Below are 48044 nucleotides of genomic sequence, written 5' to 3'. Positions count from 1 at the left end.
AAAAATAATAAAGATGCTGAATTTCAAGGAAGAAGTTTAAAGTTATTAGGTAGTCCAGAACCTGTTACCAAAGGATTAAAAAACCCAATGGCTCTAAAAACAATGCACAAAATGAAGCAGCTTATCAATTTCCTTTTGCAAGAAGGTAAAATAGATGAGGACACTCGAATTGTGATTGAGATAGCAAGAGAACTTAACGATGCTAATAGAAGAAAAGCTATTGAAAAATGGAATAACGAGCGAGAAAAGGAAAATCTAAAGTTCAGTGAAACTATTATTGAAATAAATAAAGAATGCAACACCACTTTTAATCCAAGTGATAAAATGCTTCTTCGTAAAATAAGATTATGGGAAGAACAAAATAAAACTTGTCTTTACACAGGTAAATTGATTAAACTTTGTGATGTTTTAGATGGAAATAAATACGATTTAGAGCATACTATTCCTGCAAGTATAAGTTTTGATAATGAGTTACGAAATTTGACTTTAACTGATACGGAATTTAATAGAAATATAAAAAAGAAACAATATCCGTCACAACTTTATAATCATGTAGATATTTTGAATAATATCCAGTTTATGAAAGAAAAGATAGAGCATTTGGAAGATTTATATAAAGAATGGAAAAATAAAGCTTCGTATGCATCTACTAAGGAAATAAAGGATAATTGTATTCAGCGTTATCATTTCATAAAAATGGATTTAGATTATTGGAGTTACAAATACAATACATTTATTTTGGAAGAATATAAGTCAGGCTGGAAAAATAGCCAGTTGCGAGATACTCAAATTATTACAAAATATGCTCTGCCATATTTAAAAACCTTATTTAAAAGAGTGTCAGTAGAAAAAGCAAGTGTTGTAAATGTTTTTAAAGAAGTATATAATGTAAAATTATTAAGTGATAAAAAAAATCGTTCAACTCATAGTCATCACGCTGGTGATGCAAGTATTTTGACATTAATACCATCAGCATTTGATCGCGAAAGAATTCTTAAACTTTATAACGAAGAAAAAGACAATCATACGGGTAAAATTTATCACGAACAACCTAAAGATTGGAAAGATTTCTCCCCAAGTTATATTAAAGAAATCGAGAATGTTATATTAATTAACAATATAGTTGAAAATAGAACTACTGTTCCAACTTATAAAGTGGTACGCAAAAAAGGAAAAATCGTTTGGGAAGATAAATCACTTGATAAAAAACGAATTGCTCAAGGAGATACTATAAGGGGACAATTACATGATGAATCTTTGTATGGAGCAATAAAATTACCATTAAGAAACGAAGAAAATAAAATTTTGTTTGATGATAATGGTAAAATGAAACTTACTGAAGAGCCAATTTTGGTTATTCGAAAAGATTTAGTTTATAAACAAAATGCAGATTCTCCAGGATTTAAAACGCTTGAAGAAGTTGAAAAGGTAATAGTCGATAAAGCTCTTTTTGAAATGATAAAAATGCAAGTGGAAGATGCTGTCGGATTTAAAGAAGCTTTAACAAAAGGTGTTTGGATGTTTGATAAGCAAGGAAACAAAGTAAATAAAATAAGAAGAATACGCTGTAAAGGTTCAATGAAATATAATACAGCATTGAAAGTGCATACGCATGCTTTTACTTCAAAATTCGATTATAAAAAAACAACATTAGCAAAAAGTGGAGAAAACGCACTTTGTTTATTTTATAAAAACGAAGATGGAAAAGCAATGGAGATATTAAGTATTTCTGATGTTGCTCAATTAAAATTTAAGAACGATCGTTCTTATTTTTTAGAACCAGAATACAATACAAAATCAATAGGAAAAGGAAAAAAATCAAAAGAAATACCGCTTTATGCTGTTTTACGTTCTGGGCAAAAAGTATTGTTTTATAAAGATAGTATTGAAGAACTAAAAGAATTAGATAATTCTGATTTAACAAAACGTTTATATAAAGTATATCAATTTGAAAGTGATGGTCGTATGAAGTTTAGAAATCATATGGCAGCAGGAATAGACACTGATTTAAAGAAAGAAAATAAGGAAGGGGCATCTTTTAACTTTGAGAATCCAAGTATCTTTTTAAGAATTAGACAAGGTGAATGGAATTTTGCAATTGACGGAGTTGATTTTGAAATGAAAATGGATGGCTCATTAAAATTTAAATAATATGCTAAAACGTACCATTTACATTGGCAATCCATCTTATTTGAAATTGAAAGACAATCAATTAAAAATAGAAGATGTGATAACCAAAGAAATCAAAGGCTCTGTACCTATTGAAGATTTGGGTTTTTTGGTATTGGATCATTATCAAATAACCATTAGTCATCAACTTATAGTGACATTACAACAAAATAATGTGGCAATTATTAGTTGCGACGATAGTCATATGCCTTTGGGATTGATGTTGCCAATGAATGGACATGTAGAGCATAGTGAACGATTGAAACATCAAATTAATGTTTCTGAACCATTGCGCAAACAGTTGTGGAAACAAACAATAGAAGCTAAAATTTATCAACAGAAAGCATTGTTGAGTAAGTTTGGTTTTGTAGAGGAGCCTATGCAGAATTATTTAACGAATGTAAAATCTGGAGATTCCACGAATATGGAAGGAATTGCTGCGCAATATTATTGGAAACAATTATTTGACAATTTTACGAGAGAACGAGATGGTGATGCTCCTAATAATTTTCTGAATTTTGGATATGCTATTCTTCGAAGTATGGTTGCAAGAGCTTTAGTGAGTTCTGGATTAAATCCTACCATTGGTATTTTTCATCGTAATAAATACAATCCGTATTGCTTGGCTGATGATATAATGGAACCATATCGACCTTATGTTGATGAATTGGTATTAGAATGGATGAATAAGCCTTTTCGACCGACTGAAATGAGTAAAGATGCTAAAGCACATTTATTACAAATAGCAACAAAAGATGTGAAAATAGATGGTTTGAAAAGACCTTTGTTGGTAGCGATAAGCTCTACAACAAGTTCTTTGTATAAGTGTATGACAGGGGAGCAGCGTGTGATTCGTTTTCCTGAAATGACATGAGTTTTAGTCGTTATAATGCTTATCGTATTATGTGGGTTTTAGTTTTGTTTGATTTGCCAACAGAAACAAAAAAGCAAAGAAGTCAAGCTACTCGCTTTAGAAAAGAGTTGATTGACGATGGATTTACTATGTTTCAGTTTTCGATTTATTTGAGACATTGTCCAAGTAGAGAAAATGCTGAGGTACATATAAAACGAACCAAATCTAAATTACCTGAATTTGGGAAAGTAGGAATTATTTGTATTACAGATAAACAATTTGGACAAATGGAAATATTTTTCTCCAAAAAAGAAACCGATTTACCAACAGGTCCACAACAATTAGAATTATTTTAGGAATAAAAAAAATCCGATAGAAAACTCAACTTCTATCGGATTTTACTTTTTTTCTCATTTCTAAATTTCTTCTCAAACCCTTTATAATAATGGTTTGTTAAATGAGGTTGTAAATACTTTGATAAATATACCAAGATTTGAAATCAATTCACAACTTATATTGCTGTTGACAACGACCCAAACGGGTTGTAAATACTTTGATAAATATACCAAGATTTGAAATCAATTCACAACCCACTCCGAAGAGCGGTTAGTTTAGTATATGTTGTAAATACTTTGATAAATATACCAAGATTTGAAATCAATTCACAACAACCAATATTCCAAACGGCTATTACACCGGGTTGTAAATACTTTGATAAATATACCAAGATTTGAAATCAATTCACAACATGTTGCAATTGTTAAAGTATCTGTTACAGGTTGTAAATACTTTGATAAATATACCAAGATTTGAAATCAATTCACAACCGTGTAGCTTTTGTGACAGCATCAAGCACAGTTGTAAATACTTTGATAAATATACCAAGATTTGAAATCAATTCACAACTTTAGACGCTCGAGAAAAAGCATTAGAGGAGTTGTAAATACTTTGATAAATATACCAAGATTTGAAATCAATTCACAACTATAGGATTTATGAAAATGGTAAACCAACAGTTGTAAATACTTTGATAAATATACCAAGATTTGAAATCAATTCACAACTACTTGGGTTCTATGGGAATTATTGGAATGGTTGTAAATACTTTGATAAATATACCAAGATTTGAAATCAATTCACAACTTTTGGACTTTAAAAAATTCAAAATTAAAAGTTGTAAATACTTTGATAAATATACCAAGATTTGAAATCAATTCACAACAATAACTAAACTCTACCAACGAATGAAGATGTTGTAAATACTTTGATAAATATACCAAGATTTGAAATCAATTCACAACCGTCCTATCAAAGAAGTAACATTTAATGTCGTTGTAAATACTTTGATAAATATACCAAGATTTGAAATCAATTCACAACTGTAGATGCCTGGCATAAGCGGTTTAATGCGTTGTAAATACTTTGATAAATATACCAAGATTTGAAATCAATTCACAACTAGCAGCCGAACGCGATGCTTTCGCCAGCGGTTGTAAATACTTTGATAAATATACCAAGATTTGAAATCAATTCACAACTATCAATTAAACAGATATATAGAAGAAAATGTTGTAAATACTTTGATAAATATACCAAGATTTGAAATCAATTCACAACTCAATTTGGAAATACCTACAAGGCTTCTGGGTTGTAAATACTTTGATAAATATACCAAGATTTGAAATCAATTCACAACTAATATTACGCCTTTTGTAACGAAAGTTTTGTTGTAAATACTTTGATAAATATACCAAGATTTGAAATCAATTCACAACTAATCAAAATTGAACCAATTGGAATAATCAGTTGTAAATACTTTGATAAATATACCAAGATTTGAAATCAATTCACAACTAATATTACGCCTTTTGTAACGAAAGTTTTGTTGTAAATACTTTGATAAATATACCAAGATTTGAAATCAATTCACAACGTTGTAGCTAATCCTAAACCAATTCTTTTTGTTGTAAATACTTTGATAAATATACCAAGATTTGAAATCAATTCACAACTCTTCTTTTTGTGCACCTGCATTATCTTTCGTTGTAAATACTTTGATAAATATACCAAGATTTGAAATCAATTCACAACGGAGTTTTAGTAGAAGATTTACTTTCATTTGTTGTAAATACTTTGATAAATATACCAAGATTTGAAATCAATTCACAACTTCAACATATGATACTTATCAAGTTGAAATGTTGTAAATACTTTGATAAATATACCAAGATTTGAAATCAATTCACAACAAGATGCTTGACGTACAATAACTCTTTTTTGTTGTAAATACTTTGATAAATATACCAAGATTTGAAATCAATTCACAACTACCAACAGTCATATCGCTATGAAGTCTTGGTTGTAAATACTTTGATAAATATACCAAGATTTGAAATCAATTCACAACTTTAGATTATTTATCTTGATAATGTTTTTAGTTGTAAATACTTTGATAAATATACCAAGATTTGAAATCAATTCACAACGCTATTATTGTTTTCATTTTTCAATTGTTTGTTGTAAATACTTTGATAAATATACCAAGATTTGAAATCAATTCACAACTCGTTCAAAGTTTTTATCAAATTCATCTGTGTTGTAAATACTTTGATAAATATACCAAGATTTGAAATCAATTCACAACGTTCGTCAATTGCATTCTCGTTGTAATTGGTTGTAAATACTTTGATAAATATACCAAGATTTGAAATCAATTCACAACTGCTGAGCTCTTCTTGGTCTACTAACTTTGGTTGTAAATACTTTGATAAATATACCAAGATTTGAAATCAATTCACAACATAGCTATAAATGGAGATACTGAAAAATCTGTTGTAAATACTTTGATAAATATACCAAGATTTGAAATCAATTCACAACCGCTACTTTATTAATCAATAACGAAGAAGTGTTGTAAATACTTTGATAAATATACCAAGATTTGAAATCAATTCACAACTTATGCTTTAATATTAAATTACTGTGAGAGGTTGTAAATACTTTGATAAATATACCAAGATTTGAAATCAATTCACAACTTTTGAAGTTTTGCTTTTTCTAAGACTTTTGTTGTAAATACTTTGATAAATATACCAAGATTTGAAATCAATTCACAACTTATCTTTCACAAACAAATGCTCGTGCTTTGTTGTAAATACTTTGATAAATATACCAAGATTTGAAATCAATTCACAACCCTTCTACAATTCTCCATTCTTTAAAATTCGTTGTAAATACTTTGATAAATATACCAAGATTTGAAATCAATTCACAACCCAATTTCAGAGCGTGATTGGTGTACTTCTGTTGTAACTACTTACGTAAAATTACTAAAAGTAAAAGGAACTCACAACCTGTTTGTTATCCTCGTAATGAACCCAGTCGTTGTAACTACTTACGTAAAATTACTAAAAAAGCTCTTATCCAAGAGCTTTTTTGTTAAAGAAATGTTTTGGGTAAAAGTACTTTTTACCGAGCTTAAAACAAGGAATCGTCTTGTTTCTCCTCATGCGATACAACGTTTTGTCACTAACGTTAAGCAGCCTCTGCACATCTGCACTGTCGTAGAATCCGTGATCTTTGTCCGTGGGTTGTATATTCGTAATTAATTCTACTAAAAGAAGTTTTAACTCGTTGCTATCCTTCTCTTTTTGTGTAAAAAAGTAAGTGTTCTGCATACGTTTTAATTTACTTAATTCCAGTAATATACAAGTTTTAATTAAATAAAACAAATGATAAGAGGAAGTAGGGATAGGGAGGGGGTGTTAATTTTTTTTATTGATTTTCTGTTTTAATTATTCGAATTTCTTTTTTTAATGTCACTTTTTTTCGTCAAAAAAACTAACGAAAAAAGACTTGGCTGTAAACCTCCCTACTAAAAATGTTCTCATTTCACTAAAGATTTTAAAAACCCTACGGGCTAAAACCTTTTTTACGTTGCATTCAATCATTTTCTTAACGTGTGAGTTTTAATGCCGGTTTCTTCATCCTTTTTTAATATTCAAATTCACTTTTAATAAGGCATTAAAATCCGTCATTTCTGAAGAGTCGAGATTGCTTTAAATAAGAATTTTAAAGGCGACATACGATTTGCAGACGAGTTTCAATCCATTGAAACAAGCGTAAAAAAGATTAGTGAGCGTATGCGAATCATTTAATCTTTTTAGTGAGTAAAATGAAGATTGAACGTCGAAAATCGCAGTCTTGACCTTTTTGGTTCGTTTTTGTGTCAAGACAAAAATGAACATATGTACCTAAGCTCTACTAGAGCTTCTCCTTTTAATTTCAAATGTTTTTTCATCAAGGTTTTCCGAAGGGTATATGTTTTCCTTTTCTTTAATGTCACTTTTTTTCGTCAAAAAAACTAACGAAAAAAGACTTGGCCGTAAACCTCTCTACTAAAAATGTTCTCATTCCACTAAAGATTTTAAAAACCCTACGGGCTAAAACCTTTTTTACGTTTCATTCAATCATTTTCTTAACGTGTGAGTTTTAATGCCGTTTTCTTAATTCTTTTTCAATATTCAAATTCATTTTAACAATGAATTTAAAAACCGTCCTTATTTAAGAATGTTTATTTATTGACCTTTAATATTTTACGTTGATTTATTGTTAATGAATAGGAATTTAAAATCCGACGATTTAGAATCGAAATGTAATTCAACTCTAAATTATTAGAATATAAAAGTTGGAGTGTTTGAGTGAAACGAGTTGCCAACTTTATGGAAATAATTTAGTTAGTTGAATCATTGAGAGTCTACTGTCGGCATCTTTTTTTGTTTCGTTTTTTGGATGAGCAAAAAATGAAAGTAAGAATTTAAAATGGTCACTGAGGTACTCTAAGTGCAGAATCTTTCCATTACTTCTTTTCTAAATCAAATTCATTTTAACAATGAATTTCAAAAACCGTCATTGCTGAAGAGTCGAGTGTCAATTCGACGTAGCGAGTGTTAAAATGATTTACTGTTTACATTTTATATGTGAATGATTTAAAGCATTTAGTGAGTAGTCGTTATTGACCGATTTGGAAGCACTATACCTAAGCTCCACTGGAGCTTCTCCTCTTAATCTCAAATGTTTTTGCGTCAAGGTAAAAATGAATATATGTACCTAAGCTCCACTGGAGCTTCTCCTTTTAATTTCAAATTCTTAATTTCAAATTTTTAATTTCAAATGTTTTTGTGTCAAGACTTCTCCGAAGGGCATATGAATTCATTTAAAAACAATAAGAACTCATGAATAAAAATGAATGTAAAATTCTTTCTATCACTTTTTTATTCATAGCTTATTTATTTTAATTATCGGTATTCATATGCCCTAGGGGGAAGCTCATCCAAAAAAACATTTCCATTGCAATCTTTTCTAATCAGAAAAGGATTTTCTCTACAATCCCTAACGCAAATACAAATCAATATTTACATTAAAGGAACAATTTTTATAAATTACTTTGTAAGTAAGCAATCATTTTCTCAGCAACTTTTTCCGAAGATGCAGGATTTTGACCTGTAAATAATAAACCGTCTTCTACAACATGCACTCCCCAGTCTTCAGTTTTAGAGTAATGACCTCCTAATTTTTCTAATTCAACCTGAACTAAGAATGGAACAACATCTGTTAATTGTACCGCATCTTCTTCAGAATTAGAAAAACCAGTTACATTTTTTCCTTTTACAAAAGGTTCTCCATTACTTAAAGTAACATTCTTGAAAACTCCTGGAGCATGACAAACAGCACCAACTGGCTTACCAGCATTATAGAAATCTAAAATCAATTGTTGAGAATGCACATCATTTGCTAAATCCCATAGTGGTCCATGACCTCCTGGATAGAAAATAGCATCGTAATCCTCAGCTTTTTCATTAGCTAATACATGTGTATTTGCAATTAAAGCTTGAACATTTTCGTCTTTATTGTAACGCTCTGTAGCTTCTGTTTGTGCAGCTTCTGTTTCGCTATTAGGATCTATAGGAGCTTGTCCTCCTTTAGGTGTAGCAATAGTAACTTCGTGTCCAGCATCTACAAATTTGTAGTAAGGAGCAGCAAATTCTTCTACCCAAAATCCTGTTTTATGTCCTGTATTTCCCAATTCATCATGAGAAGTAACAACAAATAATATTTTCATAATTTTAATTATTTAAATTCAACAATAAATTCTTCGTTTGGTAGTCTAACTTTTTTCATAGATCCAATCCAGTCTAATTCAGGATCGGCAACACCAACATACATTAAAGATACACTTTTAAGACCTAACTCGTCTAATTTTAAAACTTTATCTACAATAGCGTTATCAAAACCTTCTACAGGAGTAGTATCAACTTTTAACTCAGCAGCTTGTGCTAATGCAAGCCCTAATGCAATATAAGTTTGACGAGCAGTATGTGCAAAATTTTCCTCTGCTGATGTATTCAAGTAAATACCTTTTATTTTATCTGTATAACTTCCGAAACGACCTCTTGGCAATCCTCTTTCATCTGTAGTAAAATCATATACTTTATCAATTCTTTCTGCTGTATAGTTGTCCCAAGCAGCAAAAATAATTACATGTGAACAATCTCTCATACATTCAGGATTAAGAGCTCCTTTTACCAATTGATTTTTTAAATCTTGGTTCTCTACAACTAATACTTTAAAAGGTTGTAATCCAGATGAAGTAGGTGCTAGTCTAGCAGCTTCTACAATTTTATCAATTTTATCTTGACTAACTTTTTGCGATGGATTGTATGCTTTTACTGCATGTCTCCAATTTAAATCTTCTATTAATGACATTTTTTTAATTATTTCGTTAAAAACACAAACAACATAGCAATTAAAGCAGGAATACCTTGTAAAAAAAATATTTTTTTACCAGAGGTTATACCTCCAAAAATACCTGCAACAGTAATACATCCTAAAAAGAATAGACGAATATTACAACTCCATTCATGATTTTCTATAAGAAAAGACCAAATAAGTCCTGCAATCAAAAAACCGTTATATAATCCTTGATTAGCAGCTAGTCCTTTCGTAGGAGTAAACAAATCTTTTGGTAAAGATTTAAATGTTTTTTTACCTGCTGTTTCCCAAGCAAACATTTCCATCCAAAGAATGTAACAATGTTCAATTGCAACAACTACGGTTAAAGTACTTGCTATAATTTCCATATCTATTGTATTAACCTACAGAAACATTTAATTTAACTTCAATATTTCCACGAGTTGCATTAGAATAAGGACATACTTTATGTGCTGTTTCAATAAGCTTTTGAGCTTCTTCCATTGAAACACCTGGTATATTAGCATGTATCTCAGCTGCAAGACCATAACCTCCGCTTTCTAATTGTCCGATAGCTACTTTTGCTGTAACGCTCGTTTCTCCTGTTTTTATTTTTTGCTGTTTGATCACCAAATTCAAAGCGCTATCAAAACAGGCAGAATATCCTGCTGCAAATAGCATTTCAGGGTTTAAAAAGTCATCATTTGCACCTCCTAATGCTTTTGGAGTACGTACTTGCATATCTAAAACACCGTTTTCACTTTTTACTTGTCCACTTCTACCTCCCGTAGCTGTGGCTTGAGTTTCATATAATTTTTTCATTGTTGTTTGTTTAAAATTTTATTTGCTATTTTTTTTAATTGTTTAAGCTCATCTACAGATATCGCCATTGATTCTAACAATTTTTCAGGAATATCTTTAGCTTTCTCTTTCAAAGCACTTCCTTTTTTGGTCAAAGAAATTACTACAATGCGCTCATCTTCAACATTTCTACTTCTAACAACCATTTCTTTTTGCTCCATTCTTTTTAGTAAGGGTGTTAGTGTACCGCTGTCTAAGAAAAGTTTTTCACCTAATTGCCCTACTGTTTGCTGTTGTTCTTTCCATAAAACCATAAGCACTAAATACTGTGGATAGGTAATATCAAGTGGATCTAAATACAAACGGTACATGTTGATTATCTTTTTTGAAAGCGCATATATGGGAAAACAAAATTGATTATCTAGTTCTAGCGTATCTTTCATAGTTCATCAATATTAAATTACATAACAAAGTTACAAAATTATATTGTACAAAATATAATTTTGTAAAACATTAACAAATGTTTTATTAAAAATTACAATCTGTAAACATTAAGTAATACCTTTTATAATATTTAGAAATAGAATTTTATTAGTTTTTATTTTATTAAGGATAAATATTTTTCATATCCTTTAGCTTTCATTTCTTCTTTTGATATAAACTTTAATGATGCACTATTAATACAATATCTCAATCCTCCTTTATCTTTTGGGCCATCATCAAAAACATGACCTAAATGAGCATTACCAGTTTTACTTCTTACTTCAGTTCTTTTCATTCCAAAAGAATTATCATTTATTTCTTCAATAAGATTTTTACTGATTGGTTTTGAGAAACTTGGCCAGCCACAACCTGATTCAAATTTATCCGTTGACACAAAAAGAGGTTCACCAGTTGTTATGTCTACATAAATTCCTTCTCTAAATTCAGAATTATATTCATTTGAAAAAGGTTTTTCTGTTGCACCATTTTGTGTAACATCGTATTGCAAAGAAGTTAAATGTTTTTTAAGTTCACTTTGGCTTTCTTTGATATATTCTTTTTCTTGAATAGGATTTGCCTTACGAGCATCATCAAATAAACTTGGTGATATATGGCAATATCCTTTTGGATTTTTATTTAAATAATCTTGATGATAATTTTCTGCATCATAAAAATTATGTAAAGGCATATTTTCTACTACAATTTTTTGATTATAATTTTTTTCTAAATCTTTTAACTTCTGATCGATTAATTTAGAGTCAGTTGGGTTTGTATAATAAATTCCTGTTCTATATTGTGTCCCTAAGTCATTTCCTTGTTTGTCTAGACTCGTAGGATCTATTGTCTTAAAATACAAATCAATTAATAATCCTAGATCAACTATATCAGGATTATAAGTTACCTTGACAGTTTCAGCAAAACCAGTTTTACCTGTGATCACTTCTTTATAAGAAGGCTTTTCTATAGTTCCATTAGCATAACCTACAACTGTATTTGTAACCCCTCTGACCTGTTTAAAAAAATGTTCTGTTCCCCAAAAACATCCTCCTGCAAAATATATTTCATTTTCTGATGTGTTATTCATTTTCTGATGTTTATTCGATTTAACTAAATTATTTTTATGAGTTTTACAACTTATACTTGTTAGTATTATTCCTGTAATAATTAATGAGCTTATGATGAATAATTTTTTCATGATTTTTTATTTAAAGATTGAGCTAAAAGAGTGAAACCAAAGCCGAAGTAAGCTATATCTTTTAAAATGAAAAAATCTGTTACAGGAACTCCATCAACAAATTTCCAAATCCCGGGAGTTGTAAAAAGATAACTAAGAGTTGTTCCGAAAATAATAAGAATAGCTATTCCCGCATATTTTTTTAATGATTGATATTTTAAAGTTAAAACAACTAATAATGCTACAAGTAATTCAAGTACTCCAATTATATTAGATACAGTTTGATCACTAAATATTTTATAAATCCAAAACGATAATGGGTGATTTTCTACAAGAGACTTTATAGCTTGAGCCTCTGTTGGTGTAAACTTAAAAATGCCTATCCACACTAAAAGTAATACTGTTCCAAATAGAGGTAAGTAATATCCTATTTTGTAAAGATTTATAAAGGGTGAATTAATATTCAAATTATCTTTATGAGTATGAACTAAATTTTTTGTTTCCATTTTTTAATAATTTTTATTGTATATACGATCTTTTATAATAGTAGTCGTATAAATAATTAAAACCTGACAAAAAAAATCTATTTTTTTTTGTTAGATATTAATCTTTCTATAATTTTTACAAAAAAAAAAACCATTGTAAATGTATCATTTAAAATGGTTTGAGTTTTTTTATTGTTTTATGAATTTATCTTAAATTTCATTAAATATGTGATGTATTATAATTAAAATAAAAATTAACTTTAGACTATACTTTGGAAATTATTTAATAAATATTTTAGTCTTAAAAATAGCAGTTTAAAAAGAAAATATTATTTATACACTTTATTTTTTGATGATAAACATTCGTAATGTATTTACTCATGTTTACAATGAGTTTCTATTTTGGACTTTATTTTAGATTTTAGAGCATCTACATTAATTAATTTTTCTTTTGAATTTTGTTTATTCAAAAGATTATCTATTAGCTTTACTTTTTTGTAGTAAGAAGCGCACCATTTACAACTATAAATATGTAAATTCAATCTCAAATTTTGAATTAATGAGATTTTTTTTGCATTTTTTTTCTCTATTTCAAATGTTATTTCATTACAAGGCATAATAACCCAATGAATAATTTTATTCCACATAAGTTAATTTTTAATTAGATAAATTAGATTCAATGCACTCTCTTAATTGTAATCTAGCTCTTTGAAGAATCTTCCATAAATTAGTCGATGTAATTCCTATTTCCTGACAAACAAGTTCTGTTTTTTTTTGTTTTAAATAGTATAGTTTTATAGGAATTAACCATTTATTAGGTAATTTTTCTAAACAATTTTCTAAATAGTTTTCTCTAATATTATTTTCATTTTCTGTCCAATCATTTAATATATTTTTATCAATCCAATTACCATTTTCATCAAAAAAATAATCTAAAGTGATCTCATTTTTATTATTATATTTTTTTCTGTAAAAATCAGAAATTTTATTTTTCAAAATACTAATTAACCAAGTTTTTACAGAGCTATTCCATTGAAATTTTTCATAATTTTCAAAAGCTGAAATAAAAACATCTTGTACTAAATCTTCTGCATCTTCTTTGCTAGATATTAAATAGTTAGTTTTTTTTAATAGGTCCAATGTATAATCATCAATCCATTTTTGGATATTAATATTTTTATCTTTATTTATCATAGGTATATTTTTATAGAAAAGTAATATTTTATATCATAGAAAAAAAACTATAAAAAATGATTACTTTTTCTTATTGCAAAATTTCAAGTATTTTCTTCTAAAGTTGGAATAAATATAGAAAGTTCTAAAGCATTTAGTGAGTAGTAATTATTGACCGACTTGTATGCACGGACTTGATTTTTTTGGTTCGCTTTGGATCAAGCCAAAATGAATATATAATCTTTTCTAACCACAATAGAAGCATAGGTTTTTGCTACGTTCTACGCTTGACGTAATACGTTTTCAAATAACAGCGAATTTTAGCTAGAATAACGGTATTAACAACCATTCAGTATTTCAATAAAGAAACATAAATAATCTCAAAATTAATCTAGTTCAATAATGCACTACGGGTTATATGTAGTTTTTTAAAGATATTGAAAATAATTGTTGTAAAGCATTTTTTAGTAAGGTATTTTGTACAATCAAAAAATGTTTCTATCTTTGAGATAACCACAGAAAAGAAATGCAAACAATTAAAGAAAATATTAAACCTTTATTTGTTGGAATGAATAAGCAAACTTCTGCTTTACTTTCCAAAATTGTATTTGCTCAATATTCACACTAGAATATTGCAGATTATTTGTTGACGAATTTCGTCATCTATATCCCTTTTCATCAAAATAACAAACAAAATACGATATGCCACTTTATCATCATTTGGGAGAATTCCCACAAAAGCGACATACGGTATTCCGAAAACCAAATGGAGAATTATATGCAGAAGAATTAGTTTCTACGCATGGATTTTCGAGTACGTATTCCAATGTTTACCACTGTTATCCACCAACTTTGGTAAAAGCGATTAGCGAACCTTATTCGGTAGAGCCAAAAATTGCCCGCGCAAAACATTTAAAACATACCTCTTTAAAAGGTTTTAAAGTAAAACCTACCAAAGATTATTTAGAATCTCGTGTACCAGTTTTGGTTAACAATGATTTGCATATTTCATTGGCTGCGCCACAAGAATCGATGACTGATTATTTCTACAAAAATTCGATGGCGGATGAAGTAATTTTTATACACGAAGGTTCTGGAGTTTTAAAAACTGGTTATGGACAAATTGAATTTGAATATGGAGATTATTTAGTGATTCCACGTGGAATTATTTATCAACTTCATTTTAATGATTCTAATAACCGATTGTTTATTACAGAATCATTTAGCCCAGTTGAAACACCTCGTCGTTATCGCAATCATTTTGGACAGTTAATGGAACATTCGCCTTTTTGCGAGCGCGATATTAAACGTCCTCAAAATCTTGAAACAAATGATGAACACGGAGATTTCAAGATTATGATCAAAAAAGAAGGATTAATTTATCCTTACGTTTATGGAACTCATCCTTTCGATTTTGTAGGTTGGGATGGTTATCATTATCCATGGGCTTTTTCTATTCATAATTTCGAGCCAATTACAGGACGTATCCATCAACCGCCACCTGTTCATCAAACTTTCGAAGGTGCAGGTTTTGTGATTTGTAGTTTTGTTCCGCGTCTTTTCGATTATCATCCAAATGCGATTCCAGCACCTTATAACCATAGTAATGTCGATTCTGATGAGATATTATATTATGTGGATGGAGATTTTATGTCGAGAAAATCGGTGGAGAAAGGACAAATTACATTACATCCAGCAGGAATTCCGCATGGTCCACATCCTGGTACAGTTGAAAAATCAATTGGAGCGAAAGAAACACACGAATTAGCGGTGATGATTGATCCTTTCCGTCCATTGATGTTAACTGAACAAGCGTTAGAAATAGAAGATCCAGATTATTATAAATCTTGGCTTTATTAAAAGTTATGAGTTATGAGTTATGAGTTATGAGTTGCGCGATTTGTCATCGTGAACTTGTTTCAATATCTCATAAGTTAATTTGAAGAAAAGCTGGAATAAATTAAGCTTGGCGTAACTGTCATTCTGAGCTTGTCGAAGAATCTAAATAATTATAGTAAAACTTAATACATTTTACTTTTTACTGAATACAATAAAATAAAAAACACAATAAAAATGAGTACACAAACATTTGCTGAAAAAATAGCATTAGCACAAGACTTTCTTCCAATTAATGGAACCGATTATATCGAGTTTTATGTTGGTAATGCAAAACAATCTGCACATTATTACAAAACAGCTTTTGGATTTCAGGAAGTTGCGTATGCTGGCCCAGAAACTGGAGTGAGAGATAGAGCTTCTTATGTTTTACAACAAGGGAAGATTCGTTTGGTATTAACTTCTGGTTTAAAATCAGATTCTCCAATTTGTCAACATGCAATGAAACATGGTGATGGAGTTAAAATTTTAGCACTTTGGGTAGATGATGCGTACGATGCTTTTGAGCAAACAACGAAACGTGGAGGAAAACCTTATATGGAACCAACTACGATTACAGATGAGTTTGGTGAAGTAAAAATGTCTGGAATTTATACATACGGAGAAACGATTCATATGTTTATTGAGCGTAAAAATTATGAAGGTCCTTTTATGCCTGGTTATGTGAAATCTGAATCAACATATCAACCAACAGATTGCGGTTTATTGTATGTGGATCATTGCGTTGGTAATGTAGGCTGGAATCGCATGAACGAGGCGGTAGCTTGGTATCAAGATGTAATGGGATTTGTAAATATTTTATCGTTTGATGATAAGCAAATCAATACAGAATATTCAGCATTAATGTCGAAAGTGATGAGTAACGGAAATGGTTATTCAAAATTCCCTATTAATGAGCCTGCAGAAGGTCAAAAGAAATCTCAAGTTGAAGAATATTTAGATTTTTACGAAGGAGAAGGTGTGCAACATATTGCAGTTGCAACTAAGGATATTGTAAAAACTGTGACAGAACTTAAATCTCGTGGAGTTGAGTTTTTATCAGCGCCACCAGAGGCTTATTACGATATGATTCCAGAGCGCGTTGGTGAAATTGATGAGGATATTAAGAAGTTACAAGATCTAGGAATTTTGGTTGATTGTGATGAAGAAGGTTATTTGTTACAAATTTTTACGAAACCAGTCGAAGATCGTCCAACATTATTCTACGAAATTATCGAGCGTCATGGAGCGCAATCGTTTGGAGCAGGTAATTTCAAAGCATTGTTCGAAGCATTAGAAAGAGAACAAGAACGTCGAGGAAATTTATAAATAGATATTTTTTTAAAGCCATTGGATTATTTCTAATGGCTTTTTTCTTAATCAAATATTAAGTTTTGTGTAAGGAGGTTTCAAATACATTTGTTCAATAAAATGAATGTGAAAATGAACCAAATTAAAACAAAAACGATAGTTATGAATTGTGTATTACTTTCAATATTTTCGATAAAAGGAAATGCACAAGATACAATTCAGCAAACTAAAACCGATTCTATTCAACTTGATTCTATTCCAAAGCAAACATTTAATCCAGAAGATAAAGTTTATCATTTCAACGACAAAAAGTTGATTATTCCTGCGACTTTAATTACATACGGAAGTTTGAGTTTGGCAATTCCAGCATTGGATAATTTAAATAAATCTACTCAAAACGAAATTTTAGAAGATAAAACAAAAGGAAATAAATTTGATAATTATACACAATATTTACCTGCAGTAGCGGTTTTTGGATTGAATTTGGCTGGCGTTCAAGGGAAACATAATTTACGAGATCGTACAATAATTTTTGCAACTTCTCAAATCATCAATACAGGTTTGGTGATGGGGCTAAAACACACTGTACAAGAAGAAAGACCCGATGGTACAAACAATCTTTCTTTTCCTTCTGGACATACGGCGAATGCGTTTTCTACGGCTCAATTTATGTTTCGAGAATATCAAGATTCTAATTTTTGGTTGAGTTTGGCTGGATATCCTTTGGCAGCTTTTACAGGTGTTTATCGTGTTATCAACAATCGCCATTGGGTTGGAGATGTTGTTGCTGGAGCGGGAATAGGAATTTTATCGACGGAATTGGCGTATTGGTTATTTCCTACGATTAACAATTGGTTTTCTGCAAAGAATAAAGAGTCAAAAATAGCAACAATGGTTTTTCCTGTGTATCAAAATAATCAAGCAGGAGTTGGTTTGGTGATGAGGTTTTAATAGAATTGAGTTTTGGATAATGTAATAGCTACACTAAAAAAGCAAAATTTCAATGAATATTTCAACTAACATTCATTAGTTTTATAAAAAATCATTATCTTCAACGCTCAAAACTGCAAATAAATAAAATGAAGAATATAGAACTAACGATTCCAAAATTGGGAGAAAGTGTTGAGTCTGTACAATTAGTTCGTTTTACAAAAAACGTTGGCGATTTCATTCAAGAGGATGAGGTAATTGCCGAAGTTTCGACGGATAAAGTAGATTCTGATGTGCCTTCTACAACTGCTGGAAAGATTATTGAGTTTAGATTTAATGAAGGAGATGAAATAAAAATTGGAGAAGTTTTCGCTTTAATTGAGCCTTCAGAAACTCAACAACAATCAGCTCAAAAAACTGAAAATGTTGAAGAAAAAAAGATTGAAACTGTTACAACTTCGCAAGTTATAAATTCAATCGATACAAATCAATTTTTATCACCTTTGGTAAAAAGTATTATCCAAAAAGAAAATCTTCAATCAACAGATATTTCACAAATAAAAGGTTCTGGTCGTGATGGAAGAATTTCGAAAAATGATGTATTAAATTATATTCAAAATAAACCATTTACAACTAATAATTCAAGTAATACTTTAAATAAAAATAATATAGTTTCAAGTTCTTCTTATGGAGCGAAAGATGAAATTATTGAGATGGATAAAATGCGTCAATTGATTTCAAAACACATGAAAAAGAGTAAACAAACTTCGCCTCATGTGACGGCTTATGTAGAACCTGATGTTACGAATTTTGTGAAATGGCGCGAAGAAAATAAAGCTGCTTTTGAAGCTAAATACAAACAAAAATTGACATTTACGCCGTTAATTGTAGATTGTGTTGTTCGTGCAATTAAAGATTTTCCAATGATTAATGTATCAGTTGATGAAACTGAGACTAAAATAATCAAACACAATGAGATAAATATTGGAATTGCAACTGCTTTACCAAGTAATAATTTGATTGTTCCTGTCATTCATCAAGCCAATGAATTAAATTTAGAAGGTTTAGTAAAAGGTGTAAATTCAATTGTAGATAAAGCAAGAAATAATAAACTTTCGCCAGATGATGTTCGTGGAGGAACGTTTACAATAAGTAATGTGGGAACTTTTGGTAATTTGATGGGAACGCCAATTATCAATCAACCTGAAGTGGCAATTTTAGCGACTGGCGTGATCAAGAAAAAACCTGCGGTTTTGGAAACTGAGTTCGGAGATATTATTGTGGCGAGGCAATTTATGTATTTGTCACTTTCGTTTGATCATCGTGTGATAGACGGATCTTTGGGAGGCGTTTTCTTGAAACGAATTTCAGATTACATGGAGAATTGGGATGTTAACACGCAAATTTAATCAGAATGGAAACCACATTATCAACAACAACATTACTTAAACAAGCATACGAATTATTGGTTACTGCAAAATCTTTAACCGAATTATACGAAGAAAATAAAGCTGTAACAAGCAAATATGTACATGCAACAGCGCGTGGACATGAAGCAATTCAAATTGCAACAGGATTACAATTATTACCGCAAGATTATTTAAGTGCATATTACCGAGACGATGCAATGTTACTATCAATCGGAATTACTCCTTACGAATTGATGTTGCAATTATTGGCAAAACGCGACGATATTTTTTCTGGAGGAAGAACCTATTATTCTCATCCAAGTTTGCGCCGTGATAATATGCCGAAAATTCCGCATCAAAGTAGTGCAACAGGAATGCAAGCGATTCCAACAACGGGAATTGCGATGGGAATGCAGTACAAAGAATTAGAAGGTCTTTGCAATGAAGAAGTAAAACCAATTGCAGTTTGTTCGTTAGGAGATGCGTCTTGTACGGAAGGCGAGGTGGCAGAAGCTTTCCAAATGGCAGCGTTGAAACAATTACCAATTTTATATTTGGTTCAAGATAATGAATGGGATATTTCGGCTTCGGCAGATGAAATTCGTGCACAAGATATCGCTCATTATGCAAAAGGTTTCAATGGTTTGGAAGTTTTTGTGGTTGATGGAACGGATTTTTTAGCTTCTTATGAAACGATTCAACGTGCAATTGAAATTATTCGTACAGAACGTCGTCCGATTTTGGTTCATGCAAAAGTTCCTTTATTGAATCATCATACATCTGGCGTTCGCAAAGAATGGTACAGAGATGATTTAGAGGAAGCACAATCTCGTGATCCTTACGAAAAATTAAAGGATACATTATTAAATGAAGGTTTCGATGAAATTGATTTAATCGAAATTGAGAATAAGATAAAAGAACAAGTTCAGGCAGAATATCAAGAAGCATTAAAAGCAGAAGATCCACGTTCTGAAGATTTATATACGCATGTTTTTGCATCAACACCGATTAACGAAGAAAAAGGAAATCGTTCTCCAGAAGGAAAAGATAAAACAGTAATGGTAGATTCTGCATTATTTGCGATTCGTGAATTGATGGCAGAACATCCAGAAGCTATATTATATGGACAAGATGTAGGGTTGCGTTTGGGTGGAGTTTTTCGTGAAGCGGCAACTTTAGCAAAACAATATGGTAAAAATCGTGTATTTAATACACCAATTCAAGAAGCATTTATAATCGGATCTACAGTTGGAATGTCTGCAGTTGGCTTAAAACCAATTGTTGAGGTTCAATTTGCAGATTATATTTGGCCAGGATTGAATCAATTGTTTACAGAAGTAGCGCGTTCTAATTATTTATCAAACGGTAAATGGCCAGTTTCGATGATTTTACGTGTACCAATTGGTGCGTACGGAAGCGGAGGTCCTTATCATTCAAGTTCGGTTGAAAGTGTTTTGACGAATATCAAAGGAATTAAAATTGCGTATCCATCTACTGGAGCGGATTTGAAAGGCTTGATGAAAGCAGCATATTACGATCCAAATCCTGTGGTGATGTTAGAGCATAAAGGGTTGTATTGGAGTAAGATAAAAGGAACAGAAGATGCGGCGACGGTTGAGCCAGACGAAGATTATGTATTGCCTTTTGGTAAAGCACGTGAAGTTTTAACAGCTGAATCTTCTCAAAATCATAATTCTGTTTCAATTATTACATACGGAATGGGAGTGTATTGGGCGAAACAAGCGGCAAAAGATTTTCCTAATCAAGTCGAAATTATTGATTTAAGAACTTTAGTTCCGTTAGACGAGGAGTCAATCTTTAATAGTGTAAAAAAACACAATCGTTGTATTGTTTTGACAGAAGAAGCGAAGCAAAACTCTTTTGCACAGAGCATTGCAGGTTTAATTAATGAAGAGTGTTTTGAGTATCTAGATGCACCAATTCGTGTGTTAGGAGCGCAAGATATGCCAGCAATTCCATTAAATTCGACTTTAGAAACAGAAATGTTACCGAATGCTGAAAAATTAAAAACATTGATTAATAATGTTTTATCCTATTAAAAAGGCAATAATTAATAATAATTGTATTTTTTACACTAAAAAAACTAACAAACGTTAGTTTTTTTATTTTTTTTGATTAAATTTGTTATTATCAAAAATCAAAATCTGCAAAAATTATGATATTTAATCCCGAGATAGAACAAATGCCAATTGAAAAATTGCGCGTTCTTCAAAACGAAAGACTTCAAAACATGTTGAACAAAGTGTACAACAATGTACCTTTTTATAAAGAAGCATTTGATGCGGCTGGAATAAAACCAGAAGACATCAAAGGTGTTGAAGATCTACACAAATTACCTTTCACCAAAAAAACACATTTAAGAGAGAACTATCCGTTCGGATTATTTGCAGAACCAAAGAGCAACGTAATCCGTTTACATTGTTCAAGCGGCACAACAGGAAAACCAACTGTTGTAGGTTATACCAAAAATGACATCGAATTATTTTCAGAAGTAGTAGCACGTTCTTTAGCGGCTTCTGGATGCGAACCAGGAATGACATTACAAAATGCTTATGGTTATGGTTTGTTTACAGGAGGTTTGGGATTACATTATGGAGCAGAAAAGTTAGGAATGACAGTTGTTCCTATTTCTGGTGCAAATACTGAAAAACAAATTATGTTGTTGAAAGATTTTCAGGCTGATGCGATTTGTGCAACACCATCGTATGCATTAACAGTAGCTGAGGAAATCAAGAAAAGAGGCGAATCATTAGAAAGCTTAAATCTTAAGTTTGCTATTTTAGGATCAGAACCATGGTCAGAAGCATTACGCCAAGAAGTAGAAGGAAGTTTAAACATCAAAGCTTCTAATATCTATGGATTGAGCGAAATTATCGGACCTGGTGTATCTAATGAAGATTATGAAGAGCAAGGAACAGGATCTTACATTTGGGAAGACCACTTCTTTCCAGAGATTGTAGACGAGAAAACAGGTGAGCCTGTGCCTTATGGACAACCTGGAGTTTTAGTGATTACAACGTTAACAAAAGAAGCTTTACCATTGGTGCGTTATTGGACGGGAGATATCACAACCCTTACGTACGAATATTCTAAGAAAAGAACGCATATCAAAATGGGACCAATTATTGGTCGTGCAGATGATATGATGATTATTAGAGGTGTAAATTTCTTTCACACACAAATCGCTGATTTTATTCCAGAATTTCCAGAATTATCGCCAAATTATCAAGTAGTTTTAACAAAACCTAAAAATATGGATGCTGTAGAAGTTGGATTTGAAATTAATCCTGACTATTTTGCAAGCCAAGGTTTCACTTGTGATAATTTGAACGACGAATCTAATCATGCATGTTGCAAATTAATCTCTAATATTCACAAAAAAATTAGAGACAATATTGGATTAGGAATGAATGTTAAATTGTATCAAGTTGATGAACTTCCGAAAAGTGAAGGAGGAAAATTAAACCGAATCATCGATAACAGACATTTATAAATATATGCCTAAACAAAGTAAAAAAGAACTGATTATTCAAGAAGCTGCCTTAATCTTTAAACAAAAAGGTTATTCGGCAACATCAATGCGCGAACTGGCTGAAAAGGTTGGAATGGAAGCCGCAAGTTTATACAATCACATTCGTTCGAAAGACGAAATTTTAGAAGAGATTTGTTTTAAAGTTGCTAATCAATATGTTTCTCACATTAGCTCGATCGAAGATACAAACGAATCAAATGTTCAGAAATTGAGAGATTTAATTCAATTGCATGTCAGAATGATTATTGATGAGCCAAACGAAGTTTCTGTTGCAAATAATGATTGGAAAAATCTTTCGGATACGAAAAAGGATTTGTATAAAACAATTCGAAAAGGATACGAAAAAAGAATCGCTAATCTTATCAAAGCAGGAATTGCAGCAGGTGAATTTAAAGACTTGAATGTTTCGGTTGCTTTATTTACTTTATTATCATCATTACGTTGGATAGAATTGTGGTACAAACCTGGACGAGATATCTCACCAGAGCAATTAGAAAATGACTTAATGACACTATTAATTAACGGATTTCAAAAATAATATGGCTATAAATTTTCACCAATTACGCGTTAAAAATGTAAAAAAGGAAACACCAGATTGTGTATCCGTTACATTTGAAGTGCCAGAAGAATTAAACCAAGAATTCAAATTCAAACATGGTCAATATTTAACGTTTAAGAATTTTCACAATAACGAAGAAATTAGACGTTCTTACTCAATTTGTTCAAGTCCTTTGGATAATGAATTAAGAGTTGCTGTAAAGAAAATTGAGGATGGAATTTTCTCGACATTTGTTAACGATACAATCAAAGTTGGCGATGTTCTTGATGTAATGACTCCACAAGGAAATTTCTTTACAGAAGTACACGAAGACAACAAAAAATTATATGTAGGAATTGTGGCGGGATCTGGAATTACACCAGTACTTTCTATCATCAAAACAGTTCTACAAACAGAACCTAACAGTCAATTTGTACTGTTATATGGAAACAGAAACAAAGGTTCGATTATTTTTAAAGAAGAAATCGAAGCATTAAAAAATAGATACATGGAACGCATTAGCGTTTACAATATCTTGAGTCGTGAAACGGCTGATGCTGAGATTTTGAGTGGTCGTATTGATAAAGCAAAAATTGAATATTTCTTGCAAAATATCATCGATCCAAAAGAAGTAAGCGAAGTTTTCCTTTGTGGTCCAGAAGAAATGATTTTAAGCGGTCGTGACGCTTTTGTAGAAGCAGGAGTTGATGCAAAACATTTGCATTTCGAATTATTCTATAGTGCATCTGCAGAAGCGAAAAAGGTAGAGCGTCAAAAAGCTGTAAAACAATCAGATGATACAATGAGTAAAGTAACCATCAAATTAGATGCAACAGCTTTACAGATTGATTTGGGTTACAATGGCGATACAATCTTAGATGCGGCTTTACAAAACGGAGCTGATTTACCTTATGCTTGTAAAGGTGGTGTTTGCGCAACTTGTAAGTGTAAAGTAGAGAAGGGTGAGGTAGAAATGGACATCAACTACTCACTTGAGCCAGATGAATTAGAAAGAGGATTTGTATTAGCGTGTCAAGCGCACCCTCGTTCTGCAGAAGTCGTGGTAGATTTTGATGCCAAATAATCAACTTTAAAAACGTTTAGAAATGAGTGCAAAAGAAATTGATTTTCAAGAAATCTTCGATAATAAGATTGAAAATGAAGTTCGTATCGAACCAAAAGACTGGATGCCAGATGCATACCGTAAAACATTAATCAGACAAATCTCTCAACATGCTCACTCAGAAATTGTTGGAATGTTACCAGAAGCAAACTGGATTACAAGAGCGCCTTCGTTAAATAGAAAGAAAATTTTGTTAGCGAAAGTTCAAGACGAAGCTGGTCACGGATTATATTTATACTGTGCTGCTGAAACGTTAGGTGTTTCTCGTATTCAAACATTAAATGACTTACATTCAGGTAAAGCAAAATATTCATCAATCTTCAATTATCCAACCCTTACTTGGGCAGATATCGGAATGATTGGTTGGTTGGTAGATGGAGCTGCGATTCTGAATCAAGTTCCATTATGTAGAACTTCTTACGGACCTTATGCTCGTGCAATGGTGCGTGTTTGTAAAGAAGAATCTTTCCACCAAAGACAAGGTTATGAAGCATTAGTGGTATTATCAAAAGGAACACCAGAACAAAAAGCGATGTTGCAAGATGCAATGAATCGTTGGTGGTGGCCTACATTAATGATGTTTGGACCAAAAGACGAAGAATCATCAAACTCAGAATTATCAATGAAATGGAGAATCAAACGTTTCTCGAATGACGAATTACGTCAACGTTTCGTAGATATTTCTATTCCTCAAGCCGAATATTTAGGATTAACTATTCCAGATCCAGATCTAAAATTCAACGAAGAAACAGGGCACTACGAATTCGGAGAAATTGATTGGGAAGAATTCTGGAATGTTGTGAAAGGAAACGGTAAATGTAACAAACAACGTTTGGATGCTCGCCGTAATGCTCACAACGAAGGAGCTTGGGTTCGTGATGCAGCAACAGCTTACCACGAAAAAAGAAAACAAAGAGAATTAGAAAAAGAACAACGCAAAAACGCATAAAAAGATGGAAAATAGAGATTGGCCTTTATGGGAAGTATTCATTAGAAGTAAACAAGGGTTAGACCACAAACACGTTGGGAGCTTACATGCTGCTGATGCTACAATGGCACTAGAAAATGCACGTGATGTATATACACGTCGTTTAGAAGGTGTAAGTATTTGGGTGGTAGAATCTGCTAATATCCATGCTTCTAATCCTGATGAAGCAGAACAATTTTTTGATCCTGCAGAAGACAAAGTTTACCGTCATCCAACTTTTTATGATGTACCAGAAGAAATTAAAAACATGTAATTTATGACAAGTACAGTTTATCAAAACAATCAAAATTACATCGATTTTATCTTGCATTTAGCGGATACAAATCTAATTTTGGCGCAACGTTTATGCGAATGGTGTGGTCATGGTCCAATTTTAGAACAAGACATTGCAATGTCTAATATGGCGTTGGATTTATTAGGTCAAACTTCTAATTATTATAACTATGCGGCTGAAATGATCGGGAATGGAGCAACAGAAGATACGTTGGCAATGTTACGCGAAGAGCGTGAATACAAAAACTTATTGTTAGTTGAATTACCAAACGGACATTTCGGTGATACAGTTGCACGTCAGTTCTTTTATGATTCTTACCACGCGTTATTGTTAGAACAATTCTTGAAAGTAAAAGATCTTAAATTACAAGCTATCGCTGAAAAATCATTGAAAGAGGTAAAATATCACTTAAAATGGTCATCAGAATGGATGATTCGTTTAGGGGATGGAACACAAGAATCTCACGATAAAATTCAGGAAGCTGTAAATAATATTTTACCTTATGTAAAAGAAGCGTTTTTATTAGCGCCTTACCAAAAAGCTTTAGTTGAAGAAGGATTAATTTCAAGTCCAGAAGAATTCCAAGCGACTTGGTTAACAAATGTAAAAGCAATTTTAGACGAAGCGACAATCAAAGCTGATGTAGAAAATGCTTTTGTACAAAAAGGAGGTAAAGAAGGTGTTCATACAGAGCATTTAGGATTTATCTTAACAGATTTACAATATTTACAAAGAACTTATCCAGATTCGCAATGGTAACCGAAAAAGAAATTTGGCAATACATGGAGGAAGTCGCTGATCCAGAAATTCCTGTGATTAGTGTAATTGATCTTGGTGTTGTGCGTAAAATTGAATTAATTGACCAAGAAAGTGTCAACGTTACAATTACGCCTACGTATTCGGGATGTCCTGCTATGAGTGCAATTTCAATTTCTGTTCGTTTAAAATTAATCGAAAAAGGATTCAAAAATATCAATGTCATTAATCAGTTGAGCCCTTCGTGGTCAACTGATTGGATGACAGAAGAAGGAAAGCAAAAAATGAAGGCTTATGGAATTGCGCCTCCAACTAAAAATCCTTCGAGCGATGAGCTCTTTTCAGACGAACAAAATATCGAATGTCCACAATGTGGCTCTACAGATACCAGACTTATCAGTCAATTTGGTTCTACGGCCTGCAAAGCTATGTATCAATGCAATAGTTGCCACGAACCATTTGATTATTTCAAATGTCATCACTAAAAAATTATGGAAAATTCAACATCAATCCTATACACACAAGAGGGAGGAATTGCTACGATTACGTTGAATCGTCCTTCTGTTTTTAACAGTTTTAATCAGGAAATGATTAAATCTCTTCAACATCACTTGGATGTTGCAGCTCAAGATGTTTCTGTTCGTGCAGTGGTTTTAACTGGAACGGGAAAAGCATTCTGCGCTGGTCAAGATTTAGGAGAAGTTTTAGAAGAAAAAGAAATCGACTTCAATAAAATCGTTCAAGAAAATTACAATCCATTGGTTCTTAAAATTAGAAATATGGACAAACCAGTTGTTGCTGCTGTAAACGGTGTTGCTGCCGGTGCGGGAGCAAATTTAGCTTTGGCTTGTGACATTGTTGTTGCGAAAGAATCGACAAATTTCATTCAAGCTTTTTCTAAAATTGGTTTAATCCCAGATTGTGGAGGAACTTATTTCTTACCTCGTTTAATTGGACTTCAAAAAGCAACTGCTTTAATGATGCTTGCAGATAAAGTTTCGGCGGCTCAAGCAAAAGAAATCGGAATGATTTATGAGTTTTTCGCTGACGATATTTTCGATGCTGAAGTTGCAAAGATTGCTGATAAATTAGCCAATCTTCCAACAAAAGGTTTGGCTTATACAAAGAAATTATTGAATCAAACATTTAATAATTCAATCGAAGAACAATTAATTCAAGAAGGATTATTTCAAGCTAAATCAGGGAATACATCAGATTATCAAGAAGGTGTAGACGCATTTATCGAGAAAAGAAATCCTGTTTTTAAAGGCGAGTAAGAAATGAAAAAAATAGGAATTATTGGTGGAGGAGCAATGGGGTCTGGAATTGCACAAGTTTTTGCTCAATCTGGTCATCCAGTTGTTTTATATGACACAAATAAAGAAGCTTTAGATCGTTCAAAACAAAACTTAGCGAAGACATTCGAGAAGTTAGTGGCGAAAGAAAAATATACTGCTGAAAAAGCACAAGAAATTCAAAACAATATCGAATATGCAGATAGCTTAACCGCTTTTGCATCGATTGATTTAATGATTGAAGCAATTATTGAAAATTTAGATATTAAAAAATCAGTTTTCAAACAAGTGGAAGAACTCGTTTCTGACGAATGTATTTTAGCTTCAAACACTTCTTCATTATCAATCGCATCAATTGCATCTGCGTGTTCAAAACCAGAACGTGTTATTGGAATTCACTTTTTTAATCCTGCGCCTTTAATGGCTTTGGTAGAGATTATTCCAGCCGTACAAACGCGAGAAGGTTTAGCAGAAGAAGTAAAAGCCTTGATTCAATCTGTTGGTAAATTACCTGTAATTACGAAAGATACGCCAGGATTTATTGTAAATCGTGTAGCTCGTCCATTTTATAGCGAATCAATTCGTTTATTAGAAGAAGGTGTCGCGGATGCAGAAACAATCGATTTTGCGATGACTTCTGTTGGAGGTTTTCGTATGGGACCTTTCGAATTAATGGATTTTATTGGTCATGATGTGAATTATCGTGTAACTGAATCTGTTTTTGAATCTTTCTTTTATGATCCTCGTTTCAAACCATCTTTCTCTCAAAAACGTTTATTCGAAGCTGGATATTACGGACGTAAATCTGGTCGCGGATTCTACAATTACGCAGAAGGAGTGGAGAAAAAAGCACCATCTCAAGATCAAGCATTATTAGAAAAAATCTACAAACGCGTTTTAGTAATGTTAATCAACGAAGCAGCTGATGCTTTATTCTTAAACATTGCAAACCGTGAAGATTTAGATACAGCGATGACAAAAGGTGTAAATTATCCAAAAGGATTATTGAAATGGGCAGATGAATATGGTCTTGAAAATGTACAAAACGATCTAGATGAATTGTATAATTATTATCATGAAGATCGTTACCGTTTAAGTCCAATTATTAGAAATTTCGTCAAAGAAAACAAAACATTCTACTAAAAAATATCAAAACATGGAACCACAAAAGTTATTAAATGCAATGCTTGATCACGATAAATTTAGTGAATGGTTAGGTTTAGAAGTGATCGAAGTAAGAGAAGGATATGCAAAATTACAAGCAGCAATTCGTCCAGAAATGATGAATGGAGTAGGTTCTGTTCACGGAGGCGTTACGTTTGCGATGGCAGATTCTGCATTTGCTTTTTCGTGCAATATGTACAATAATATCTCAGTTGCTTTGGATGTTCATATTTCATTTACGAAAGCTGGACGAAATGGAGATGTTTTTACAATCGAATCGCAAGAGATTTCTTCGACAAAAAGAACAGGTATTTACGATATCAAAGTTACAAATCAAAATAATGAGTTAATTGCTTTATTTAAAGGAACTTGTTTTAGAACAGGTAAACCTTTAATTCAAGAAGATTAACGCTTTACGGTTTACGCTTAACGTGTTTCGTTTGGCTTTAACCGTTAACCATAAAACGTATAAAAATGAACCAAACATATATTATAGATGGAGTTAGAACTCCAATTGGTAAATTAAAAGGTGGATTATCTGCTGTTCGTCCAGATGATATGGGTGCAATGGTAATCGCCGAATTATTAAAAAGAAATCCGTCAATTGATCCAGCTGCATTTTACGATGTTATTTTAGGAAATGCAAACCAAGCAGGAGAGGATAACCGTAATATAGCTCGTATGTCGGCTTTATTATCTGGATTACCTTATACAGTTCCGGGAGAAACGGTAAATCGTTTATGTGCGTCTGGATTATCAGCAGCAATTGCGGCATCAAGAGCGATTCAAGTTGGTGATGCGCAATTAATGATTTCTGGTGGAGCAGAATCGATGACACGTGCACCTTTAGTTATTTCTAAATCAGCTTCTCCATTTGGTGGTGATGCGCAAATTTATGATTCAACTTTTGGTTGGCGTTTTATCAACCCTAAAATGAAAGAAATGTGGGGTGTTGATGGAATGGGAAATACAGCAGAAAACTTGGCGGAACGTGATAATATTTCACGCGAAGATCAAGATTTATTTGCGGTTTGGTCTCAACAAAAAACGGCTGCTGCGCAAACAAATGGTCGTTTAGCGAAAGAGATTGTTCCTGTAATTATTCCACAACGTAAAGGAGATGCAATCATTTTTGATACAGATGAATTCCCAAAGAATAATACAACAATGGAGATTTTATCGAAGTTACGTCCAGCTTTCAAAGCAGATGGTACAGTAACTGCGGGTAATGCTTCTGGTTTGAATGATGGTGCAGCGGCGAATATTTTAGCTTCTGAACAAGCGATTAAAGATTTTGGTTTAACACCAATGGCTCGTATTGTTTCTTCTGGTGTTGCAGGTGTTGAGCCTCGTATCATGGGAATTGGACCAGTTAATGCAACAAAAATTGCTTTAGAAAAAGCTGGTTTAACAATGAGTGATATTGAAGTCATCGAATTAAACGAAGCTTTCGCAGCGCAATCTTTAGCATGTACACGTGCATTAGGTTTAGCTGATAATGATGTTCGTATTAATCCAAATGGTGGAGCAATTGCTTTAGGACATCCACTTGGAATGTCTGGAGCGCGTATCTTAAATTCTGCGGCTTACGAATTACAAGCAACAGGAAAACGTTATGCATTGGTTACAATGTGTATCGGTTTAGGACAAGGTTACGCTGTAATTATTGAAAGAGCATAAAATAGTTATTCGAAATTCGAAGTTAGTTTTTCGAGTAATACTAATTTCGAATTTCGTTAAACGAAAAACTATATTAGAAAAATGATTTACGAATTCAAAGGATATAAACCCGTTGTTCATCCAACAGCATTTATTCATCCACAAGCGGTAGTGACAGGAAATGTGATTATAGGGAAAGATGTTTACATCGGTCCGGGTTGTGCATTGCGTGGTGATTGGGGACAAATTATTATCGAAGATAATTGTAATGTACAAGAAAATTGTACAATTCATATGTTTCCAGGAACTACTGTTCGATTAAAAGAAAAAGCACATATTGGTCACGGAGCAATTATTCATGGAGCAACAATTGGTCGCAATTGTATGGTTGGGATGAATGCAGTTGTTATGGATAATGTAATTGTAGAAGATGAATGTATCGTAGGAGCTTTAGCTTTTGTTAAAGCAGATACTCATATTCCGACAAGAAGTGTAGTTGTTGGAAATCCTGCCAAAATCGTAAAACAAGTTTCAGATCAAATGATCGAATGGAAAGATCAAGGAACTCAACAATATATGCAATTACCAGGTGATTGTCATGATAGTTTAAAACCTTGTGAACCATTAACAGAAGTTCCAGATTATTATTACGAGTCAATGGCTTCGAATTATAAAACGTGGAATGAAAGTAAGTAAAATGTAAAAAGTATTATGTAAAATGTCATACTGAACTTGTTTCAGTATCACACTTAAATTTAATGAGATTCTGAGATGAACTCAGAATGACAAAAACTTATAACTTAATACTTACGACTTATAACTAAAAAAATACACAAACAACATAAAAATGGCTAAACAATTAGAAAATTATGCTTTAGGACAATGGACAAAAGGTTCGTCTGAAGGGCAAATGTTATATAACGCCATCAATGGCGAAGAAATAGGAACTGCATCATCAGCTGGATTAGATTTCAGTGCGATGATGGATTATGCACGTACAGTTGGTGGACCAGTTTTACGTAAAATGACGTTCCAAGAAAGAGGTTTAATGTTGAAAAAATTAGCCTTATACTTAATGGATCGTAAAGAAGAATTTTACACGGTTTCTTGGGCAACAGGTGCGACTCGTGCAGATTCTTGGGTTGATATTGAAGGAGGAATTGGAAACTTATTTGCCAATGCATCTTTACGACGTCAATTCGGAGATCAACCATTTTATGTTGAAGGAGAAACGCATAAAATCTCTAAAAACGGAACATTCTTAGGTACACATATTTTAACACCAAAACGAGGTGTTGCAATTCATATTAATGCATTCAATTTCCCAGTTTGGGGAATGTTAGAAAAAGTTGCGGTTAATTTATTGGCTGGAGTTCCAGCTATTGTAAAACCTGCGACAATTACTTCTTTCTTAACGGAAACTGTTGTTCGTGCAATCATTGAATCTGGAATTTTACCTGACGGTGCTTTACAATTAATCACAGGTTCTGCAAACGGAATTTTAGATAGTGTAGAGTCAGAAGATGTTATAACTTTTACAGGTTCTGCTTGGACAGGACAAATGTTAAAAGCTCACCCAAGAATTACTTCAGAAGGTGTTCCATTCAACTTAGAAGCAGATTCTTTAAACGCTTGTGTTTTAGGAGAAGATGTACAAGTTGGATCAGCAGAATTTGATATTTTCATTAAAGAGGTTACGCGTGAAATGACAACAAAAGCAGGGCAAAAGTGTACTGCGGTTCGTCGTGCGTTAGTTCCAGCTCATTTGGTTGAGGATGTACAAATTGCTTTAGGACAACGTTTGGCAACGACTACAATTGGAGACCCAAATGTGGAAGGTGTTCGTATGGGAGCTTTGGCGGGAGCAGCGCAAGTAAAAGAAGTTCGTGAGAAAGTAGAAGAATTAGCTAAATCGCAAGAAATTATTTTTGGAAACTTAGATAATTTCGAAGTGAAAGGTGCTGATAAAAACAAAGGTTCTTTCATTTCTCCAATTTTATTTTTAAACAACGATCCATTCAATAAAACGGACGTTCACAACATCGAAGCTTTTGGACCAGTTTCTACAATTATTCCTTACCACGGAACTGCTGAAGCAATTGAGTTAGTTCGTATGGGGAAAGGATCATTAGTTTGTTCGATTGTTACTGCTGATAATGATATCGCAACAGAATTTGTATTAAACGCAGGTTCATTACACGGGCGTATTGTTATTTTAGATGCTGAATGTATCAAAGAATCAACAGGTCACGGATCACCACTTCCATTATTAGTTCACGGAGGTCCAGGTCGTGCAGGTGGAGGAGAAGAAATGGGAGGGAAGCGTGGTGTATTACACTATATGCAACGTACAGCAATCCAAGGTTCTCCAAATAAATTGACGGCAGTTACGCAACAATACCAATACGGAGCAGATTATATCGAAGAAGATAAACATCCATTCGCGAAATATTTTGAAGAAGTAAAAGTTGGTGATACATTAATCACAGCGAAACATACGATTCAACAATCAGATATTAATGCATTTGCAGCTTTATCTGGCGATAATTTCTATGCTCACGTTGATGCAACTTCTTTGGAAGGAACTATTTTTGAACGTAATGTTGCACACGGATACTATTTATTATCTAAAGCAGCTGGTTTATTCGTTTTAGCGAAAAAAGGTCCAGTTTTATTAAACTATGGTTTAGATGAATGTCGTTTTGTGAAGCCTGTATATCCAGGTTCTACAATTGGAGTGCGTTTTACGTGTAAAGAAAAAATCGATCAAGAGAAAAAAGATGAAAACGATGTGGCAAAAGGAATTGTTCGTTGGTTGGTTGATATTTACGACGAAACGGGAGAAACAGTTGGTATTGCAACAATTTTAACAATGGTTAAAAAATTAAATCAAGATTAATATAATGTGAGAATGTGGTAATTTGTTAATGAGAAGATGATTTAGAATCATTTTCAAATTGAAAAATTACGTGAAATATTTGTCATGCTGAGCATGTCGAAGCATCTCAAATTATTAATTGTTTTGATTCAAACAATTAAACATATAATGAATAATTTATTAGTTAAATTTGCTCATTACCACATTAAAAAAAATTATCAAATTAGATATGGAAGCATACGTAAAATCAGATATACAAAATGGAATTGGTACAATTGAATTCTTTCACCCGCAAAGTAATTCAATGCCAGGTTCTCAATTAAGAAATTTAGCAACAGAAATTGAAAAATTAGGAAACGATGACGAAGTAAAAGTTATTGTTTTAAAAAGTGCTGGAGATAGAACATTCTGTGCTGGTGCATCTTTTGACGAATTAATTTCAATCAAAGATCGTGAAACTGGTCTAGAATTTTTCTCAGGATTTGCACATGTTATCAACGCAATTCGCAAAGCACCAAAATTTGTTTTAGCACGTATTCAAGGTAAAGCAGTCGGAGGTGGAGTTGGAATTGCTTCGGCAGCAGATTATACTTTTGCAACAGAATTTGCGTCTGTAAAGTTATCAGAATTAGCAGTTGGTATCGGACCGTTTGTAGTTGGACCTGCTGTAGAACGTAAAGTTGGAAATTCTGCTTTTACACAAATGGCGATTAATGCAACTGAATTTCAGTCGGCTGAATGGGCGAAAGAAAAAGGTTTGTATGCAGAAGTTTATGCAAATGCAGTTGAAATGGATGAAGGCATCGATATTTTAGCTAAAAAATTAGCTAATTCAAATCCAGAAGCAATGAAACATTTGAAACGTGTTTCTTGGGAAGGAACAGAAAATTGGGATGAGTTATTAATCGAGCGTGCAAAAATTTCGGGTGAATTAGTTTTATCAGAATTTACGATTAACGCGATTAACAAATTCAAAGCAAAATAAGAATACAATATAGTTTATAAAAAAATCCACTTCAAAATGAAGTGGATTTTTTTTATAATTTAAAATACTCGTCTTTATAATATTTACTTTTCTTTACATATAAAATATCTTTTTCTGGATTGAGAATTAGATTGAAACGTTTAATCAAATCGCCACCCATAATATTTTTGTGTTGAATTTTTATTGTACTATCAAAAAATGACATTGGTACATTTTTGAATGTTTGATTTGCCAATTCGAAATTAGGTAAAATTGATTTTTTGGAAAGTATTACATTACCAGCAGCATCATTTAGTTTTGATTCTCCAATAATTTCAAATTTTTCTAATAATTTATATTCTTTTACAAAATCATCTGAAATCATCAATGCACCAGAAAAACCTGTGTGAATCATAAATTCTGTTTCAATCGGTTTTTTGTCAATAAATGGAAAAGCTTTTATATACAGTGTTTCTTGAGAATATCTCGAATTTAATTTTGTATACTTTTTTAGTTTGGTAGGAGCTTTATCATAGACATATAACTTGTTTTCATCAAAATTGATTTCGAAATATTTTCCTTCAAAAAATTTCAAACCAATTTTTCCATCACTCTCATGTCCAGATTGTTTGTCAATAAAAATTGGAATTTTGCTGAACTCTTCATTACCAAATTTAATTACATTGCTTTGACTCATTTTCATATCCGAATATCCCGCCCAAGATGTCACATTGTTTAATGTATCAGAAATCGAAATAGATTTCATTTTTTTGTAAGAATCATCGATAATCGTAATATAATCAGAGCCTGTATGTAGCATCAGTTGTACCGTATCTTTTTGATTGATGATAACTGGCACTAAAATATTATTGTATTTTGTTAATCGAAATGGAATCTCTTTTACGATATTCTGCCCGAAAATTACAATTGAAATAATAGTAAAAAGTAACGAAAATATTATCTTTTTCATTTAGTTGTATAATTTCATTAAAAGTAAACTAATTTGTAGAAATGATTAATATGCTATAATTAAAAATATTCCTTTTAAATTTGTGGTATGGGAGTAGCTGAATTATTACTAAAACGCAAACAAGAATTGATTGAAAAGAATAAAACTGAAGGTTTAGCTTTTCGAGAAGAATATAAATTGAAAGAAGGTGTAACCGAAACTGAAAGTGGATTATTGTACGAAATAATCACATTGGGCGAAGGAGTGAAGCCAACTTTATCCGATACCGTTTTGTGTCATTATCATGGAACAAATATCAAAGGTGAAGTTTTTGATAGCTCGGTTCAACGTAAGAAGCCAGCCGCTTTTCCTTTGGAAAATGTAATAAAAGGTTGGGCGGAAGGAGTACAATTAATGCCAGTTGGAAGTAAATTTAGATTTGTTGTAAAACCAGAAATTGGTTATAAAGATCGCGAAATTTCAAAAGAATTAGGACCATATTCTACCATGATTTTTGAAGTAGAATTGATGGGAATTTTATAAAATATTAAAAAGCAAAAACCTCCAAATTTTGGAGGTTTTTTTATGCTTAATTTTTTGCGTTATTGCGACGTTTTTTCTTTAAACGATTCGTTTGAACTAATTGTTTATGTTTTGGATCTTTTAATTTATCCACTAAAACTTGTAAATGATTTTCTTCTTTTTTTGCCTTTTTAGCCATTTTTTAGGTTTTTAATTTGATTCAAATTAATCATTATTCTTCAAGTAGTCAAACTTATTTATTTAATTATAAAATATTTAACGTTTATTTTTTAGGTTTGTCACTCATATAAAAAATGATTTTTCCACCATTCACAATATCAAAATGATTTAAATTGAACGAAGAGTAAGACTTTCCATTAAGTTCTATTTTTTGGATGTAAACATTCTTCTTCGATTGATTTTTCACTTCAATTTCAAATTGTTTTCCATTCTCTAAATTCAATTTAGCATGATCTACCAAAGGACTCCCAATTGTGTAATCTGTCGATCCTTGCTGAACAGGATAAAAACCTAAAGCACTAAAAATATACCACGCACTCATTTGTCCAGTATCATCATTTCCGCCCAAACCATCAGGTGTAGGTTTATATTGCATTTCCAAAATCATTCTGATTTTTTCTTGTGTTTTCCACGCTTGTCCCGCCCAATTATACAAATACGCAACATGGTGTGCCGGCTCATTTCCATGAACATAACCACCAATTATTCCTTCACGCGTAATGTCTTCTGTCTCCGCAAAATATTCGTCAGGCAAATGCATCGTAAATAATTTGTCCAATTTTGCTCCAAACTTCTTTTTTCCACCCATTGCTTCAATTAATCCATTTGGATTTTGAGGAACAAAAAAGCTAAAATTCCACGAATTTCCTTCAATAAAACCTTGTCCATGTGTATTCAATGGATCAAATTCTTTCTTGAAACTTCCATCCGCTAATCGAGGACGCATAAATCCAATCGAAACATCATAATTATTTTTCCAATTCTCAGAACGCTTCATAAATGTTTCATATACATCCATTCGATTCAATTTTTTTGCAGCTTGCGCAATCGACCAATCATCGAAAGCATATTCTAACGTATTCGAAATTGATGTACCATTTTTCTCAGCTGGAATATAACCTTTGTCGATATAATCGCCAATTCCTTCATAATCACGTTTATTTGCCGTAACAATACACGCGTCCAAAGCAGCATTTGCATCTTCGTTATAAACACCTTTTACAATCGCATCTGCAACAACTGTAACAGAATGATAGCCGCTCATACACCAGTTTTCGTTGGCATAATGCGACCAAATTGGCAACATTTTTATTGGATTTTGCTCATAATGTTTCATCATCGATTTTACCATGTCATTGTTGCGTTTTGGTTGAATGATATTGAACAACGGATGCAGTGCACGATAGGTATCCCAAAGTGAAAAAGTGGTGTAATTTGTAAAATCTTTGGCTTGATGAATTTCTTGATCCAAACCTTTGTACTGCCCATTCACATCCATATAAGTTGTCGGATTGATGAAGGTATGATACATCGCTGTATAGAAATTTATTTTATCATTTTCTGAAGCTTTAATCTGAATTCGATTCAATTCCTTGTTCCAATTTTCTTTTGCTTCGTTACGCACTTGTTCAAAATTCCAATGTGGAATTTCTGTTGTCAGATTTTCTAACGCATTGGTTTGACTGACTGGAGAAATCGCAAATTTGATTTTTACTTTTTCATCTTTTTCTGTATCAAAATCGAAATACATTTTGATCTTTTTTCCTTCGATTAATGGAAAATTCTGAGTTTCGTTCCATTTACGCCAAAAACCTTTGTAATCAACTTGTCCGTCTTCATTTTTCTGTCCATAATTTTTAAATGGTTTTGAAAAAGTCATCGCAAAATAAACCGTTCTATTTCTTGCCCAACCTCGTGTTTGTCTATAACCCGTAATCAATGTGTCATTCACCACGCGAACATACGTCCATGTATTTTTGTCATCATAATTATAAATTCCAGCATTCAAATCCAAAATAATATGCGAATCAATCGATTTTGGAAATGTATATTGATGAAAACCAACTCGAGTAGAAGCGGTCATTTCTGCCCAAATATTATAATCATCCAATTTGACTTTGTAATATCCAGTTTCGGCAGTTTCGTTTTGATGCGAAAATCGAGAACGATAACCGCTATCAGGATTTTGAGCAGTTCCGGGATTTAATTTTAATTTTCCAACGGTTGGCATAATTAAGAAATCACCCAAATCAGAATGTCCTGTTCCATTAAAATGTGTATGACTAAATCCTGTTATTGTTTTATCTTCAAAACGATAACCCGCACAATAATTATAAACTTTTGGATTGTATTTGTGATTGATAGCATAAGGAATAGAATCTGTTTCTGGGCTTAATTGAACAGCGCCAAAGGGAACAGTTGCACCAGGGAAAGTATGTCCCATTTTTTCTGTTCCAATCATGGGATTGACATATTTTACTAAATTCTGTTGCTGCGCAAAAGCAAGAGAATTGAGTGAAAGTAGAGCGATTACTAATTTTGTTTGCATCGATTTTTAAGTATTAATTTGAATAAAGTTAAACAAATCGAGCATAAAAAAAGGAAAGCTTTTTAACTTTCCTTTCGAATCTTTATTTTTTATAAAATCATTTCGGGAATTTCTCCTTCAATAATTAATTTTCCTTCAGTTGCATTTTTGATGTCTTCCACAGAAATTCCTGGTGCTCGCTCTAATAATTTGAAACCACCTTCTGGTAAAACTTCTAAAACAGCTAATTCAGTAACAATTTTTTTGACACATTTTATTCCTGTTAAAGGAAGTGTACATTCTTTTAGAAGTTTAGATTCTCCTGCTTTGTTCACATGTTGCATGGCTACAATAATATTATCAGCCGAAGCTACTAAATCCATTGCACCGCCCATTCCTTTTACCATTTTTCCAGGAATTTTCCAGTTGGCAATGTCTCCATTCTCCGAAACTTCCATTGCGCCAAGAATTGTTAAATTGATTTTTCGTGCGCGAATCATTCCGAAACTCATCGTCGAATCAAAGAAAGCTGAACCTGGTAAAGTTGTAATCGTTTGTTTACCCGCATTGATAAAATCAGGATCTTCTTCACCATCGATAGGGAAAGGTCCCATTCCTAATAATCCATTTTCTGATTGTAAAACAACATTTACATTTTCGGGAATATAATTAGCAACCAACGTTGGAATTCCGATACCTAAATTCACATAAAATCCGTCTTGTACTTCTTTTGCAATACGTTTTGCAATACCATTTTTATCTAACATTTTCTTTTATGATTTAGGTTGAACAGTTCTATTTTCGATACGTTTCTCGTATTTCGCACCTTGAATAATTCGATTGACATAAACGCCAGGCGTATGAATTTGATTTGGATCTAATTCTCCAATTTCTACCAATTCTTCCACTTCGGCAATCGTAATTTTTCCACACATAGCAGCTGGATGATTGAAATTTGCTGTTGCACCACGGAAAACTAAATTCCCCGCTGTATCACCTTTCCACGCTTTTACAATTGCAAAATCAGGCTCGAAAGCATATTCTAACAAATATTCTTTTTCGATTCCGTGAAAGGTAAATTTTCTGATTTCTTTTCCTTCAGCGACTTCAGTTCCAACTCCAGCAGGCGTAAAAATTGCAGGCATTCCATAACCAGCAGCCATTAAGCGAGTAGCTAAAGTTCCTTGCGGAATCAATTCAACCTCTAATTCACCTGAAAGCATTTGACGTTCAAATTCTGCATTTTCTCCAACATAAGAAGAAATCATTTTTTTGATTTGTCGTCCTTGTAATAATAATCCCAAACCAAAATCATCTACACCAGCATTATTACTGATACACGTAAGATTATTGATTTTTTTGTCCACTAAACCTTGAATAAGATTTTCAGGAATTCCAGAAAGTCCAAAGCCTCCAACAGCCAGCGTCATTCCGCTTTCTACACCTTGCAGTGCTTCTTCGATGCTGTTTACTTTTTTGTTTATCATTTTTGTTGTGTTTGATCGTATAAATTCTATTGCTAAAGATAAATAAAATCGAATCATAATTCAATTAACCTACAAAAATCTTGGGTTAACCTCTAAAATTTAGTCGAATTAAGATGATAAATTATATTTGTTTCAAGATAATATGAAGTATGATAAAGTTGTGTAAAGCTGAGAATCGAAATTTATTTGAGAATAAATATATCAGAATTAATGCGTTAAATGATGATAATTCTATTTCTGATTTTGCTTTTATTGATGATGTTGCTGTGAATGGTCAAGGTACTTATCAAAAAGTAATCAAGGAAAGTGGTTATTTGATTTTGTTGCCTTTGATGAATAATATTCGTTTGAACATGAATGGTTTTAATTGGAAAATTGAAGTCAATCAATCGTTTATTTATTATTTAGACAAAGGAACCATTATCGATGTCGAAGGTGAATACAGCAACGATTATTCGTATTTCTATTCGTTATTTTTGGTAAAAGAAAAACAGCAAATTGCTAAAATGATTGTTCCAATTGATTTTGAACGAGAGAATAGATTAGAGAAAATTATTCGCCATGATTTGTTTAATGTTTTTTTAGGAAAATTTGATTTGAGAAGAGAATCAGAAATACCAATGAAAAAAGTTGAAAGAAATTGGTTAATTATTTCGTTAACAGGAATTTTTGAGATTCATAATCGTTTAATCGAATCCAGAGATTTATTGGAAATTAAGTCAGATGAACACGTAGAATTTGAATCGTTGAGCGAAAATTCTTTGTTAATGGTGATTGATTACTAATACTAAAAATACATTACAAAATGGAAAGAAAAGATTTTATAAAAAATAGTTTGGGTTTATTGGGCGCAAGTTTAATTGTTCCAAAAGTGTTGATGAGTTGCAAAGACTCTAATGTTGTAAATGATTGTGAACTATGGGCCTCTGAAACAGAAGGTCCATTTCCTACAAAAAAGCCAGAAGATTTTTTATCTAAAAATATAAAAGGTGATCGAACAGGAGTAGAGGTGACAATCAAAATTAATGTAACCAATGTTGATGAAAGTTGTCAACCCTTAATAGGCGCGATTGTTGATATTTGGCATTGTGATAAAGATGGAAATTATTCACAATATGGCGGAATGCGTATGCAACCAATCGATTATAAATCGTATAAATTTTTGAGAGGTAGACAAGTAACTGATGAAAATGGAAATGTTGAATTCAATTCTATTTTCCCAGGTTGGTACGAAAGTCGTGCAACGCATATCCATGTGCACATTTACAATGCAAATGGCGTTTCGATAAAAGTAACGCAAATTGCTTTTCCAGAAGGTGAAAATTCTGTTGTAGAAATTGTAAATTCAGCCAAAAAATATGGTTATACAAAAGGTTTGACAGGTTATACGTACAATGCGAATGACAATGTCTTTTCGGATGATACAGACGGAAATCAATTGGCAAAAGTGAGCGGAAGTTTAGAAAAAGGATATACAATTGAAGCAAATATTGTAATTTCTACAGAAAATATAGAGGAAGCAAAAGAGCCAATGGGCGGAGGGCTAGGAATGCCACCACCTTTTGATAGAAAACCAAAAGATGAAAACAATTAAAAAAGTTCAGTTTGCTTATCGTTTAGTGATTGATGCTTCGACAACGTCAATTTGGGAGAAATATGTTTTTGATGCGACGTACAAAGAGTATTATTTGCAAGAACAACTTTTTCAGCAAGAAACGTATAAGGTAGAAACTTTTCGAGAATTGTTGCGTCAAAATAAAAAAGCAACGCAATTGCATTATTTGGTGGGAATGGCGGCGATCCCATATATCGAACAATTGGAAGGAAATTTGTATCAAATCACAGATAATTTGAACAAAATCTACCTTAATTTTGTAGATTTCGAGTTGGATGTTATAAATTCTTCTAATCAAAATCATGCAAATCACAAGGTTGCGCTTACATTTTACACCAAACAATATTTCTATTTTGGAGAAGTGAACAATCATTATTTAATTTCTTCGGATGAAGAATTAAACGTAAATATTAAAACGTTGATGATTCCAAATAGACAGCATTTTTCTATTGTTTCAATTGAATTAGAAGATGAATAAAGTAAAAATTACAAAGAGAGAAATCGTTATTTTCAGCATAGTTTCAATCATTTTTATGTTGATTCCGTTTATAGCTGCGCCAAATTTTTCGAGTGATCAATCCATTTTCAAAACAGGTTTTTTCAAGCGAATGCTTTTTGAAAATATCTTATTGTTAGTGTTCTTTTTGGTGAATTATTTCGTGTTAATTCCAAAATTATATTTTCAGAAACGTTATTTTTTCTACATCGTTATTCTCATCATTTTCTTTTTTGTGGTGTATAAAGTTCCAGAATTTGCGTTTCATTTTAACAAAGTTCCACCAAAAATTCCGCCTTTTAATCGTTTTGAGTCTCGAAAACCGCCTCGTAATTTTATGATGTGGAGCCCGAAAATTATTATGTTTTCGATGATGGCGATTGTTTCGCTTTTTATTCGACAAAATAAACGTTTTCAGGAAATGAAAAATGAAAAACAATTGTCTGAAATTGCTTATTTAAGAGCACAAATCAATCCACATTTTTTGTTCAATACGTTGAATAATATTTATGCTTTAACGCTTCAAAAGTCAGATTCTGCTTCGGATGCGGTGATGAAATTATCCAAAATGATGCGATTTGTAGTTTCAGATTCTTCCAAAGATTTTGTGCCTTTGCAACAAGATTTAGATTATATAAAGAATTATATTGAGTTGCAAAAATTGAGATTAACGAACAAAGAATCTGTTATTTTTGAGGTCGAAGGAAATTCTGCAGATTTAAGAATTTCGCCATTAATTTTAATTAATTTTATCGAAAATGCATTTAAATATGGTGTGATTGATGAAGCTTCGGAACCTGTCATTATTTCGATAAAAGTTGAGCAACAAACACTATTTTTGAACGTAGAAAATACCATTTCGAAAGAGGTAACTCCTGAAACTGAAAAAAGTGAAATTGGTTTGAAGAATACGAAAAAGAGGTTAGATTATTTTTATACAAATCATTATAAATTAACTATTAATAATGATTTATCTAAATTTATTGTTGAACTAAAAATTTTCTTGAATGATTAAAGTAATTGCGATAGATGACGAGCCTTTAGCATTAATGGTAATCGAAAATTATTGTTCGAGAAATGAACATGTCGAGTTAGTGAAAACATTCTCAAATTTGAAAGATGCACAGAAATATATCAATCAATTTCCAATCGATTTGATGTTTTTGGATATTCAGATTTCGCGTACGAATGGAATGGAATTTTACAAAAATTTAGAAAAGAAAATTCCTGTTATTTTTACTACGGCTTTTGCAGAATATGCGGTTGATGGTTTTAATGTTGCGGCGATAGATTATTTGTTGAAACCGATAGATTACGATAGATTTGAAGAAGCAGTGAATAAAGCAGTGTTGATTTTGGTGGATAAAAAACTGAATGAAGACAAAGATTTTTTGACGATTAGAGCCGATTATAAATTGAATAAAATTGCCTACGATGAAATTGATTTTATTGAAGGTTTGGACGATTATGTAAAAATTCATCTCGCAAACGGAAAACGAATTACTGCTCGAATATCGATGAAATCTATCTTAGAAAAACTGCCCGATCAACTTTTTGTCCGAGTTCATCGATCTTATATCGTTTCGATAAAAAAAGTGAAATCAATTCAAAATAAAGTCTTATATTTGAAAGACGAAGAAATTCCGATTGGTGAAACGTATAAAAATGTCATTCTAGAATTTTTCAAAATTTAAGAGGTTAAGAAAATGGAAAAAAAAGTGATTAGTCGATTTATCGTAAACATTTTTTTTTCCAATTTTTTTTTAATTCTACTTTCTATCGTGCTCAATATAGAGACGAATATCAAAATTGGTTTACCGTTTAATTCAATTGCGTATTACGCTTTTATTAGCACCATTACCGTATTGTTTTATTTGTATGCCTACAGAATTCCAAAATCTTTAAAATCATCAAGTAATCCAAGAACTCAGTTTTACATTACTCATCGTAAATCTGTTTGTATTTATACCGCTATTTTAGCCGTAATCGCTTTAGTTTCTGGAATTATTTTAGCACTAAATTGTTTACCGAATTACGAAATATTAACTTGGAAATGGTTGGCTGTCTTATTTTTTACAGCAATTTTATCCTTTGGATACTATGATTTTAAATTCGGAATTTCGTTACGTAGAACAATGTTGTTAAAACCGTTTTTAATTAGCTGGACTTGGGCAATTACAACCGTTTTTTTACCAGTTTTATTTTTGATGTTGAAGAATGAAACACATTATGTCATAGATGCAAAATTCTATTTTCTATTTTCTCAAACCTTTATGTATTGCGTTGTGAATGCGATTCTGTTTGATTTGAAAGATTATGAAGATGACAGTAACCGAAACTTAAAAACCTTTGTTGTAAAATATGGTTATCATTTTACATTAAACCGGATTATTTTGCCCTTAATATTTCTAGGATTTTTGAGCTTTGTTATTTTTGGAATATGGTATGGATTGCCGTTTCATCGCATTTTGTTCATGTTAATTCCAATTGTTTGTTTAGCTATTTTTGCATTTAAACTCAATCGTCCAAAAGCAATTTTATATTATTTAATTGCGATAGATGGAATGATTTTGTTGAAAGCAATTTGTGGAATTTTAAGCGTAATTTTATTCGAATAATGAATTACAATTTTATTGCGCCATATTATCATTCGTTGAGCCAGTTGATTTTTTTGAATCGTCAACATCAAGCTCATTTTGTGATTTTAAAACATTTGAAAGAGAATGATAAAATCTTGTGGGTTGGAGGAGGAGCGGGAAAATTTATCGCTGAAATAGAAAAGTTAAATCTAAAATTGGATATAGATTATGTTGATTTTTCTTCGAAAATGATTGATTTAGCGAAAAAAGAAAAAACGTCGAACTTAAATATAAATTTTATTGTTGCGGATATTTTTGATTTCGAAACGGATAAAAAATATGATGTTGTGATGACTACTTTTTTGTTTGATCATTTTAATCAATCCAAAGCAGAAGAATTATTTAGTCAATTAAATTCGTATTTGAAAGTAGGAGGTTTGTGGTTTTATGTTGATTTTGTACAAAATCAGAAAGGTTGGCAAAAAAGTGTAACGAATGTGATGTTGAGCTTTTTTAGAATTGTTATTGGTTTGGATATTTCTCAATTACCACAAATGAAGCAAAGTTTTATGTCGTATTTTAAAATCGTCGAACAAAAACTCTTTTTCAAGAAATATATAGAGAGTATTGTTTATCAGAAGAAATAAAAAAAGCGATTCAATTTATTGAATCGCTTTCATTTTACATATAATCGGTGTCTAATTTACCTTTTTTGAATTGAATGATATTCAGTTTATTCATTGCCCAAATGCATGGATACATCGGATCAAATTCCCATTTCTTAACTGCGAAATTAGGACGTCCACCAAATTTATGGTGATTATTATGTAAACATTCTCCCCACATTAACCAGTCAATCGGCATTAAGTTTGTCGAAGTATCTCCAACATCATAATTACGGTAACCTAATTTGTGTGAAAACCAGTTGATGATTACACCATGTAGTGGACTCATTAAAACTTGCATTGGAATGAATACAAAATACGTCCAAAGTGGAGCATCAACAGCAACATAAATTAATATGTAAATGATTACCCAAGCTAAACGTACAGCATTATTTCCTGCAAATCTATCCCAAGAACGCCAAGAAGGAACGCCTTTTTTGAATTTTTCTAAAACTTGTGTTTTATCGTGGTCAATTTCGTTGTAAACAATACGCGTTCTCCACATCATCGCAAAGAAATTTGGATCATATTGTGGCGAATGTGGATCTTTTTCTGTGTCTGCATACGCATGGTGATGTCTGTGCATAACCCCGTATGTGTAGGGACTTAGATAAGATGAACCTTGAAAAATCCACGCTAAAACGTGAAAGATTTTTTCCCAAGCTCTTGACATCGTAAACATTGCATGTGATGCATATCGGTGATGAAAAAAAGTTTGGAAAAATAAAGAAGCATACCAATGTATAACAAAGATAATGATTACTGCTGTCATTACTAATTTTAAATTTTTACAAATATAATCCTTAGGATTGTGAATTCCACTAATTAAAATCATAGAACTCATAAAATTATTGATTATTTATAATGAAAAAATTTAATTTTTAATAGACTTTAATCAAATAAATTATCCATTTGTTAGTAAGGTTTTTACGTGTAAATGTTTAATACTAAATGCATTGATTAAATAAATGTTAAAGTTACACACCTAAATAAGCAATTATTTCTCTTGCAATTGCTGCACCAGCTCTATTTGCACCCATTGAATGGGCAAGCCTTCTCTCACACGTTTATCTACAATTGCTACGGCTTCTTGTCCTAATTCTTCGGTGAATTTGTTATTTCTAAAATCGAATGATCTTCTTTTTACCTATGTTGTATAGGTAGCTTTTGAGATTTCGTCTAATAATTGAACGGCTTCTAATCACAACGATATCAACTTTGTAAAATAGTTCTGAATGATTCATTTTATAAAGCTAATTAAAAATATTTGTAAAGTCATGTGAAGAAATCGTTTTATTTGGTTTTCTTCTGAATGCGATATGTAAATTGTGAAACTTTACATCCCCAAAGTTTTAGAGTTTGAATTGCTTGTAAATGATTATCTTTTTCTTTTACAATTAATTGATCGGTAAATGAAGATATAAATTGAGCCCAATAATTGTGTTTAGCATCATTCAATAAAAAGTAGAAACCAGCATCTCCAAATTGTTTTCCGCTCGAATCTAAAATCAATTCATTCTCATGACTGACTCTAGGACTCATAATAACTGTTGCATTGCCTTTTGGTAAAGGAAAAACAGCTTTGATACAGGTTTTGGCAGAAGGAAGTTAATGTCTCAAACCATTTATTTTATTTGTTTTCAAAGGGAAAAGCATTAATTTAAAGGCTTGAAAATAGCTAAGCTTTGCGATATGATAAGAGAAAATATTCATCTATGCAAAATACTATTTTAAAAATGAAAAGATGAAGTTGTCATTAAATATTTTGAAAGGAATTTCAAGAAAATTAAATATCAATATATAATGTTCTCTTTACTTAGTTGAGGTAGTTTTTATATTTAATCACTGTTTATAAAAAGATGAAATAATTAGAAACTTTTAATTTGATTGACAATAATTTGTACTGAGCTAAAGTACAAATAGAAACTTGTTCAAGTCATGATCCTACTTACTATATCATAGGAACTAATCTGTTATTTCCAATTTAAAGTTAATAAAGAGAGGTTCTGTAAATAGAAGTTTATGTTATCTCTATTTTAATTTGTCTAAAATTCTATTTAATCTAAAAAAATAATTCAGGATAATTATATTTTTATTCAATATTAATTATATAAAAAATAAGCATATAATTAGTATTTTAATAAACTAAAGCTATTTATTTTTTGTAACATTAAATAAAATGCATTATTTTTTATTTTAGGTTATTGTATTTTTTATTTTCTATAACTTTGTAAATATTGGTTAATAAAAAATTTATGAAAAAAATTTTACTTGCTATAGCATTTGCTGCACCTTCAGTATTTGTTTTAGCTCAAGTAGGGATTGGTACTAATGATCCTAAAGCGACATTAGATGTTACAGCAGTTAATTCAACAGGAACTTTAGAAACTGTAGAAGGTGTTTTAATTCCAAGAGTTGATAGAGAGAGAGCACAATCGATGCTTAATGTAGATAAGTCTACAATGGTTTTTATTAATAATATTAGTACAGGGTCTCAAACAGGCACAGCTATTAATATAAATGCAGAAGGTTTTTATTATTTTGATGGATTGGTATGGGTAAAACTATCATCAGGAAA

Annotated in this window: 47 protein-coding genes, 1 pseudogene and 1 CRISPR repeat array; of the genes and pseudogenes, 31 read left to right on the top strand and 17 right to left on the bottom strand. The window is 31.8% G+C overall.

All coding sequences use genetic code 11. The features are described 5' to 3' along the window. The 3 genes from cas9 to cas2 all read left to right on the top strand — a co-directional run. Positions 1–2151 (top strand): type II CRISPR RNA-guided endonuclease Cas9 (gene cas9 / locus N5D46_RS10990; RefSeq protein WP_280049967.1); only part of this gene is annotated, 2151 nt, incomplete at its 5' end. Between the two features lies 1 nt (position 2152). Then, complete coding sequence (gene cas1, locus N5D46_RS10985; RefSeq protein WP_180906565.1) at positions 2153–3043, top strand: type II CRISPR-associated endonuclease Cas1; 891 nt, start codon at positions 2153–2155, stop codon at positions 3041–3043. Continuing rightward, a complete protein-coding gene (cas2, locus tag N5D46_RS10980) occupies positions 3040–3378 on the top strand; it encodes a CRISPR-associated endonuclease Cas2 (RefSeq protein WP_019976220.1) in 339 nt (112 codons plus the stop codon). Before cas1 ends, cas2 begins: the two co-directional genes overlap by 4 nt. A 106-nt stretch (positions 3379–3484) precedes the next feature. Then, a CRISPR array of direct repeats spans positions 3485–4244; the repeat unit is 49 nt; unit sequence GTTGTAAATACTTTGATAAATATACCAAGATTTGAAATCAATTCACAAC. Between the two features lie 2197 nt (positions 4245–6441). Here cas2 and N5D46_RS10975 read toward each other — a convergent pair. The 10 genes from N5D46_RS10975 to N5D46_RS10930 all read right to left on the bottom strand — a co-directional run bounded on the left by N5D46_RS10975 (position 6442) and on the right by N5D46_RS10930 (position 13909). Then, positions 6442–6699, bottom strand: coding sequence for a helix-turn-helix domain-containing protein (locus N5D46_RS10975; protein ID WP_260543027.1), 258 nt, complete (start codon positions 6697–6699; stop codon positions 6442–6444). 1757 nt (positions 6700–8456) lie between these two features. Continuing rightward, on the bottom strand, positions 8457–9143 hold the full coding sequence (locus N5D46_RS10970; protein ID WP_038330677.1) for a type 1 glutamine amidotransferase domain-containing protein: 687 nt from the start codon (positions 9141–9143) through the stop codon (positions 8457–8459). Positions 9144–9151: 8 nt separating this feature from the next. Next, positions 9152–9787 (bottom strand): nitroreductase family protein, encoded by a 636-nt coding sequence (locus N5D46_RS10965; protein WP_280049965.1) that lies wholly within the window; start codon positions 9785–9787, stop codon positions 9152–9154. 8 nt (positions 9788–9795) lie between these two features. Further along, entirely contained in the window at positions 9796–10161 is a 366-nt protein-coding gene (locus tag N5D46_RS10960; RefSeq protein WP_280049964.1) for a DUF1304 domain-containing protein, read from the bottom strand. 10 nt (positions 10162–10171) lie between these two features. Next, on the bottom strand, positions 10172–10594 hold the full coding sequence (locus tag N5D46_RS10955; RefSeq protein WP_180906578.1) for an organic hydroperoxide resistance protein: 423 nt from the start codon (positions 10592–10594) through the stop codon (positions 10172–10174). After that, on the bottom strand, positions 10591–11016 hold the full coding sequence (locus N5D46_RS10950) for a MarR family transcriptional regulator (RefSeq protein ID WP_280049963.1): 426 nt from the start codon (positions 11014–11016) through the stop codon (positions 10591–10593). Before N5D46_RS10950 ends, N5D46_RS10955 begins: the two co-directional genes overlap by 4 nt. 155 nt (positions 11017–11171) lie before the next feature. Continuing rightward, positions 11172–12251: a peptide-methionine (R)-S-oxide reductase MsrB gene (msrB, locus tag N5D46_RS10945; RefSeq protein ID WP_115000181.1), complete on the bottom strand. Its 1080-nt coding sequence runs from the start codon at positions 12249–12251 to the stop codon at positions 11172–11174. Next, complete coding sequence (locus N5D46_RS10940) at positions 12248–12736, bottom strand: DUF417 family protein (RefSeq protein ID WP_280049962.1); 489 nt, start codon at positions 12734–12736, stop codon at positions 12248–12250. The genes msrB and N5D46_RS10940 overlap by 4 nt, the downstream gene beginning before the upstream one ends. Before the next feature lie 353 nt (positions 12737–13089). Beyond that, positions 13090–13362, bottom strand: a complete 273-nt coding sequence (locus N5D46_RS10935) for a hypothetical protein (RefSeq protein ID WP_115000184.1) — start codon at positions 13360–13362, stop codon at positions 13090–13092. Between the two features lie 10 nt (positions 13363–13372). Continuing rightward, entirely contained in the window at positions 13373–13909 is a 537-nt protein-coding gene (locus tag N5D46_RS10930; protein ID WP_038337322.1) for a sigma-70 family RNA polymerase sigma factor, read from the bottom strand. A 681-nt stretch (positions 13910–14590) separates the two neighbouring features. On the opposite strand from N5D46_RS10930, the gene N5D46_RS10925 reads away from it, so the two are divergent. The 19 genes from N5D46_RS10925 to N5D46_RS10835 all read left to right on the top strand — a co-directional run bounded on the left by N5D46_RS10925 (position 14591) and on the right by N5D46_RS10835 (position 34626). Further along, a complete protein-coding gene (locus tag N5D46_RS10925; RefSeq protein ID WP_038337326.1) occupies positions 14591–15748 on the top strand; it encodes a homogentisate 1,2-dioxygenase in 1158 nt (385 codons plus the stop codon). A gap of 213 nt (positions 15749–15961) precedes the next feature. Next, a complete protein-coding gene (hppD, locus tag N5D46_RS10920; protein WP_125350265.1) occupies positions 15962–17092 on the top strand; it encodes a 4-hydroxyphenylpyruvate dioxygenase in 1131 nt (376 codons plus the stop codon). A 144-nt stretch (positions 17093–17236) separates the two neighbouring features. Continuing rightward, the gene (locus tag N5D46_RS10915) at positions 17237–18025 is read left to right on the top strand and encodes a phosphatase PAP2 family protein (protein ID WP_280049960.1); all 789 of its coding nucleotides are present in this window, start codon (positions 17237–17239) and stop codon (positions 18023–18025) included. A gap of 128 nt (positions 18026–18153) precedes the next feature. Continuing rightward, the gene (locus tag N5D46_RS10910; protein ID WP_125350266.1) at positions 18154–19413 is read left to right on the top strand and encodes a dihydrolipoamide acetyltransferase family protein; all 1260 of its coding nucleotides are present in this window, start codon (positions 18154–18156) and stop codon (positions 19411–19413) included. Positions 19414–19418: 5 nt separating this feature from the next. Further along, complete coding sequence (locus N5D46_RS10905) at positions 19419–21473, top strand: alpha-ketoacid dehydrogenase subunit alpha/beta (RefSeq protein ID WP_280049959.1); 2055 nt, start codon at positions 19419–19421, stop codon at positions 21471–21473. Between the two features lie 116 nt (positions 21474–21589). Next, a complete protein-coding gene (locus N5D46_RS10900; RefSeq protein WP_280049958.1) occupies positions 21590–22927 on the top strand; it encodes a phenylacetate--CoA ligase in 1338 nt (445 codons plus the stop codon). Between the two features lie 4 nt (positions 22928–22931). Further along, positions 22932–23504 (top strand): TetR/AcrR family transcriptional regulator, encoded by a 573-nt coding sequence (locus N5D46_RS10895; RefSeq protein WP_038335706.1) that lies wholly within the window; start codon positions 22932–22934, stop codon positions 23502–23504. A 1-nt stretch (position 23505) separates the two neighbouring features. Next, positions 23506–24588 (top strand): 1,2-phenylacetyl-CoA epoxidase subunit PaaE, encoded by a 1083-nt coding sequence (gene paaE, locus N5D46_RS10890; protein WP_038335707.1) that lies wholly within the window; start codon positions 23506–23508, stop codon positions 24586–24588. 22 nt (positions 24589–24610) lie between these two features. Then, a complete protein-coding gene (gene paaA / locus N5D46_RS10885) occupies positions 24611–25576 on the top strand; it encodes a 1,2-phenylacetyl-CoA epoxidase subunit PaaA (protein ID WP_038335708.1) in 966 nt (321 codons plus the stop codon). A gap of 4 nt (positions 25577–25580) precedes the next feature. Continuing rightward, positions 25581–25868 (top strand): 1,2-phenylacetyl-CoA epoxidase subunit PaaB, encoded by a 288-nt coding sequence (gene paaB, locus N5D46_RS10880; protein ID WP_038335709.1) that lies wholly within the window; start codon positions 25581–25583, stop codon positions 25866–25868. Between the two features lie 3 nt (positions 25869–25871). Continuing rightward, entirely contained in the window at positions 25872–26648 is a 777-nt protein-coding gene (gene paaC / locus N5D46_RS10875) for a 1,2-phenylacetyl-CoA epoxidase subunit PaaC (RefSeq protein WP_280049957.1), read from the top strand. Then, complete coding sequence (gene paaD / locus N5D46_RS10870) at positions 26642–27130, top strand: 1,2-phenylacetyl-CoA epoxidase subunit PaaD (protein WP_038335711.1); 489 nt, start codon at positions 26642–26644, stop codon at positions 27128–27130. The genes paaC and paaD overlap by 7 nt, the downstream gene beginning before the upstream one ends. A gap of 6 nt (positions 27131–27136) precedes the next feature. Beyond that, positions 27137–27922, top strand: a complete 786-nt coding sequence (locus N5D46_RS10865) for an enoyl-CoA hydratase-related protein (protein ID WP_038335712.1) — start codon at positions 27137–27139, stop codon at positions 27920–27922. A gap of 3 nt (positions 27923–27925) precedes the next feature. Continuing rightward, the gene (locus N5D46_RS10860; protein WP_280049956.1) at positions 27926–29083 is read left to right on the top strand and encodes a 3-hydroxyacyl-CoA dehydrogenase NAD-binding domain-containing protein; all 1158 of its coding nucleotides are present in this window, start codon (positions 27926–27928) and stop codon (positions 29081–29083) included. Between the two features lie 13 nt (positions 29084–29096). Then, entirely contained in the window at positions 29097–29513 is a 417-nt protein-coding gene (gene paaI / locus N5D46_RS10855) for a hydroxyphenylacetyl-CoA thioesterase PaaI (protein WP_280049955.1), read from the top strand. A 65-nt stretch (positions 29514–29578) separates the two neighbouring features. Then, on the top strand, positions 29579–30784 hold the full coding sequence (gene pcaF / locus N5D46_RS10850) for a 3-oxoadipyl-CoA thiolase (protein WP_280049954.1): 1206 nt from the start codon (positions 29579–29581) through the stop codon (positions 30782–30784). Between the two features lie 81 nt (positions 30785–30865). Further along, positions 30866–31459 carry a transferase hexapeptide repeat family protein gene (locus tag N5D46_RS10845; RefSeq protein ID WP_280049953.1) on the top strand — a complete coding sequence of 198 codons (594 nt, stop codon included), beginning with the start codon at positions 30866–30868 and terminating at the stop codon, positions 31457–31459. 151 nt (positions 31460–31610) lie between these two features. Then, the gene (gene paaZ / locus N5D46_RS10840) at positions 31611–33662 is read left to right on the top strand and encodes a phenylacetic acid degradation bifunctional protein PaaZ (protein ID WP_280049952.1); all 2052 of its coding nucleotides are present in this window, start codon (positions 31611–31613) and stop codon (positions 33660–33662) included. A gap of 208 nt (positions 33663–33870) precedes the next feature. Continuing rightward, entirely contained in the window at positions 33871–34626 is a 756-nt protein-coding gene (locus N5D46_RS10835; protein ID WP_280037666.1) for an enoyl-CoA hydratase/isomerase family protein, read from the top strand. 52 nt (positions 34627–34678) lie between these two features. Here N5D46_RS10835 and N5D46_RS10830 read toward each other — a convergent pair whose 3' ends face one another. After that, on the bottom strand, positions 34679–35575 hold the full coding sequence (locus tag N5D46_RS10830) for a hypothetical protein (protein ID WP_280049951.1): 897 nt from the start codon (positions 35573–35575) through the stop codon (positions 34679–34681). Between the two features lie 87 nt (positions 35576–35662). Here N5D46_RS10830 and N5D46_RS10825 point away from each other — a divergent pair, with 87 nt between their 5' ends. After that, positions 35663–36097, top strand: a complete 435-nt coding sequence (locus tag N5D46_RS10825; RefSeq protein ID WP_125350278.1) for an FKBP-type peptidyl-prolyl cis-trans isomerase — start codon at positions 35663–35665, stop codon at positions 36095–36097. Between the two features lie 46 nt (positions 36098–36143). Here N5D46_RS10825 and N5D46_RS10820 read toward each other — a convergent pair whose 3' ends face one another. The 4 genes from N5D46_RS10820 to N5D46_RS10805 all read right to left on the bottom strand — a co-directional run bounded on the left by N5D46_RS10820 (position 36144) and on the right by N5D46_RS10805 (position 40111). Next, on the bottom strand, positions 36144–36275 hold the full coding sequence (locus tag N5D46_RS10820; RefSeq protein ID WP_257468234.1) for a hypothetical protein: 132 nt from the start codon (positions 36273–36275) through the stop codon (positions 36144–36146). Between the two features lie 84 nt (positions 36276–36359). Further along, on the bottom strand, positions 36360–38645 hold the full coding sequence (locus tag N5D46_RS10815) for a GH92 family glycosyl hydrolase (RefSeq protein ID WP_125350279.1): 2286 nt from the start codon (positions 38643–38645) through the stop codon (positions 36360–36362). An 89-nt stretch (positions 38646–38734) separates the two neighbouring features. After that, positions 38735–39391, bottom strand: coding sequence for a 3-oxoacid CoA-transferase subunit B (locus N5D46_RS10810; protein WP_219035112.1), 657 nt, complete (start codon positions 39389–39391; stop codon positions 38735–38737). Between the two features lie 6 nt (positions 39392–39397). Further along, entirely contained in the window at positions 39398–40111 is a 714-nt protein-coding gene (locus tag N5D46_RS10805) for a CoA transferase subunit A (protein ID WP_038331757.1), read from the bottom strand. 149 nt (positions 40112–40260) lie between these two features. Here N5D46_RS10805 and N5D46_RS10800 point away from each other — a divergent pair, with 149 nt between their 5' ends. From N5D46_RS10800 to N5D46_RS10770, 7 genes are all read left to right on the top strand, one after another. Then, positions 40261–40896 carry a hypothetical protein gene (locus N5D46_RS10800; RefSeq protein WP_280049950.1) on the top strand — a complete coding sequence of 212 codons (636 nt, stop codon included), beginning with the start codon at positions 40261–40263 and terminating at the stop codon, positions 40894–40896. Between the two features lie 20 nt (positions 40897–40916). Beyond that, complete coding sequence (locus N5D46_RS10795; protein ID WP_084106837.1) at positions 40917–41705, top strand: intradiol ring-cleavage dioxygenase; 789 nt, start codon at positions 40917–40919, stop codon at positions 41703–41705. Next, the gene (locus N5D46_RS10790) at positions 41692–42204 is read left to right on the top strand and encodes a hypothetical protein (protein ID WP_038331522.1); all 513 of its coding nucleotides are present in this window, start codon (positions 41692–41694) and stop codon (positions 42202–42204) included. Before N5D46_RS10795 ends, N5D46_RS10790 begins: the two co-directional genes overlap by 14 nt. Beyond that, positions 42197–43237 carry a sensor histidine kinase gene (locus N5D46_RS10785; RefSeq protein WP_052217523.1) on the top strand — a complete coding sequence of 347 codons (1041 nt, stop codon included), beginning with the start codon at positions 42197–42199 and terminating at the stop codon, positions 43235–43237. The genes N5D46_RS10790 and N5D46_RS10785 overlap by 8 nt, the downstream gene beginning before the upstream one ends. Beyond that, positions 43230–43916, top strand: coding sequence for a LytTR family DNA-binding domain-containing protein (locus N5D46_RS10780; RefSeq protein ID WP_038331524.1), 687 nt, complete (start codon positions 43230–43232; stop codon positions 43914–43916). The genes N5D46_RS10785 and N5D46_RS10780 overlap by 8 nt, the downstream gene beginning before the upstream one ends. Positions 43917–44003: 87 nt before the next feature. Beyond that, positions 44004–44840 (top strand): hypothetical protein, encoded by an 837-nt coding sequence (locus N5D46_RS10775; RefSeq protein WP_280049949.1) that lies wholly within the window; start codon positions 44004–44006, stop codon positions 44838–44840. Beyond that, the gene (locus N5D46_RS10770; RefSeq protein WP_219035107.1) at positions 44840–45448 is read left to right on the top strand and encodes a class I SAM-dependent methyltransferase; all 609 of its coding nucleotides are present in this window, start codon (positions 44840–44842) and stop codon (positions 45446–45448) included. Before N5D46_RS10775 ends, N5D46_RS10770 begins: the two co-directional genes overlap by 1 nt. 34 nt (positions 45449–45482) lie before the next feature. On the opposite strand, the gene N5D46_RS10765 is transcribed toward N5D46_RS10770, so the two are convergent. Together N5D46_RS10765 and N5D46_RS10760 are read right to left on the bottom strand one after the other, a co-directional pair. Further along, positions 45483–46310 (bottom strand): acyl-CoA desaturase, encoded by an 828-nt coding sequence (locus N5D46_RS10765; RefSeq protein ID WP_347881027.1) that lies wholly within the window; start codon positions 46308–46310, stop codon positions 45483–45485. Between the two features lie 449 nt (positions 46311–46759). After that, on the bottom strand, positions 46760–47008 hold the full coding sequence (locus N5D46_RS10760) for a hypothetical protein (RefSeq protein ID WP_125349312.1): 249 nt from the start codon (positions 47006–47008) through the stop codon (positions 46760–46762). A gap of 713 nt (positions 47009–47721) precedes the next feature. On the opposite strand from N5D46_RS10760, the pseudogene N5D46_RS10755 reads away from it, so the two are divergent. Next, positions 47722–48044 (top strand): annotated as a pseudogene (locus N5D46_RS10755) (hypothetical protein); the annotation flags it as partial.

It is taken from the genome of Empedobacter sp. GD03865, assembly GCF_029840775.1.
GTDB lineage: Bacteria > Bacteroidota > Bacteroidia > Flavobacteriales > Weeksellaceae > Empedobacter > Empedobacter falsenii_B.
This window is presented reverse-complemented; position numbering and strand designations above follow the sequence as displayed.

Bases quoted from the DNA above. Each gene is read 5' to 3' on its own strand.
- cas1 (WP_180906565.1), top strand. From the start codon at position 2,153: ATGCTAAAACGTACCATTTACATTGGCAATCCATCTTATTTGAAATTG.
- cas2 (WP_019976220.1), top strand. From the start codon at position 3,040: ATGAGTTTTAGTCGTTATAATGCTTATCGTATTATGTGGGTTTTAGTT.
- N5D46_RS10975 (WP_260543027.1), bottom strand. From the start codon at position 6,699: ATGCAGAACACTTACTTTTTTACACAAAAAGAGAAGGATAGCAACGAG.
- N5D46_RS10970 (WP_038330677.1), bottom strand. From the start codon at position 9,143: ATGAAAATATTATTTGTTGTTACTTCTCATGATGAATTGGGAAATACA.
- N5D46_RS10965 (WP_280049965.1), bottom strand. From the start codon at position 9,787: ATGTCATTAATAGAAGATTTAAATTGGAGACATGCAGTAAAAGCATAC.
- N5D46_RS10960 (WP_280049964.1), bottom strand. From the start codon at position 10,161: ATGGAAATTATAGCAAGTACTTTAACCGTAGTTGTTGCAATTGAACAT.
- N5D46_RS10955 (WP_180906578.1), bottom strand. From the start codon at position 10,594: ATGAAAAAATTATATGAAACTCAAGCCACAGCTACGGGAGGTAGAAGT.
- N5D46_RS10950 (WP_280049963.1), bottom strand. From the start codon at position 11,016: ATGAAAGATACGCTAGAACTAGATAATCAATTTTGTTTTCCCATATAT.
- msrB (WP_115000181.1), bottom strand. From the start codon at position 12,251: ATGAAAAAATTATTCATCATAAGCTCATTAATTATTACAGGAATAATA.
- N5D46_RS10940 (WP_280049962.1), bottom strand. From the start codon at position 12,736: ATGGAAACAAAAAATTTAGTTCATACTCATAAAGATAATTTGAATATT.
- N5D46_RS10935 (WP_115000184.1), bottom strand. From the start codon at position 13,362: ATGTGGAATAAAATTATTCATTGGGTTATTATGCCTTGTAATGAAATA.
- N5D46_RS10930 (WP_038337322.1), bottom strand. From the start codon at position 13,909: ATGATAAATAAAGATAAAAATATTAATATCCAAAAATGGATTGATGAT.
- N5D46_RS10925 (WP_038337326.1), top strand. From the start codon at position 14,591: ATGCCACTTTATCATCATTTGGGAGAATTCCCACAAAAGCGACATACG.
- hppD (WP_125350265.1), top strand. From the start codon at position 15,962: ATGAGTACACAAACATTTGCTGAAAAAATAGCATTAGCACAAGACTTT.
- N5D46_RS10915 (WP_280049960.1), top strand. From the start codon at position 17,237: ATGAATTGTGTATTACTTTCAATATTTTCGATAAAAGGAAATGCACAA.
- N5D46_RS10910 (WP_125350266.1), top strand. From the start codon at position 18,154: ATGAAGAATATAGAACTAACGATTCCAAAATTGGGAGAAAGTGTTGAG.
- N5D46_RS10905 (WP_280049959.1), top strand. From the start codon at position 19,419: ATGGAAACCACATTATCAACAACAACATTACTTAAACAAGCATACGAA.
- N5D46_RS10900 (WP_280049958.1), top strand. From the start codon at position 21,590: ATGATATTTAATCCCGAGATAGAACAAATGCCAATTGAAAAATTGCGC.
- N5D46_RS10895 (WP_038335706.1), top strand. From the start codon at position 22,932: ATGCCTAAACAAAGTAAAAAAGAACTGATTATTCAAGAAGCTGCCTTA.
- paaE (WP_038335707.1), top strand. From the start codon at position 23,506: ATGGCTATAAATTTTCACCAATTACGCGTTAAAAATGTAAAAAAGGAA.
- paaA (WP_038335708.1), top strand. From the start codon at position 24,611: ATGAGTGCAAAAGAAATTGATTTTCAAGAAATCTTCGATAATAAGATT.
- paaB (WP_038335709.1), top strand. From the start codon at position 25,581: ATGGAAAATAGAGATTGGCCTTTATGGGAAGTATTCATTAGAAGTAAA.
- paaC (WP_280049957.1), top strand. From the start codon at position 25,872: ATGACAAGTACAGTTTATCAAAACAATCAAAATTACATCGATTTTATC.
- paaD (WP_038335711.1), top strand. From the start codon at position 26,642: ATGGTAACCGAAAAAGAAATTTGGCAATACATGGAGGAAGTCGCTGAT.
- N5D46_RS10865 (WP_038335712.1), top strand. From the start codon at position 27,137: ATGGAAAATTCAACATCAATCCTATACACACAAGAGGGAGGAATTGCT.
- N5D46_RS10860 (WP_280049956.1), top strand. From the start codon at position 27,926: ATGAAAAAAATAGGAATTATTGGTGGAGGAGCAATGGGGTCTGGAATT.
- paaI (WP_280049955.1), top strand. From the start codon at position 29,097: ATGGAACCACAAAAGTTATTAAATGCAATGCTTGATCACGATAAATTT.
- pcaF (WP_280049954.1), top strand. From the start codon at position 29,579: ATGAACCAAACATATATTATAGATGGAGTTAGAACTCCAATTGGTAAA.
- N5D46_RS10845 (WP_280049953.1), top strand. From the start codon at position 30,866: ATGATTTACGAATTCAAAGGATATAAACCCGTTGTTCATCCAACAGCA.
- paaZ (WP_280049952.1), top strand. From the start codon at position 31,611: ATGGCTAAACAATTAGAAAATTATGCTTTAGGACAATGGACAAAAGGT.
- N5D46_RS10835 (WP_280037666.1), top strand. From the start codon at position 33,871: ATGGAAGCATACGTAAAATCAGATATACAAAATGGAATTGGTACAATT.
- N5D46_RS10830 (WP_280049951.1), bottom strand. From the start codon at position 35,575: ATGAAAAAGATAATATTTTCGTTACTTTTTACTATTATTTCAATTGTA.
- N5D46_RS10825 (WP_125350278.1), top strand. From the start codon at position 35,663: ATGGGAGTAGCTGAATTATTACTAAAACGCAAACAAGAATTGATTGAA.
- N5D46_RS10820 (WP_257468234.1), bottom strand. From the start codon at position 36,275: ATGGCTAAAAAGGCAAAAAAAGAAGAAAATCATTTACAAGTTTTAGTG.
- N5D46_RS10815 (WP_125350279.1), bottom strand. From the start codon at position 38,645: ATGCAAACAAAATTAGTAATCGCTCTACTTTCACTCAATTCTCTTGCT.
- N5D46_RS10810 (WP_219035112.1), bottom strand. From the start codon at position 39,391: ATGTTAGATAAAAATGGTATTGCAAAACGTATTGCAAAAGAAGTACAA.
- N5D46_RS10805 (WP_038331757.1), bottom strand. From the start codon at position 40,111: ATGATAAACAAAAAAGTAAACAGCATCGAAGAAGCACTGCAAGGTGTA.
- N5D46_RS10800 (WP_280049950.1), top strand. From the start codon at position 40,261: ATGATAAAGTTGTGTAAAGCTGAGAATCGAAATTTATTTGAGAATAAA.
- N5D46_RS10795 (WP_084106837.1), top strand. From the start codon at position 40,917: ATGGAAAGAAAAGATTTTATAAAAAATAGTTTGGGTTTATTGGGCGCA.
- N5D46_RS10790 (WP_038331522.1), top strand. From the start codon at position 41,692: ATGAAAACAATTAAAAAAGTTCAGTTTGCTTATCGTTTAGTGATTGAT.
- N5D46_RS10785 (WP_052217523.1), top strand. From the start codon at position 42,197: ATGAATAAAGTAAAAATTACAAAGAGAGAAATCGTTATTTTCAGCATA.
- N5D46_RS10780 (WP_038331524.1), top strand. From the start codon at position 43,230: ATGATTAAAGTAATTGCGATAGATGACGAGCCTTTAGCATTAATGGTA.
- N5D46_RS10770 (WP_219035107.1), top strand. From the start codon at position 44,840: ATGAATTACAATTTTATTGCGCCATATTATCATTCGTTGAGCCAGTTG.
- N5D46_RS10765 (WP_347881027.1), bottom strand. From the start codon at position 46,310: ATGAGTTCTATGATTTTAATTAGTGGAATTCACAATCCTAAGGATTAT.
- N5D46_RS10760 (WP_125349312.1), bottom strand. From the start codon at position 47,008: ATGAGTCCTAGAGTCAGTCATGAGAATGAATTGATTTTAGATTCGAGC.